The organism is Exiguobacterium sp. ZOR0005 (assembly GCF_000798975.1).
Taxonomy (GTDB): Bacteria; Bacillota; Bacilli; order Exiguobacteriales; family Exiguobacteriaceae; genus Exiguobacterium; species Exiguobacterium aurantiacum.
The window spans coordinates 1-54854 of sequence record NZ_JTLB01000006.1 but is presented as its reverse complement, the minus strand read 5'-3'; the positions used below and the strand labels follow the sequence as shown (position 1 = coordinate 54854).

At 47.8% G+C, this 54854-nt stretch carries 67 protein-coding genes and 1 CRISPR repeat array (1 of these 68 running past the window's edge); of the genes, 47 read left to right on the top strand and 20 right to left on the bottom strand.

Features of this window, described 5'->3' with window-relative positions; translation table 11 throughout:
* Positions 1-768: the 3' portion of a choloylglycine hydrolase gene (gene bsh, locus L971_RS02655; protein ID WP_047374223.1), read on the top strand. Its footprint begins 207 nt before the window's first position; only the last 768 of its 975 coding nucleotides appear in the window; its start codon lies beyond the left edge, outside the window; its stop codon occupies positions 766-768.
* Between the two features lie 33 nt (positions 769-801).
* On the opposite strand, the gene L971_RS02650 is transcribed toward bsh, so the two are convergent.
* A complete protein-coding gene (locus L971_RS02650; protein WP_047374221.1) occupies positions 802-1080 on the bottom strand; it encodes a hypothetical protein in 279 nt (92 codons plus the stop codon).
* Between the two features lie 118 nt (positions 1081-1198).
* Here L971_RS02650 and L971_RS02645 point away from each other — a divergent pair, with 118 nt between their 5' ends.
* From L971_RS02645 to L971_RS02635, 3 genes are all read left to right on the top strand, one after another.
* The gene (locus L971_RS02645) at positions 1199-1564 is read left to right on the top strand and encodes a hypothetical protein (protein ID WP_047374219.1); all 366 of its coding nucleotides are present in this window, start codon (positions 1199-1201) and stop codon (positions 1562-1564) included.
* Positions 1557-1913 (top strand): hypothetical protein, encoded by a 357-nt coding sequence (locus tag L971_RS02640; RefSeq protein WP_047374217.1) that lies wholly within the window; start codon positions 1557-1559, stop codon positions 1911-1913. The genes L971_RS02645 and L971_RS02640 overlap by 8 nt, the downstream gene beginning before the upstream one ends.
* Before the next feature lie 203 nt (positions 1914-2116).
* The gene (locus L971_RS02635) at positions 2117-2506 is read left to right on the top strand and encodes a hypothetical protein (protein WP_024372059.1); all 390 of its coding nucleotides are present in this window, start codon (positions 2117-2119) and stop codon (positions 2504-2506) included.
* Positions 2507-2538: 32 nt separating this feature from the next.
* Here the strand turns inward: L971_RS02635 and L971_RS02630 are convergent, their stop codons facing one another.
* Together L971_RS02630 and L971_RS02625 are read right to left on the bottom strand one after the other, a co-directional pair.
* A complete protein-coding gene (locus L971_RS02630; protein ID WP_021065367.1) occupies positions 2539-2748 on the bottom strand; it encodes a YdiK family protein in 210 nt (69 codons plus the stop codon).
* Positions 2749-2764: 16 nt separating this feature from the next.
* Positions 2765-3460: a CPBP family intramembrane glutamic endopeptidase gene (locus L971_RS02625; protein WP_231557551.1), complete on the bottom strand. Its 696-nt coding sequence runs from the start codon at positions 3458-3460 to the stop codon at positions 2765-2767.
* Positions 3461-3674: 214 nt separating this feature from the next.
* On the opposite strand from L971_RS02625, the gene groES reads away from it, so the two are divergent.
* From groES to L971_RS02600, 5 genes are all read left to right on the top strand, one after another.
* Positions 3675-3959, top strand: coding sequence for a co-chaperone GroES (gene groES / locus L971_RS02620; RefSeq protein ID WP_047374210.1), 285 nt, complete (start codon positions 3675-3677; stop codon positions 3957-3959).
* 39 nt (positions 3960-3998) lie between these two features.
* A complete protein-coding gene (groL, locus tag L971_RS02615; protein ID WP_047374208.1) occupies positions 3999-5639 on the top strand; it encodes a chaperonin GroEL in 1641 nt (546 codons plus the stop codon).
* A gap of 188 nt (positions 5640-5827) precedes the next feature.
* Positions 5828-6460, top strand: coding sequence for a hypothetical protein (locus tag L971_RS02610; RefSeq protein WP_052200236.1), 633 nt, complete (start codon positions 5828-5830; stop codon positions 6458-6460).
* A gap of 260 nt (positions 6461-6720) precedes the next feature.
* Positions 6721-8223: a reverse transcriptase domain-containing protein gene (locus L971_RS02605; protein WP_047374203.1), complete on the top strand. Its 1503-nt coding sequence runs from the start codon at positions 6721-6723 to the stop codon at positions 8221-8223.
* A gap of 479 nt (positions 8224-8702) precedes the next feature.
* Entirely contained in the window at positions 8703-9269 is a 567-nt protein-coding gene (locus L971_RS02600; RefSeq protein WP_047374201.1) for a YdeI family protein, read from the top strand.
* 42 nt (positions 9270-9311) lie between these two features.
* Here the strand turns inward: L971_RS02600 and L971_RS02595 are convergent, their stop codons facing one another.
* From L971_RS02595 to L971_RS02585, 3 genes are all read right to left on the bottom strand, one after another.
* Positions 9312-10019, bottom strand: a complete 708-nt coding sequence (locus L971_RS02595; protein WP_047374199.1) for an ABC transporter permease — start codon at positions 10017-10019, stop codon at positions 9312-9314.
* Entirely contained in the window at positions 10016-10864 is an 849-nt protein-coding gene (locus L971_RS02590; RefSeq protein WP_047374197.1) for an ABC transporter ATP-binding protein, read from the bottom strand. Before L971_RS02590 ends, L971_RS02595 begins: the two co-directional genes overlap by 4 nt.
* A 130-nt stretch (positions 10865-10994) precedes the next feature.
* A complete protein-coding gene (locus tag L971_RS02585) occupies positions 10995-11981 on the bottom strand; it encodes a LytTR family transcriptional regulator DNA-binding domain-containing protein (RefSeq protein WP_047374196.1) in 987 nt (328 codons plus the stop codon).
* Positions 11982-12097: 116 nt separating this feature from the next.
* Here L971_RS02585 and L971_RS02580 point away from each other — a divergent pair, with 116 nt between their 5' ends.
* The 3 genes from L971_RS02580 (at position 12098) to L971_RS02570 (ending at position 14818) form a co-directional block, all read left to right on the top strand.
* On the top strand, positions 12098-13777 hold the full coding sequence (locus L971_RS02580) for a DUF2075 domain-containing protein (protein ID WP_156111486.1): 1680 nt from the start codon (positions 12098-12100) through the stop codon (positions 13775-13777).
* The gene (locus L971_RS02575) at positions 13774-14082 is read left to right on the top strand and encodes a nucleotide pyrophosphohydrolase (RefSeq protein WP_047374195.1); all 309 of its coding nucleotides are present in this window, start codon (positions 13774-13776) and stop codon (positions 14080-14082) included. Before L971_RS02580 ends, L971_RS02575 begins: the two co-directional genes overlap by 4 nt.
* Before the next feature lie 100 nt (positions 14083-14182).
* Positions 14183-14818, top strand: a complete 636-nt coding sequence (locus L971_RS02570) for a DUF3841 domain-containing protein (protein ID WP_197053155.1) — start codon at positions 14183-14185, stop codon at positions 14816-14818.
* Between the two features lie 15 nt (positions 14819-14833).
* Here the strand turns inward: L971_RS02570 and L971_RS02565 are convergent, their stop codons facing one another.
* The gene (locus tag L971_RS02565; RefSeq protein ID WP_047374191.1) at positions 14834-16855 is read right to left on the bottom strand and encodes a phospholipase D family protein; all 2022 of its coding nucleotides are present in this window, start codon (positions 16853-16855) and stop codon (positions 14834-14836) included.
* A gap of 141 nt (positions 16856-16996) precedes the next feature.
* Between L971_RS02565 and L971_RS02560 the strand changes: the two genes are divergently transcribed.
* Positions 16997-17566 (top strand): YdeI family protein, encoded by a 570-nt coding sequence (locus L971_RS02560; RefSeq protein ID WP_047374190.1) that lies wholly within the window; start codon positions 16997-16999, stop codon positions 17564-17566.
* Positions 17567-17605: 39 nt separating this feature from the next.
* Here L971_RS02560 and L971_RS14900 read toward each other — a convergent pair whose 3' ends face one another.
* A complete protein-coding gene (locus L971_RS14900) occupies positions 17606-17986 on the bottom strand; it encodes a DUF4279 domain-containing protein (protein ID WP_255360776.1) in 381 nt (126 codons plus the stop codon).
* 122 nt (positions 17987-18108) lie between these two features.
* On the opposite strand from L971_RS14900, the gene L971_RS02550 reads away from it, so the two are divergent.
* On the top strand, positions 18109-18585 hold the full coding sequence (locus L971_RS02550) for a hypothetical protein (RefSeq protein WP_047374186.1): 477 nt from the start codon (positions 18109-18111) through the stop codon (positions 18583-18585).
* A gap of 36 nt (positions 18586-18621) precedes the next feature.
* Here the strand turns inward: L971_RS02550 and L971_RS02545 are convergent, their stop codons facing one another.
* The 3 genes from L971_RS02545 to L971_RS02535 are packed head-to-tail and all read right to left on the bottom strand — an operon-like array spanning position 18622 to position 19361.
* The gene (locus tag L971_RS02545) at positions 18622-18900 is read right to left on the bottom strand and encodes a hypothetical protein (RefSeq protein WP_047374184.1); all 279 of its coding nucleotides are present in this window, start codon (positions 18898-18900) and stop codon (positions 18622-18624) included.
* 18 nt (positions 18901-18918) lie between these two features.
* Positions 18919-19134 (bottom strand): hypothetical protein, encoded by a 216-nt coding sequence (locus L971_RS02540; protein WP_047374183.1) that lies wholly within the window; start codon positions 19132-19134, stop codon positions 18919-18921.
* Positions 19134-19361 carry a hypothetical protein gene (locus L971_RS02535; RefSeq protein ID WP_024372050.1) on the bottom strand — a complete coding sequence of 76 codons (228 nt, stop codon included), beginning with the start codon at positions 19359-19361 and terminating at the stop codon, positions 19134-19136. The genes L971_RS02540 and L971_RS02535 overlap by 1 nt, the downstream gene beginning before the upstream one ends.
* 133 nt (positions 19362-19494) lie before the next feature.
* On the opposite strand from L971_RS02535, the gene L971_RS02530 reads away from it, so the two are divergent.
* The 3 genes from L971_RS02530 to L971_RS02510 all read left to right on the top strand — a co-directional run bounded on the left by L971_RS02530 (position 19495) and on the right by L971_RS02510 (position 22485).
* A complete protein-coding gene (locus L971_RS02530) occupies positions 19495-20028 on the top strand; it encodes a DUF3841 domain-containing protein (protein ID WP_047374181.1) in 534 nt (177 codons plus the stop codon).
* Positions 20028-20786 (top strand): nucleotidyltransferase domain-containing protein, encoded by a 759-nt coding sequence (locus L971_RS02525; protein ID WP_047374179.1) that lies wholly within the window; start codon positions 20028-20030, stop codon positions 20784-20786. Before L971_RS02530 ends, L971_RS02525 begins: the two co-directional genes overlap by 1 nt.
* A 658-nt stretch (positions 20787-21444) precedes the next feature.
* Entirely contained in the window at positions 21445-22485 is a 1041-nt protein-coding gene (locus L971_RS02510) for an FAD-dependent oxidoreductase (protein ID WP_047374173.1), read from the top strand.
* 43 nt (positions 22486-22528) lie between these two features.
* Here L971_RS02510 and L971_RS02505 read toward each other — a convergent pair whose 3' ends face one another.
* Both L971_RS02505 and L971_RS02500 read right to left on the bottom strand, forming a co-directional pair.
* Positions 22529-22960: a MarR family winged helix-turn-helix transcriptional regulator gene (locus L971_RS02505; protein ID WP_024372045.1), complete on the bottom strand. Its 432-nt coding sequence runs from the start codon at positions 22958-22960 to the stop codon at positions 22529-22531.
* A gap of 14 nt (positions 22961-22974) precedes the next feature.
* Entirely contained in the window at positions 22975-24180 is a 1206-nt protein-coding gene (locus tag L971_RS02500) for an MFS transporter (protein ID WP_024372044.1), read from the bottom strand.
* A gap of 181 nt (positions 24181-24361) precedes the next feature.
* Here L971_RS02500 and L971_RS02495 point away from each other — a divergent pair, with 181 nt between their 5' ends.
* From L971_RS02495 to L971_RS02460, 8 genes are all read left to right on the top strand, one after another.
* A complete protein-coding gene (locus L971_RS02495; protein ID WP_047374171.1) occupies positions 24362-24811 on the top strand; it encodes a hypothetical protein in 450 nt (149 codons plus the stop codon).
* Positions 24812-24820: 9 nt separating this feature from the next.
* Positions 24821-25282 (top strand): hypothetical protein, encoded by a 462-nt coding sequence (locus L971_RS02490; protein WP_047374169.1) that lies wholly within the window; start codon positions 24821-24823, stop codon positions 25280-25282.
* Positions 25283-25292: 10 nt separating this feature from the next.
* Complete coding sequence (locus L971_RS02485; RefSeq protein ID WP_047374166.1) at positions 25293-25775, top strand: hypothetical protein; 483 nt, start codon at positions 25293-25295, stop codon at positions 25773-25775.
* Positions 25776-25790: 15 nt separating this feature from the next.
* Complete coding sequence (locus tag L971_RS02480) at positions 25791-26279, top strand: hypothetical protein (protein WP_047374164.1); 489 nt, start codon at positions 25791-25793, stop codon at positions 26277-26279.
* On the top strand, positions 26254-26736 hold the full coding sequence (locus tag L971_RS02475; RefSeq protein WP_047374162.1) for a hypothetical protein: 483 nt from the start codon (positions 26254-26256) through the stop codon (positions 26734-26736). Before L971_RS02480 ends, L971_RS02475 begins: the two co-directional genes overlap by 26 nt.
* A gap of 93 nt (positions 26737-26829) precedes the next feature.
* On the top strand, positions 26830-27255 hold the full coding sequence (locus L971_RS02470; RefSeq protein WP_029333713.1) for a DMT family transporter: 426 nt from the start codon (positions 26830-26832) through the stop codon (positions 27253-27255).
* Positions 27256-27278: 23 nt separating this feature from the next.
* On the top strand, positions 27279-27926 hold the full coding sequence (locus tag L971_RS02465; protein WP_231557549.1) for a Crp/Fnr family transcriptional regulator: 648 nt from the start codon (positions 27279-27281) through the stop codon (positions 27924-27926).
* A gap of 12 nt (positions 27927-27938) precedes the next feature.
* Positions 27939-28412, top strand: coding sequence for a DMT family transporter (locus tag L971_RS02460; RefSeq protein ID WP_029333711.1), 474 nt, complete (start codon positions 27939-27941; stop codon positions 28410-28412).
* 2 nt (positions 28413-28414) lie between these two features.
* On the opposite strand, the gene L971_RS15020 is transcribed toward L971_RS02460, so the two are convergent.
* The gene (locus L971_RS15020; RefSeq protein WP_034798748.1) at positions 28415-28618 is read right to left on the bottom strand and encodes a hypothetical protein; all 204 of its coding nucleotides are present in this window, start codon (positions 28616-28618) and stop codon (positions 28415-28417) included.
* Between the two features lie 79 nt (positions 28619-28697).
* Here L971_RS15020 and L971_RS02455 point away from each other — a divergent pair, with 79 nt between their 5' ends.
* Genes L971_RS02455 through L971_RS02435 form a run of 5 tightly spaced genes read left to right on the top strand, consistent with a single transcriptional unit; the run spans position 28698 to position 31440 of the window.
* The gene (locus L971_RS02455; RefSeq protein ID WP_047374158.1) at positions 28698-29186 is read left to right on the top strand and encodes a hypothetical protein; all 489 of its coding nucleotides are present in this window, start codon (positions 28698-28700) and stop codon (positions 29184-29186) included.
* Positions 29187-29204: 18 nt separating this feature from the next.
* Entirely contained in the window at positions 29205-29996 is a 792-nt protein-coding gene (locus tag L971_RS02450) for an SMI1/KNR4 family protein (protein WP_047374156.1), read from the top strand.
* Positions 29997-30054: 58 nt separating this feature from the next.
* Complete coding sequence (locus L971_RS02445) at positions 30055-30534, top strand: hypothetical protein (RefSeq protein WP_047374154.1); 480 nt, start codon at positions 30055-30057, stop codon at positions 30532-30534.
* A 15-nt stretch (positions 30535-30549) separates the two neighbouring features.
* Positions 30550-31035, top strand: a complete 486-nt coding sequence (locus tag L971_RS02440) for a hypothetical protein (protein ID WP_051638834.1) — start codon at positions 30550-30552, stop codon at positions 31033-31035.
* A 15-nt stretch (positions 31036-31050) separates the two neighbouring features.
* Positions 31051-31440: a hypothetical protein gene (locus tag L971_RS02435; RefSeq protein WP_047374152.1), complete on the top strand. Its 390-nt coding sequence runs from the start codon at positions 31051-31053 to the stop codon at positions 31438-31440.
* A 247-nt stretch (positions 31441-31687) separates the two neighbouring features.
* On the opposite strand, the gene L971_RS02430 is transcribed toward L971_RS02435, so the two are convergent.
* The 3 genes from L971_RS02430 to L971_RS02420 form a co-directional block, all read right to left on the bottom strand.
* Positions 31688-32416: an AAA family ATPase gene (locus tag L971_RS02430; RefSeq protein WP_052200232.1), complete on the bottom strand. Its 729-nt coding sequence runs from the start codon at positions 32414-32416 to the stop codon at positions 31688-31690.
* A gap of 9 nt (positions 32417-32425) precedes the next feature.
* Entirely contained in the window at positions 32426-33151 is a 726-nt protein-coding gene (locus L971_RS02425; RefSeq protein WP_047374148.1) for a hypothetical protein, read from the bottom strand.
* Between the two features lie 114 nt (positions 33152-33265).
* Positions 33266-34768, bottom strand: coding sequence for an NAD(P)/FAD-dependent oxidoreductase (locus L971_RS02420; protein WP_047374146.1), 1503 nt, complete (start codon positions 34766-34768; stop codon positions 33266-33268).
* Between the two features lie 190 nt (positions 34769-34958).
* Here L971_RS02420 and L971_RS02415 point away from each other — a divergent pair, with 190 nt between their 5' ends.
* From L971_RS02415 to L971_RS02395, 5 genes are read left to right on the top strand one after another with little or no spacing between them, the layout of a single operon-like run.
* Positions 34959-35597 (top strand): hypothetical protein, encoded by a 639-nt coding sequence (locus tag L971_RS02415; RefSeq protein ID WP_047374144.1) that lies wholly within the window; start codon positions 34959-34961, stop codon positions 35595-35597.
* Entirely contained in the window at positions 35594-36280 is a 687-nt protein-coding gene (locus L971_RS02410) for an ABC transporter ATP-binding protein (RefSeq protein WP_047374142.1), read from the top strand. Before L971_RS02415 ends, L971_RS02410 begins: the two co-directional genes overlap by 4 nt.
* The gene (locus L971_RS02405) at positions 36277-37428 is read left to right on the top strand and encodes an ABC transporter permease (RefSeq protein ID WP_047374140.1); all 1152 of its coding nucleotides are present in this window, start codon (positions 36277-36279) and stop codon (positions 37426-37428) included. The genes L971_RS02410 and L971_RS02405 overlap by 4 nt, the downstream gene beginning before the upstream one ends.
* 16 nt (positions 37429-37444) lie before the next feature.
* Positions 37445-38119 (top strand): response regulator transcription factor, encoded by a 675-nt coding sequence (locus tag L971_RS02400; RefSeq protein WP_047374236.1) that lies wholly within the window; start codon positions 37445-37447, stop codon positions 38117-38119.
* A complete protein-coding gene (locus L971_RS02395; protein WP_047374138.1) occupies positions 38116-39420 on the top strand; it encodes a HAMP domain-containing sensor histidine kinase in 1305 nt (434 codons plus the stop codon). The genes L971_RS02400 and L971_RS02395 overlap by 4 nt, the downstream gene beginning before the upstream one ends.
* A 12-nt stretch (positions 39421-39432) precedes the next feature.
* Here the strand turns inward: L971_RS02395 and L971_RS02390 are convergent, their stop codons facing one another.
* Entirely contained in the window at positions 39433-40032 is a 600-nt protein-coding gene (locus L971_RS02390; RefSeq protein ID WP_047374135.1) for a TetR/AcrR family transcriptional regulator, read from the bottom strand.
* Between the two features lie 172 nt (positions 40033-40204).
* Here L971_RS02390 and L971_RS02385 point away from each other — a divergent pair, with 172 nt between their 5' ends.
* Positions 40205-40933, top strand: a complete 729-nt coding sequence (locus L971_RS02385; protein ID WP_052200230.1) for an ABC transporter ATP-binding protein — start codon at positions 40205-40207, stop codon at positions 40931-40933.
* The gene (locus L971_RS02380) at positions 40926-41939 is read left to right on the top strand and encodes an ABC transporter permease (RefSeq protein WP_047374131.1); all 1014 of its coding nucleotides are present in this window, start codon (positions 40926-40928) and stop codon (positions 41937-41939) included. The genes L971_RS02385 and L971_RS02380 overlap by 8 nt, the downstream gene beginning before the upstream one ends.
* Position 41940: 1 nt before the next feature.
* On the opposite strand, the gene L971_RS02375 is transcribed toward L971_RS02380, so the two are convergent.
* Positions 41941-42405 carry a DedA family protein gene (locus L971_RS02375; protein WP_024372020.1) on the bottom strand — a complete coding sequence of 155 codons (465 nt, stop codon included), beginning with the start codon at positions 42403-42405 and terminating at the stop codon, positions 41941-41943.
* Between the two features lie 234 nt (positions 42406-42639).
* On the opposite strand from L971_RS02375, the gene L971_RS02370 reads away from it, so the two are divergent.
* Both L971_RS02370 and L971_RS02365 read left to right on the top strand, forming a co-directional pair.
* The gene (locus L971_RS02370; RefSeq protein WP_047374129.1) at positions 42640-43332 is read left to right on the top strand and encodes a response regulator transcription factor; all 693 of its coding nucleotides are present in this window, start codon (positions 42640-42642) and stop codon (positions 43330-43332) included.
* Positions 43329-44414, top strand: a complete 1086-nt coding sequence (locus L971_RS02365; RefSeq protein ID WP_047374127.1) for a HAMP domain-containing sensor histidine kinase — start codon at positions 43329-43331, stop codon at positions 44412-44414. The genes L971_RS02370 and L971_RS02365 overlap by 4 nt, the downstream gene beginning before the upstream one ends.
* A gap of 118 nt (positions 44415-44532) precedes the next feature.
* Here L971_RS02365 and L971_RS02360 read toward each other — a convergent pair whose 3' ends face one another.
* Positions 44533-45150, bottom strand: a complete 618-nt coding sequence (locus L971_RS02360) for a glucosaminidase domain-containing protein (RefSeq protein WP_047374125.1) — start codon at positions 45148-45150, stop codon at positions 44533-44535.
* Between the two features lie 131 nt (positions 45151-45281).
* Between L971_RS02360 and L971_RS02355 the strand changes: the two genes are divergently transcribed.
* From L971_RS02355 to cas2, 8 genes are all read left to right on the top strand, one after another.
* Complete coding sequence (locus tag L971_RS02355; RefSeq protein ID WP_047374123.1) at positions 45282-45734, top strand: hypothetical protein; 453 nt, start codon at positions 45282-45284, stop codon at positions 45732-45734.
* Between the two features lie 232 nt (positions 45735-45966).
* On the top strand, positions 45967-48312 hold the full coding sequence (locus L971_RS02350) for a CRISPR-associated helicase/endonuclease Cas3 (RefSeq protein ID WP_047374121.1): 2346 nt from the start codon (positions 45967-45969) through the stop codon (positions 48310-48312).
* 15 nt (positions 48313-48327) lie between these two features.
* A complete protein-coding gene (gene cas5c / locus L971_RS02345) occupies positions 48328-49026 on the top strand; it encodes a type I-C CRISPR-associated protein Cas5c (protein WP_024372013.1) in 699 nt (232 codons plus the stop codon).
* 11 nt (positions 49027-49037) lie between these two features.
* Positions 49038-50912 carry a type I-C CRISPR-associated protein Cas8c/Csd1 gene (cas8c, locus tag L971_RS02340; protein WP_024372012.1) on the top strand — a complete coding sequence of 625 codons (1875 nt, stop codon included), beginning with the start codon at positions 49038-49040 and terminating at the stop codon, positions 50910-50912.
* A complete protein-coding gene (cas7c, locus tag L971_RS02335; RefSeq protein ID WP_047374119.1) occupies positions 50909-51763 on the top strand; it encodes a type I-C CRISPR-associated protein Cas7/Csd2 in 855 nt (284 codons plus the stop codon). The genes cas8c and cas7c overlap by 4 nt, the downstream gene beginning before the upstream one ends.
* Positions 51753-52412, top strand: a complete 660-nt coding sequence (cas4, locus tag L971_RS02330) for a CRISPR-associated protein Cas4 (RefSeq protein ID WP_047374118.1) — start codon at positions 51753-51755, stop codon at positions 52410-52412. Before cas7c ends, cas4 begins: the two co-directional genes overlap by 11 nt.
* Positions 52409-53440 carry a type I-C CRISPR-associated endonuclease Cas1c gene (gene cas1c, locus L971_RS02325; RefSeq protein WP_047374116.1) on the top strand — a complete coding sequence of 344 codons (1032 nt, stop codon included), beginning with the start codon at positions 52409-52411 and terminating at the stop codon, positions 53438-53440. Before cas4 ends, cas1c begins: the two co-directional genes overlap by 4 nt.
* Before the next feature lie 9 nt (positions 53441-53449).
* Positions 53450-53740, top strand: a complete 291-nt coding sequence (gene cas2 / locus L971_RS02320; RefSeq protein ID WP_047374114.1) for a CRISPR-associated endonuclease Cas2 — start codon at positions 53450-53452, stop codon at positions 53738-53740.
* Between the two features lie 179 nt (positions 53741-53919).
* Positions 53920-54806: a CRISPR direct-repeat array (repeat unit 32 nt; unit sequence ATCGCACCTCACGTAGGTGCGTGGATTGAAAT).
* Positions 54807-54854: the final 48 nt, after the last annotated feature.

Genomic DNA, 54854 nt, shown 5'->3' with positions numbered 1-54854 from the left:
GAGAAGGGGCTGAGCATGGCGGGGCTGAACTTCCCGGACAATGCCGTGTTCAAGCCGGAAGTCGACGGACGCGACAACGTTTCCCCGTTCGAGTTCATCCCGTGGATCCTCGGGCAGTGTGCGACAATCGAGGAAGTGAAAGAACGACTGGCGACGATTCATCTGGTCAATCTCAACTTCAGCGAAGCGCTCCCGCTTCACCCGCTGCACTGGATCATCGCCGACAAGGATACGTCAATTGTCGTCGAGCCGATGGCGGACGGGCTACGCGTGTACGACAATCCGGTCGGGGTCTTGACGAACAATCCGTCGTTCGAATATCAGCTGTTCAATCTGAACGATTATCGGCACGTCTCGACGAAACTGCCGGCCAATACGTTCGCACCGACATTGAATCTCGATGCCTATTGTCTCGGATTGGGCGGGCAGGGATTGCCGGGTGACTTATCGTCGACATCGCGATTCGTCCGGGCGACGTTCGCCACATTCAACTCGGTCTGTGAACCGGCCGAGGCGTCCGCGGTCGGGCAATTTTTCAAACTGTTGGATACGGTACTCCAAGTGCGTGGATTGAACGAGGCGGAGGATGGGACGTACGAGTACACGATCTATTCCTCGTGCTGTAACGTCGACGATGGCATCTATTATTATCGGACGTATGACAATAACCAAATCACGGCCGTATCGCTGTTCAATGAGCAGTTAGACAGCGAGCAATTGATCACGTATCGCCTTCAACACGAGCAACAGATCCATTACGAGAATTGAGAACAGCCCTCTTCGCGTGAAGAGGGCTGTATCTTATAGCATACCGTTATAGAGGGGCGGCGCATCGTCTGTGCTGATCACTTTCAAATGACGCTCGTCTTTCACGTAGACGCTCTTATAGGCCACACGTCCATTCTCATAGAACAGGATGACGCGGCTGCCATCGTTGTCGGTCTCAACTTTCGGTTCGTACTTCGCGACGTCGATCGTCTCCTCGAGCACACTATACTCTTCGTATGCGGCCAACCCATCGGCGTCCGTACAACCGACAAGAAAGACGGAAGCGAGGATAGAAAATAGTACTTTCTTCATCGTATCTCTCCTTTTTGATAGTTAACCTATCAACTATAACGTACGGCAATCGCGTTTTCAAAGCGAATGAAACTTGTCGCAAACTTCTTCGTATAGATGGGGAGAGGAGGTGGATGATATGAGCGGACGGAAGCTAGCCTTCGCCGTCGGAATCGGCTTGGTGATTGCGGGCACCGTTTTTGGTGTGTCTTCGTATCTATTGTTTCTCATCGCGAGCGTGTTGTTTTACCGGCAGCAACGCCTAAAAACGGGAGAGTATGCGACCTCGGTCAAAGAACGTCTACTTTGGCGTTCGAGTGAGAAGACGTGGCTCGTCGCCGTCCTCGTGTTCGTGGTGATGTATTTGATTGGATTTGGTGCGACGCGGGTGACAATCCCGACTCAGGATCTTGCCTTGACCGCTTTGACCTATTTGTTTGCGACAAAAGGGCTGTTTTTGATGAATGAGATCCATGCGTACGAGCGGGAGGCGAAAGATGAATAAGAACGTATTCAAAGGATTACTCGTGATGTGGCTGGCGCTGATTGGACTCGACCTATGGCTTGAACAATACGCGCTCGTTGCGGTAACGGGTCTCGGGATCACCGTCTATTCCTATTACAGTCAACAAGTGAAGCGACTTTCCGACGAGTCGAAAACGAGCATCATGAACGAGCTGAACGAGAAGACGGTGTCGTTCGTCGTCTTGTCTTTCCTGCTCGTCTTGATTGTCGGGCTTTGGTTCAACCTGCGAACCCTTCCGACGATCGAGACGGTGTACGTCGCGCTCGGTGGCTTGTTCGTCTATCGGGGGTTGACGATTCGTCGTTTTGTCAAACAACGCACTGCATAAATGCATACAGCCAACAGACGGAATTCACATACGAGACTCCGTCTGTTTTTTTAAATAGCTTCTTGTTCGGGTGTGACATCTCACTGGATAACGAGGAGCGGACGATTCCGTTTCCAGTCGAGTTGAAGGACGTTTGTATCGACATCTTTGGCTATTTTGATTTTGCGAAACGATGGATTCCATCATAAGAAAAGAGGGGAAAAATGAAACTCACGAAAAAGTGGTTCATCGCGTTGCTCCTGATTTGGCCCATATTGTTCGGGCTAGGTGTATGGGACGGCGAGTATGCGATGAGCGCGGTCACCGGATTCGGGGTAACGATCGCGACGTATTATGAACAACAACTAGAACGATTAGACAAACAACAAGCCACCATCATTCGTGACGCGGCAAACTCGAAAGTGATGATGTTCGTCTTTGGTGCGCTCATACTCGCGTTCAGCTTCGGGGTCTTCTTCTTCGATCAGCCGCAAGTGCCACTACTCGATACGATCCACCTTGTACTCGGGACACTGTTGACGCTTCGAGGCTTATTGATTCGTAGCGCTTATGAAGAGGCAATGATGGATTCATCCAAGGCCATCCGACTATAAAAACATCCCAAGCGACGTCGCTTGGGATGTTTTTAGGCCGACTTGTCGGTCTTTTCTTTTTTCGCTTTTCGGGCGAGCGTCAAGATTTGATACACCTTGAAGAAGTCATACGCGGCTACGGCGATGATGAAGTACGTCCAGAAGCTGAAGCCGTACTCTTGCACCGAGTAATAGGCGAGGACCGTGAACAGAATCCCAAACGAGAGACTGAACAAAAACATAACTTTTAAGTGTCGCGGCATACGTGCCACCTCATTTCTACATCAATAATAGGGCGACCATGACGAGCGCGTTGTTGAACGCGTGAATCGCGATCGGGACGATCAAGCGACGCGTCTTCGCATAGGCGACCGTGAAGGCAAAGCTCATCGCGATATACACGAGGAAGCGGTTGTCATCATGGATGAGCGCGAATAAGACAGAACTGACCGCAAAGGCGATCCAGAATCCGAACCGGGCGTTCAAGTTTCCGAATAGAATATGTCGGAACAGAATCTCCTCGATGATCGGTCCGAGGAGGACAACCGAGAGCGTCATGACCGGGACGAGACGGACGATTTCCGCGATGCGTTCCGTGTTCTCCGAAGCGACCATCTCACCGGAAATTGATGTCTCGATCAAGCTGGCGACGATGACGAGACCGTATTGCATAAGAATCCCGAGCCCGATCCATTTGACCGTATCGTTCAAGTTCGATTGGATGCCTTGCTGTTTATACAGCTTCAAGTCCGGCCAGAGCAAGAAGAACGAGATGATGATCGTCAAGCTGAAGCCGATGGCGAACCAAAGTCCGGTGAACGTCGTCGTGATCCACTCCGGACGCACTTCACTGATCAGCAGCGGAAAAAATTGAACGAAAGCGTATAAGAGGATCGGGATGATGTGCCGGATCCGAATGTTAGGCGCCATCGAAAAACGGGTATTTATCGATTGGTTTGAGTTTAGTGTAGCCAATTCAACACGTCCTTAATCACAAGAGTTAACGTTCCTTTTGACTATTGTATCAAATAAGGTCTCTTGACCGCGAGTGGAAGCAATTTTCCGATGTTCCCCCTTGCATTTTGAGGCATCTCATACTACACTAATCAGTGTTAGCACTCCTTTTTACTGAGTGCTAATAACTTACGATTCAACGATACATCATTCATATTCGGAGGAGGTTTTTTCTATGTTAAAACCACTAGGCGATCGCGTCATCATCGAAGTCGTGGAGAAAGAAGAAAAGACGATCGGAGGCATCGTCCTTCCTGACACGGCGAAAGAAAAGCCACAACAAGGACGTGTCCTTGCAGTCGGTACTGGGCGTGTGACGGACCAAGGCGAGCGAATCGCGCTTGACGTCAAAGAAAATGATTTGGTCATCTACTCGAAATACGCGGGTACCGAAGTGAAACATGATGGCAAAGAATACTTAATCGTTCGCGAGAGCGACATTCTAGCAATCGTAGGCTAAGCACCATTCTTCAAAAACTTTTCTAGGGGGAAATGAACAATGGCTAAAGAAATTAAATTCTCAGAAGACGCACGTCACGCGATGCTTCGCGGTGTCGACGCACTCGCTGACGCGGTAAAAGTCACAATCGGACCGAAAGGACGTAACGTCGTCCTTGAGAAGAAGTTCGGCTCACCGCTCATCACGAATGACGGTGTGACGATCGCGAAAGAAATCGAACTTGAAGACCACTTCGAAAACATGGGCGCGAAGCTCGTTGCCGAAGTCGCGTCGAAGACGAACGAAGTCGCAGGGGACGGTACGACAACAGCGACAGTCCTCGCTCAAGCGATGATCCGTGAAGGTCTCAAGAACGTGACAGCGGGCGCGAACCCGATGATCCTTCGTAAAGGAATCGACAAAGCCGTTCGCCGTGCGCTCGAAGAGTTAAAAGAAATCTCAAAACCGATCGAGTCGAAAGAAGCGATCGCCCAAGTCGCGGCGATTTCAGCTGCAGACGAAGAAGTCGGCGAGTTGATCGCGGAAGCGATGGAGCGCGTCGGCAACGACGGCGTCATCACGATTGAAGAGTCACGCGGCTTCACGACGGAACTCGACGTCGTCGAAGGGATGCAGTTCGATCGCGGATATCTTTCACCATACATGATCTCAGACTCAGACAAGATGGAAGCGGTGCTCGACAACCCGTTCATCTTGATCACCGATAAGAAGATCTCGAACATTCAAGAGATCATCCCAGTGCTCGAGCAAGTCGTGCAACAAGGGAAACCGATCTTGATCGTCGCAGAAGACATCGAAGGCGATGCGCTCGCGACACTCGTCTTGAACAAGCTCCGTGGTACGTTCAACGCGGTCGCGGTCAAGGCACCAGGATTCGGCGATCGTCGTAAAGCGATGCTCGAAGACCTCGCGACGCTCACTGGCGGCCAAGTCATCACTGAAGACCTCGGCCTCGAGCTCAAGTCGGCATCACTTCAACAGCTCGGACGCGCATCGAAAGTCGTCGTCACGAAAGACACGACAACGATCGTCGAAGGTGCTGGAGACGAAGCAACGATCAAAGCACGCGTTCAAACGATTCGCAACCAGATCGAAGAGACATCGTCTGACTTCGACCGTGAGAAACTCCAAGAGCGTCTTGCGAAACTCGCGGGCGGCGTAGCTGTCGTCAAAGTCGGCGCAGCGACAGAGACTGAACTCAAAGAGCGTAAGCTCCGCATCGAAGACGCGCTCAACGCGACACGCGCAGCGGTCGAAGAAGGCATCGTCGCAGGTGGTGGTACGGCGTTCATCAACGTCATCCCAGCCGTTCGTGCGTTGCTTGGAGAAGTGACAGCGGATGAAGCGACAGGTGTGAAACTCGTCCTCCGTGCCCTTGAAGCACCGGTCCGTCAAATCGCGGAAAACGCGGGTGAAGAAGGTTCGGTCATCGTCGAGAAGCTCAAGAACGAATCAGTCGGCATCGGCTACAACGCCGCGACTGGCGAGTATGTCGATATGATCGCACACGGAATCGTCGATCCGGCGAAAGTGACGCGCTCAGCACTTCAAAACGCAGCGTCAGTCTCAGCCATGTTCCTCACGACAGAAGCGGTCATCGCAGATAAGCCAGAACCAGCAGGCGCCGGCGGCGGCATGCCTGACATGGGCGGCATGGGTGGAATGGGCGGAATGATGTAAGTAAACTTACTAAACCTCTGATGTAGCAAAAGGTTGGTTTACTCTAAGCTAAATACAAAATATAAATAGTATTCACCATTAAAGTTTTAAAGGAATTCTTATTAAATACTGCTATTTAATAAGAATTCCTTTTTTTGCTTTAATTAATAAATCAAATTTGCTAAGTATAATTTATGGGAGGAATGGACATGAATAACGAGTTTAGATTAACCGAATTACCAAAATGGGAGAAGTTGATCGAAAGTTTGTTCGGAAGTGAATTACCTCTTCATAGAGAATGGTCTAATTATGAAGATATAATCAAAATACTAGATACTATTGGAAAAAATGAGGCGGAAAACCATACTTTTTTACCCAACGGAGGAGGCTTGGATTTATCTGCCTGTACAAATTCTAAAGAGCACGATTGTATTGAATTGAATTTAGATTCAACCACGCATATTGTAAAGCCAGAAAAATTAGTTTTTCAACGATTTGAAGATGGGGATTTGGAATGGGCATATTTCTTTCTAGAGGCTGATGAATTAAAGTCATCAGGTGTATATGAAGACCTTTTATATAGCGAAGAGGAATTGGTTGAACTTTCTCCAGGTGAATACATTGAAAGACATTTTTGGGATACAGGTCATTATAATGGAGACACCTTATCGCAAAATGCTCGTTTAGTTAGTAGGCATCTAAACGGATCCTTTGCAATCTTTTCAAAGGCATCTTTATACAATGCAAACAGTAGCACATATGATGGAAGACATAGCAAATTAAAAGAAAAAGGATTTAAAAATCATATTCAGGAAGTGGTAGTCAATTTAAACAATAATTAAACATTGTTAATTACTAGGCTTTCGTTTGTAAAAAAGGATAAAAATAACTTGGTAATGCTTTCTTATTAAAAATGTGATAAAATTCTTTTAACGTCATTAGGTGACTAACGGAGCCTATAAACGCCACTCTCTTGAGAGGGGCTATGGAGATTGACTTTACTCAAAAAAGTGAATCGAGATTGAGCTTACTTTTATCTATAGGCTCCGTGTCTGACCTCCTCTATTCAGAGGAGGTCTTTTGTGAAAAGGAGAAAAATCACATGAGAAAAGAAGATATTATTAAATCTATTTATGATTTTGCGAAAAAGAAAGTCGAACAACATGAAAAATATCATAACTCACTAGAAATTGAATTACAAAGAAATCGAAGAAGAATTCAAAACCCACCCGAGAAGGAGATAAAAATTCCTGAGCATTGGAAAGTAGATAAAAAACATAATCCTTATTATGTGCTTAAGCACTATGAAAAAATAGGTGCTTCAATATTCAATAAATTGATTAAAGGAACATATGAACCACATTTACCTTTTATTAGGAATATCGAAAAAAGTGGGGGTGGGAGAAGGGAAATATACATCTTTCAAATTCCCGATGAGGCAGTCTCGAATTATTTCTATAAAAGACTTCTTAGTAAAAATAAACACAGGTTTAGCTCTTTCTCTTATGCCTATAGAAATGATAGAAATGTTCACTACGCTATAAATGATATTGGTCTAGATATTAAAATGAGTCTCAGAACATTTGTAGCAGAATTTGATTTCAAAAATTTTTTTGGAACTATAAGGCATGATTACTTGTTTGAACAGTTCAATCAAAATGGATTTTTAATAAGTGAATTTGAAAAAAAAGTAGTCGGTACATTTTTAAAAAACATGGATGGAGGTAAAGGTATTCCGCAGGGGACTTCGTTGTCTCTGTTTCTAGCTAATATTGCATGTTGGTCTCTAGATAAAAAATTAGAAAAAGAGGGTCTAAGATTTGCTCGATATGCAGATGATACAATAATATGGGCTGATGATTACAGTAAAATAAGCAAAACATATGATATGCTACATTCTTTTTCTCTGGAAACTGGAGTAGAAATTAATGCTCTCAAATCACACGGTATAAGTATTTTAGTTAAAAAAGGAATTCCATCAGAATTTGCATCGTCAAAAAGTCATATCGAATTCCTAGGATATAAACTTTCGAATGAAAATATAAGTATAAAAGAATCTTCAATACGAAAGATCAAAAAACAAATTAGTTATATTTTATATAGAAATTTAATACAACCAATAAACGGTTCTACTTTAAGATCAGTGACGATACCTTCTAATAATATGGATAGTGACTTTGTGACTGCTATCATGCAAATACGTAGATATCTATATGGAAATCTAAGTGAAAGAATGCTTAAAAATTATCTAAACGGTTCTTATAAAAGATTAAAATTTAAAGGGTTAATGAGTTTCTATCCTTTAATTGATGATGAAGAACAGTTAAAACATTTAGATAAATGGCTTATTTCTACAATACTTAACACTTTAAAGAAAAGAAAAAAACTGTTATGTAAAAAGGCTCCATTTAATCCAAATCAATTTCCCTTTAATGTTAATAGCGAAGAAATGATTCGTGAATGTAAAGTCATTAAAGTTAATGGGAAATCAGGACTTGCTGAAATTCCTAGTTTCTTGAGAATTTATCAGGCTATTAAGTTAAATATCATTACAGTGGGTATTGAAAAAACAATGCATCCGGAATCAAACTATTATGAATATTAATTAAGTATTTTTTTACTTAGCTTAAGATTGGGCGAAAATAATTAATGAGTGGAAATGAAGTTAAGGTACTAGGATTCAATTTTTGTTGGAATTTTCTAAATGCTAATAACCGGAAAACTGATGATTTAAACTATCGATGACTTATATTTTGACCTGGCAGAAGGAAGCATATGTCGAGAAAGCAGTGCATTTTCAAAAACGGATGAAGCAGCATCTGAGGTTAGAACAAGCAGACTGAAAGAACGTGGACCAAATCAATCTCGTGAAGCATGAGACGTTCAATCGGTCGGCGACGTTTCATAACCGCGGATTGATCAATGCAAATACGCAACATGAAGAAGCATCGCCTTTTGTGGAATTAATTGGACTAATGAAATCAATCAAAATCATGGCAGTGTCCAAAAGGTCACTGCTATTTGTTTACCTTTTAAGTATGCACATAATGTAATGAAGAAAAGACATAGGAAGGAAGAACATGCGTGGAAATTGAGCAAGTTCTACGATTTGAGCACCGAGATGAGTTTCGGAAATGGCTAGAGAGGAATTCAGATGACCAGTCGTTTTGTTGGGTCATTCTGAGCCGAAAGCGTGAAGGACAAGGACTTTTTTACTTAGATGCTGTGGAGGAGGCGCTTTGTTTCGGATGGATTGATGGCATTGCGAAAAAGACGACAGAAGGCGAACTCGCACAGCGTTTTTCACCGAGACGTAAAAACAGTAACTGGACCGAACTGAACAAAGAACGCGTTCGGCGATTACAGCGACTTGGATTGATGACAGAGAGCGGTGAACGGGTTCTTCCTGATATGCGAAGCGAGTCGTTCCGGATTGATGAAGAAATTATGACGCGCTTACAAGAAGACAGAGAACTCTATCAACACTTTAGTAACTTTCCTGAGTTATATCGTCGCATTCGGATCGATACAATCCAAAGTGTCCGTCAAGACCGAGACCTCTATTTGAAACGGTTGAATAAGTTCATTGAAAAAACGAAAGCGAATGAGATGTATGGGCAATGGAATGATGGGGGTCGCTTGATAGAATAAATAAGGTGCCGCCCTTTAAGTCAAAGCGACACCTAGCTTCAATTAATCCGTCTGTTTCCGGTTATACATCACGATACTTCCAACGAACATGACGAGCGCCCACGCGGATAGAATCATGAGTTCCAACCAAGTAGAGCCTAGTCCAGCACCCGCCTCGATTTGATGGGCGAGGTCGATCAAGACGACGTTCGGCAAATACTCGAGAAGACCGATGATAGAGAACCGGTCCTCGTAAGCCAACAACATCGGCGAAAACGAGAAGAAAAAGAATGCCGGCATGACGATGAGCGAAGCTTCCATGACCGTCTTCGTCATCAAACCGAGAATTGTCCCAATCCCGATATAAAAGAACGCAGAAACGATCAAAGCGAGTGCGATGACGAGCAGGTTTGCAGGGCTATAGTCCATGATGAACCCACAGGCTATGATGAGGATCAGTGTCGTAACGAACGTGAGCGCACTTTTCCCGAGCAAGATATCGAGCGTGCTCGCCGGTGACAACATCAATCCGCGGAGTGTATTCTTCTCTTTCTCTTCGGCGATCAAGGCACACTGGACGAATGTCGCGACAAGACTGAACGTGATATTAAAGACGAAGTACGTCACATCGATGCCTCCGCCACCGAGCTGTGCATAAAAGACGGCGAAGAACAGTGGCATGATCAACGTCGAGGAGACGAATAAGTTCCGCGACAAGTCTTTGTAGTCTTTTTGGAAAATGGCGAGCGCCCGTTTCATTGAAAATGTCATGATAGTTTCCTCCCCGTCACTTCGATAAAGATGTCTCCGAGCGTCGGCTCGTTCGAATGAATCGCCGCGATATTCTGGTCGCGCATTTGTTCGTGGAGCCAATCGGCTCCTTCTTTTCCTTGATTCAACTCCACGGTCTTCCCGTCATGCAGTTCGACGCGCATCGAGCCGTTCGCATATTTCCGGCGCAATTGTCTCGGAGCATCGAGCAATTGAATCTCCCCTTGATGCAAGAAGGCGACGCGGTCGCACAGTTCTTCGGCCTCGTTCATGTCATGTGTCGTCAAGAAGATGGTCGTCCCTTTGGCCTTCAACCGTTCGATGCCTTTATAGATGTGACGCGAGTTGACCGGATCGAGTGCGGACGTCGGCTCGTCTAAAAACAACAGTTCCGGTTCATGTAACAAGGCCCGGGCAAGGGTCACCCGTTGCAGCATCCCGCGTGATAAAGCGGAGATGCGTTTTTTGCGTTCCCCGGCCAAGTTCACCGTCTGCAACACATCATCGATTCGGGTGCGTGGTTCGTCGTATAGGTCGCAGTAGAGCTGTAAGTTCTCTTCAATCGAGAGGCGCGTGTACAGGCCACTGTTATCGGTCAACACACCGATGCGCTTCCGATACTGTTCTTGTTTCAATTCTGAGACTGGGACGCCAAATACGGTCGCGTCACCTGACGTCTGGGCGAGTTGCGACGTCAAGATTTTGATGGTTGTCGTCTTCCCAGATCCACTCGGTCCGAGGAAGCCGAACACTTCTCCCTTGCCGACAGAAAACGTCACGTCGCGTAACGCCTCTTCATTGCCGAATAGCTTTTTTAATCCGTTCACTTGAATGATTGAGTCCATTCTCGTTCCTCCTTGCTGATGTCGTCTTGCTTGCTTCAATCATATCGAGAGGAAAAGTCGGTCGCATTAAAATGGCGGTAAATGGCGCTTTTGGAGAAGTGAACGGAGCGGATAGAGCGGTGAATGGAGCTTATTTCAGTCCAATCATCGTCTTCAATTCAGCCATTTTCGACTTCGAGAGCGGGATGGTCGTCTTGTCTCGGTCATCGAGGACGAGACTAAAACTGTTCTTTGTATACGTGATGACTTCCCGCACTCGTTGAAGGTTGACGATGTACGACCGATGACAGCGGAAGAAGCCATACGGCGTCAGACGCGCCTCGAGCTCGTTCATCGTGAAGACGCTCGGGAACTGCTCCGATTGACTGTGCAATACGGATTGTCCGTCCTGGCTCTCGATGTAGTCGATTTCCGGCGGGTCGAGCAAGACGATTTTCTCGTTCACTTTCGTCGGAATCTTCTCGAAGCGGACGTGCATTACGTCAGGGGTGATGTCTTCGTTCGCATCCGGTTCATCCGGTTCCACGTCGAGTAGGCGCAAGTGCCGGTGGTCGATGCGATAGACGGTCGACGTGACGAAGAGGGCGCTTTCCATGTTGCTCGTCAGAAGCAGGATGGCTTTTTGTTGTTGCTTCAGTTGCATCAAGACGGTCGCGAACAAGTGCCGTGTCTCTTGGTCGACGTTTTGATCCGGTTCTTCAAGCACATAGATGTCCCGATTATGTAAGAGCAGGGCCGCGTATTGGACGCGTCGGACGAGCGATAAGCTAAGCCGATTCAATCGTTTGTTCCGATATGGGGCGAGTTGAACGGTTTGCAAGATGGTATCCAGCGATTCCGTCGATTCGTAGAGCGTGTGCGTGAAACGCAAATATTCCTCGACCGTCAGCCGGTCATATAAGCCATCACGGATGGAGAAGACCGAAAGCGTGCGATTCGTTGTATCGATGGTCCCAGAGTAGTTCGCGTGCGAGTCAGTCAATAATGCGAACAATATTTCCCGGGAAGTGACGCCGCAGTGGATGGCTGCGATTTCACCTGGATTGATGGTGAAGGAGATATTTTCAAGGATGAGCGTGTCCTGTTGGCGAACAGAGACGTTGTCGAAAGTAAGCACCGAATCCCTCCCTTTTTAGTGGGATTATACCATTGATTCATAGAAGACTTGAGTAATGAATTGGAATAAGGCTATGCTAAACTGGAGATAATTTGAAATTAGACAAGGGTGTGTCGATGAAGATGATTGAGGTCATTCCGTTAGATTTTAATGAAAAGGGTCTAAAAGATTTTGTTGAAAAGAATTTAGATGAGATTGAGCGGTCTGCTGATTATTTGAACTATCCGGTGATTTATATTTTGAACGGACATAAGGAAGCCTATATCGGGGAAACGGTGCATTTTCAAAAACGGATGAAACAACATCTGAAGCTGAAACAAACTGACCGGAAGAATGTGGACCAAATCAACCTTGTGAAGCATGAGACGTTCAATCGGTCGGCGACATTCCATCTTGAGACGAAGTTGATCAACTACTTTTTAGGGGACGAGAAGTACACCTTACAAAACAAAAGCAAGACAGCAAGCGACTTCACACACAACTATTACAATAAATCGTTCTATGACAATGAGCTGTTTCCTAAGTTGTGGGATGCGCTACATAAGAACAAGCTCGTCGAAAACAACCTGCACGCCATCGAGAACAAAGACATCTTCAAACTGTCTCCGTTCAAGGAACTATCCATTGAGCAAATAGACTTAAAAGAGCGCGTGCTCGAGTTCTGTGAAAAACAAATTACGGAGTCGAAGCCCGATGATACATATGGAGATTTGTACGTCATCGAAGGAGAGGCAGGCGTCGGCAAGAGCGTCGTGCTCAGTTCGATCTTTAATACCATTCAAGCGCGGACGAACGAGGCGGGTTCGAAGCTGTATCAGACGGAGAACTATTTGGTCGTCAACCATGAAGAGATGCTGAAGACGTATAAAGGAATCGCCAAACAAGTTAAACACTTGAAGGCTTTCAACTTCGTCAAACCGACACCGCTCCTCAATAAGTTAAAAGATAAAAAAGTTGATATTATCTTGGTCGACGAGGCGCACCTCCTGTTGACGAAGTCAGACGCGTACAACAACTTTCGGGCGGAGAATCATCTCGAGGAGTTGATGAAACGTGCGAAAATTGTCATTGTCATCTTTGATCAACATCAAGTATTGAAATTGAAAAGTCGATGGAATCAGGGATTGCTCGAATCATTCAAACAGAAGGCGAAGGTCGCACGGACGTATCAGCTGACAAACCAGTTCCGGATGCAGGCAGGTAAGGATGTCATCGATTGGATTGATGCCTTTAAAACCAAGAAAATCAAAACGTTTCCGCAATCGAGTGGATATGATTTACGAATCTTTGAGACGTTAGAAGAGATGCACCAAGTGATTATGAAACAAGACAAGCTGCATGGATTGAGCCGTGTTGTCTCAACGTTTGATTATATTCATAAGAAAGACGGCGAAACGTACTACGTCTATGAATCGAATGGGAACTATAAATTGCCGTGGAATACGACGGGCGGAAAAACGACGTGGGCTGAGAAGTCAGAAACGATTGCTGAGGCCGGGTCAATCTATACGATTCAAGGTTTTGACTTGAACTATGTCGGTGTCGTGTTAGGTCCTTCAGTGACGTACGATGAGACAAAGAATTGCCTGGTGATCGACACGAATCTTTATAAAGATACGGGAGCCTACGCCGGAATTGACGGTGTCAAAGATGTCGAATTGGCGAAAGAACAAATCGTATTGAACTCCATCAATGTGTTGATGAAACGGGGCGTCCGAGGACTTTATTTGTATGCGAGCAATCAAGCGTTGCGAGATAAGCTGTTACACATTCAAAGAGAGAAGGTACAGACATGAACGAAATACAACGACTGATGGACAAAGTGATTGAATTCCGTGACGAGCGCGATTGGGCGTTCCACCATAACCCGAAAGACTTGGCGTTATCGTTATCACTCGAGGCGAGTGAACTGTTGGAATTGTTCCAATGGGTGTCGAGCGAAGAAGCGCTCGAGACGAAACACGTCGAGATGAAAGAAGAACTCGCGGATGTCCTCATCTATGCGCTGACGTTCGCTCATGCGGCAGGGATTGATGTGTCGCAGGCGATTGAAGAGAAGCTCCAGAAGAATGCGGTGAAGTATCCGAGTCCGAACGGCTAAGTTGCAATCGACCGATTAACCCTGACCATTATTTTCACTACTTTTTGATATGAAATCGGATAAAGTGGTGAAAGAATAAGTTTGGAGAAGGTTAATGAATATGAGCATCTATTATACGTATCAGCATGAAGACGCTTGGAACATAGCATTGGAGCGAGGGTATCTACAAGGTGACCCTCGCTATGCCATGTTCAATGACGAGGGAATCGAATTTTTTAAACCGGCCTATGACTGGATGGTTGAACAGTACGAGCAGCGAGTTGGGATTTCGCTGAACGGAAACTATCCGGTTTGGTGCTGGGACGAGTTTCCTGACCTAAGCAGCGGTGGCCATATTGGACAAGCGAACAAAGGTGTTGTGTTGACAGTTGAATTACCAGATGATCAAGTATTGGCTTCAGAAATTTCATTTTGGGAGTTTGTTCCGTATAACTCTACTTTTTGCGATACAGCCGAGGCCTTTGATCATAGGGAAAATATTGATCTGGCCTATACTCGAAAGTCATGGGAAAAAATCTTTGATAAAAAATGGTGTGAGGAGATGGCGATTCATAGGTCCATCGAAGCACCGAACTATCAATACGTGATTCATCGCATCGAGCTACATCAAGTTCGAGCCGTCATGCCGTTCCGAGATTTGAGTGATAGTTGGGTGGACCGGATTCGAGGACTTGGATGGCGTCTCGGCTATCGACTGGGCTTGAAGAGGTCAATTCCATTCCAGTGGCAAAGGTAGGCTTGTTATACGACATCATTTTTTCCACAAAGTCTTCCAGCGGGAAGGCTTTTTCTTATCTTCAAGTAAAGGTGCAAGTTGTTTCGCCATCGCATCTGCAATCTGTTTACCTGTTCTAGAAGCCGATTGATTTTCCCAAACCGTCTGAATTGAAAAACCGACAAACTGTTCAAGGAGCTCGCTATTCAACGTTAAACTGTTACCACCGCTTTGAACGAGTACACCGCCAGGTAAAAAAGTCTTGGCTTCAGTACGGTCATGGTGTGTTTTAAATGCAGACTCGTAAACAATGATTTCATTTTCGTTTTTTGGGTTTACACAGATGTGATCGGCTTTTGACATGAGGGTCATTGCCCATAAGGTTTTCCCACGATGGTTGACGATATCGTAATTTGAAAGGAACCCATTTTCGTTCGCGTAAGTCTCGAGTTCGGGAGATAATTTAAATAGGACTTCTTTAGATAACGATAAATAGTCTTCTTTCAATCGCTCAATATCTTTTGGGGTCATTGAGTCTAGGCGTTTAGATAATTCGTTTAAAAAGAATAGTGGGAGGAGAGGATCTAAATTGCTGACGAGTTGATATACGTCAAACGGTTGGTCTTTAGATTCTCGATACTTAGAATCAATCGGAATCATTAAAATGCGACGGAGAAGTTGAGGTTTTGCGAGAGCACCTGAAATATTTGACGTCGTAATTAAAATGGGGAAGATGCCAGTGCGATCATTGGACCAAGATTTTACGTTATTCTCACCGTGTGTTGTTGTGAAGAAATTATTTGGGACTTCATCAATGATGAGCGGATTGACCCAATCAGAATGAAGGTACCCATCAATATAATCATTCGCAATTCGGGCGCTCGCTTTTTTACCTTTAGGTGGAATTTTTAACATAGAGTACGTAGGGATTGAAGCGTAGTCCAGTAACGTCGAAAAGTATTCACGGACAAGCGTCGTCTTACCAGTCTGTCCATCACCGACGATATTCATGACGACAGGAACATCTTCTTTAGGCAAATGGTTCTCTGTATAGATCTCACGAATTTTCCAAATAAGAGGTGAGGTTAGCAAATAGAGAATCCCTGTAAATACTTGATGTCGTTCATCTCTAAATTTATTCTGTTCATAGCTTTCAATCACATCAATCATCCCGTTAGCGGAAGGTGCTACTTTTTCTCGGAGGAGATCATGCAGATAATCTTCGCCGATAATGAAGTCGTGCTCTTCAAAATCAAATTGCCACATGATTTGCTTATCCATATCATAGCTGGATAACCTTTCATCGACGGCCAGACGAACTTGTTTTCGTATTTCTTCAGGTTTTGGCTTTCTTCGTCGTCCTGTTTTTGTCAGAACGAGTGGCAAGAATGAAGGTGCTATTTTTTCTTCAAATACAGTATCGACTTTATGGGTGTGAAGTTTTTCAATTTCTGGTTTTGCTTCTTGAACGAGCGTCTCTGGCACATCGACGTCAGTTAGAAAGGACTCTATCACTTCTTCAGGTCTTTCTTTGATTGAATTGAGCGTAGATAGATCGATATAGTCGATTGTGTCTCGTTTAATTTCGCTCCACATTTCATGCATTTGAGTGTAAAAAGCATCATGTTTAAAGCCTGTTCGGATGAATAATAGCTCATGATTTCTCCCTTGTAAGGCAGATGTAGTTAGATTGGCGCTACCGGACAAAATTTTATAATGGTTATCTTTCTCCAAGATGTAGGTCTTGTGATGAATGGGGACGGCATGAGCAAGATGGATTTCAAGTCTTTCATCGAGTAACGCATTGAACGTTTCAGATTTCAGCAATCGAACGTTTTCGACCCGATTCGTAATATCAAGGAGTTGAGCAATGAGTTGAAAAGATGTTCCGGTGAAACCGTGAATGATTTCCAGCTTTTCAAACAGTGGCATCAATTCATTGATGAGCTGAAAAGAACTGACATACGTGATTGCGCGCAACGAAGTGAAACCTTGCATCTCTTCTTTAAAATTTGTGTCGATAAACTGATCGTTGTTCCAATCATAATAACGAATCAATTTTTATCACCTCCAATCAAAGTATTCCCGAATCGATTGATTGGCATTCTAATGACTTACCGAAAACAATAAGTATGGAGACGAGACGATTGAAAAATAGGATAAGGAAGAAAAGCATGGAGAGGATGAGGGATGAGAGTCATGGAAATCGATCACATCGTACGGTTTGAAGATCGCCAAGCCTTTCGAGAATGGCTTCAGGAACATGCAGACGATACAGACTATTGTTGGGTGATCCTCAGTCGCAAAACGAGCGGGGACGGTTTGTTGTATCTCGATGCCGTCGAAGAAGCGCTCTGTTTCGGTTGGATTGACGGGATTGCGAAGAAGACCGAGGCAGGTGAGTTCGCCCAGCGCTTTTCACCGAGGCGAAAGAATAGCAACTGGACCGAGTTGAACAAAGAGCGCGTTCGTCGCCTTATACGACTAGGTATGATGCAAGAGCGCGGTCTAACTGTCCTCCCTGACATGAGCGATACGTCCTTCGTCATCGACGAAGCGATTGTGAGACGCTTGAAAAGCGAGCCCGATGTATACCGTAACTTTGAAGCGTTCCCTGAACTGTATCGTCGCATTCGCATCGACACGATTCAAAGTGTGCGCAAAGATCAGACCTTATATGAGAAACGACTGGACAAGTTGATTGAACAGACACGTGCCAATCGCTTATACGGGCAATGGAATGACGACGGTCGTTTGCTGGAACGATAAAACTCATCTCGAGCTGAGGTGACTTTTTTAGTCCGTTATTCAGTCTTTAAAGTCGGGGTCCTCTTCATACGGGTTCGCATACAGATTGATGTCGAACTCGGCACGAATCCGATGGGCGAATTGAATCGTCTCCAAATCAAAGACGAGTGCCGGTGTTTGTCCTTCTTCCATCACAATCACGATGATAAACCGTGCTTGCATGTCATCATACGTGTCATAAATGTCGTCTAAAATGGTTTCTTTGCCGCGAAGTTGCGCAATGATGGGTTGTAGCTGATCATTCACATCAACTGACGGCTGATAGCCTGTACTAAGTGACCATGACGTATATTCACGAGGATGAGCCGAATATGTACTGTGGTCCCCGCGTTTGTAGGTTTCGGTAGGCGTGAGTCCGAGACGGTGCGTCAAATCTTCAATTGAGAAATCGTCGGCGAGGTCACTAGGACTTCGGTTTGTGCAGGATTCATGAACACCCTCTTTTCTTTGTATAACAGTCTATTTGCATAGTAACGAAGTAATCGTAAGAAAGGAATATGAATATGAATATGACCCAACGCGAGCGATTTGATTACTTATACGAGGCGGGGAAACGTTCCACCCGCCAAGCCCTTCTTCTTGGATTGTTCATCATCCTACTCGGCGCCATCTTTTGGTTCACGGGCGAGCGTCGACTCGCCGAACTGGTTTGGTTCGTCCTCTTCATCCCAGCCATCGGGTTCGTCAAAATAGGGGCACGGACGAAGACATTGCTCACGTTCAACGATGCGCCTGACTATCGACGGCTTGTCTGGTATGAATATTGGAGCGGAATGGCGGTCATCGTAATCTTTTGTCTGTTGATTGTATCGTTGCTGCTCCGTCCAGAACAAGAGAATGTTTTGCTTCTCGTGGTCGCATTCAATCTATTCGCGTGGATCGCGTCTTCGAAACTTGATCAAAAGCTTGCGAAGATTGACCCGGAACATGTGACGCATAAAGTCTATGAACGCGGGAAAGTCGGCTTCTTTCCAAAATAAAGTCGACCAAAAGGGAGCAGCGCGCGCTACTCCCTTTTATAAACTTGATCGACCAGTAATGCGGTCGACTAGTCGTTTCGCTTCAACGAGAGACATGTCTTGAGTCTCCCGTAAAAACTTTACGGCCGTGACAACCCCATCCGTATCAATCTTTTCTTTCAATATTGCAGTCAACTCCTCGTCTAGTATGAGAGAATCGTTCTGAATTTGCTTTCGCCGTAGTACACGTATGTCCTTTGCCTGCTCAGCAATTACATTGAGTAAGAAGGCGTTTAAAAGAAGTGATGCGATTAAGAACATCGTGTTCAGCTCCATGGAAAAACCTCATTTGATTTAGTCGTGAACGATTGTGAAACTGTAAGCGTTCGTGAGCGGGTTGTGAATGATTAACTCATAGCTGAGTTGTTGTTCATCGGCCTTGTCGACTAGTAGATTGATCTCAGACATGTGGAAGGCGCGTTTCGTGGCGAAAGTCGCGACGAGTAGCACACCGCCGAGGATCGTTGTGAGGACGAGACGTTTCGTCCAAATCGTGAGTGGTTGCGACATTAAGGACGTACCTCCATCTTTTCTTCGATGCGATCGAGGCGTTCTACCAAGACATCGAATTGTTGTTGTTGATGAGCCGCGGTTTGGCGCTCTAGCTCGAGTCGCGCGTCGGCCCGCTTCTCATAGCGACCGATAAAGCGAACGATCAATACGATAATCGTAATGATTAACGTAAGTGGGACAATCATTACGAATAAGCTAAATAGAAACATGAGTAAAACTTCCATTCCAATTCCTCCTTGCACCGGTAATCCTAAACTAGTATACTTCCAAAATCATACAAATGGGAAGAGGGAATATTGATCTATCGTGAATCATTTCATTCTGTACGCTATATTGATGAGAAAGGGAGGCTGACTTATGGCAATCTACTATACATACCAACACGCAAGCGCTTGGGAAGCAGCGAACGAAAGAGGCTATTTATTCGGCGACCCGAACTTTGGAATCTTTCAAGACGAGGACTACGCATATCATCGGCCCGCCTACGACTGGCTCGCGGGGCAGTATGAACAGCGAACTGGGATCTCCCTTCATGGGAATTATCCCGTCTGGTTGAGCGATACACGGCCGGATGTAGGACGAAGCGGTTACTTGAATCCCGGAGAGCCGGGCGTTGTGCTGACAGTTGAGTTGCCCGATTCACACGTACTCGAACTCGAGGCAGGTTATTGGAACTTTGCAATGAATCGTTGGTTTCTGACGTTTGAAGATCGAGAAGCGAAAGACGAGAAAGAGTTGAAGGAATCGTGGGAGAAGATGTTCGATCGTGACTGGTGCGAGTCGATCGTCGAGGCGTATCCGGGGACGAACACGAAGTATCACTATCTCGTCGACCGGATTGAAGTCGGGCACGTGCTCGACGTGGTGACGTTTACTGAGGTAGGTGTGTGATGGAGCTACCGACACGACTTGGGACAAACGAGGCGGGTTACATCATCAATCAAACAGACGCGACACAGATTCAACCGATGTTTCGACCACTGCTCGATAAGGTGATTCAGCTGTTGCGAGAAGAGTTTGCAGAAGCGTTACATAGCGTATATGTATACGGTAGCGTCGGGCGCGGGACGGCTATAGTCGAACAGTCGGATTTAGACGTGACAGTCATCCTCAACCGGGAGCTAGACATTGATGGATTGAAGTCACAGACCATGCTACTGTTACAGGAACATCCAGAAGTGATTAAAATCGATTACGATATCGGACTATTGCATACGGCGCTCAATCCTACCAATCATTTTGAATGGGGGTTTTGGTTACGTCATATGTGCGCATGCGTTTATGGGACGGACTTGTCTCACCGCTTTCCACATATGAAACCGGATGAGCGAATCAGCCGAGCGTTAAATCGAGATTTATCTCCTCAGTTACGAGACGCACAGGAAAAATTGAAAACAAGGCGTATGACAGAAAAGGAAAAGAAGTCACTAATCAAACGGATGATTCGAGGCGCGTATTTGACAATCAACGTCGAAGATCAAAGTTTTGTATCGACAATCGCAGATAGTCTGTTTGTGTTGCGCCTCTATTTTCCGAACAGCAAAATCATAGATGACTTAGAGCGAGGCATGGAGTCAGAAGAAGTGCAGGATGACTGGTTGGGTAAGTTGATTGCACAGTATGACTCGTTGTTCCTTCCACGATTGTAGTCGTCGTTCAAAACGACTTCGGTTCGTCTAAATCATCAAAATGAAATTCGACGAAAATCATCCCGAGGATGAGATACATGATTACGAAGGTCCGAACTAAATTGGGTACGTAGAGGATTTGGAAAAACAGCAACCCTTCAACAGAAAACACAAATAGATAGGCAAGGAGATACATCAATAGCTTGCCTTTTCGAAATCTAGAAAACAGGCGAATGCCTACGAGGAACGGATAAAGGAGCGTCTTGACTGTATTGGGCATGTTGGTAAATCCTTTCTAAAAACGTCAACGCTCATTGCGTGGAATGTAGCCAGGTTTGGTGCGTCTGCGTCTGACATCCGATTCGAAGTAATACACCGGGGTCGTAACGCCTATCGAAAGATAAAGCGGAATGAAAGCTTCTAGTAACAATGGCACAGAGATTAAATCTTCGGAGATGAGAGTCCATCCAAAAACAAATACCAACATGAAGGCAATCATCATCCCTTTTTCTGTTTTAATAAATGGATACAATCCTCGCATGAACAAGATGTACGGGAATAAAAGATAATAAAAAAATCGTTTCATATGTAACGCCTTTCCCGAGCGATTCGCTCAACTCATGTATATGCATCTTTTTCAGTATAATGGGGGCACAACGTATATAAAAGGAGTATTTACATGACGCAATCCATCGCTATCATCGGAGCCGGCGTGAGCGGCTTGTATGCCGCGTCGCTCCTCATCGATAAAGGCTATGACGTTACCGTTTTTGAAGCACGCGACCGCATCGGGGGACGGGTGTTGAGCTATGACGGCTTCGACCTCGGTCCGACCTGGTATTGGCCGGATACGGAAAAGACGATGGTGCGGCTAGTCGATCAGCTCGACCTCCAAGTGTTCCCCCAACAAGCGACCGGTGACTTGATGCTCGAGCGTCAGTTCGGTGTCATCGAACGCCATACGCTTCCACCAGGACACGTGGTCCCATCGATGCGACTCGTCGGTGGCATGGCCAGCTTGACGACCGTGCTCGCAGCAACCTTACCGCCCCATACGATTCAACTTCAGTCGACGGTCATCTCGATGAGACAGGTCGAGCGTGGAGTCGCAATCGAGCTCAAACAAGGAGATATTGAAACGTTCACGCACGCCATCTTGGCCATCCCGCCCCGGCTCGTCTCACGGATCACGTTTCAACCAGAACTGTCTGAGACGATGAAGGAAAAGTTAGCGTCTATCCCGACTTGGATGGCCGGTCAGGCGAAAGTGCTCGCCGTCTACGATCATCCGTTTTGGCGGGACAAGGGCCAATCTGGTCAAGGTATGAGCTGGGCCGGGGTACTGCAGGAGGTACATGACGCCTCGCAACCGGATGGACTTGCGGCGTTATTCGGTTTCTTCCGATTACCCGCTACCGAGCGTGCGTTGCTCAAACGGGACGAGCTGAATCGTCGCGTCATTGATCAACTTGTACGACTATTCGGGGAAGAGGCGCGCCACCCGCGTGACGTCTTATCCGTCGATTGGTCGAGCGACCGCCATACGGCAGCGGTTGAAGATACGGCGCCGCTGACTGATTTTCCTGTCTATGGACCGATTCCAGTAGACGCCGGTTGGGCGAAGTATTTGTCTTTCGCCGGGACGGAAGCGGACTCCTTCTTCGGCGGTCATGTCGAAGGGGCGCTTCGGTCAGCCATCCGTGTCGTCGAGCCATTCTAACCAAAAATGCGTATCCTCCCACACGTGGGACGATACGCATTTTTTATTTGAAACGTTGAATCATCAACGCGAGCGAACGGTTGATCATTTTCATCTCCTCGTCCTCAAGGACAGAGAACATCTCTTCGGCGAGCCGTTCCTCGATGGCATCGATTTGCTTCGAGTATGCATGGCCGAGCGGACCGAGGCGGATGAAGCTCTCACGCAAGTTGTCCGGGTTCTTCTCTTTCTGGACGAACTCACGCTGCTCGAGTACCTTCAGCACTTGGCTGACGGCACTTTTCGAGATATTCATCTTCGTCGCGATCTCCGTCGTCGTCCATGTCTCTTGTCGTTTAAAAAGGAGCAGCATCTGTTCTTGCTGATAGCTGAGTTGGAACTCGTTCAAATCGGTGAAGTATTTGGTGAACAATAAGTCGAGCTCGTCGATTTGACGATACATCTCGATGACTTGTTGTTTGCGTGTCTCGTTCAAAGGTCGTTCTCCTTTCATCGTGTGTGACGGAACGTCTGGCTCCGTACGAATAAGAGGCCACTAAGCGCCAATCCGATTATACCAAACGTGATGAGTAACGTTTGAATCGGCACAGCGAGCGCGACGAGTACGGACAAGACGGCGAAGGCGACCGGTTCAAGACCGGACGCGGCGAGCGCCATGATGCTCATGACACGACCAATCTTGTCTTGGTCGCTATGTTCCTGCATGAGTGTGACCGCCGGCAAGTAGACGAGCATCAACATGAAGCCGCTCAGCGCCGCCGTCAACGCGAGCATCGGAATCGATTGGGCTTGCGTATACAAGAGGAACGCGGCAATCGTCAGCAACAAAGCGCGGAAGACGAACCGGCCGCGATGGACCGAGCGCATCAGCAAGACGAGGAAGCTCGCGACGAACGTCCCGACGGCAAGACCGCCCTCAATGACGCTCAAGTCAAACGCCGTACCGCCACGCTCGCCGACGAGGATGGGGATACTCATGATGAGCGGTCCCATGACGAACAGGTTGACGATGGCGATGGACAGCGTCCCGCTCCGTAAAATCGGGGTATGCGAGACGTAGCGAATCCCTTCTTTTAAGTCGACGATGACGTGAGCGAGAGACATGACATGCGCCGCCGGGATTCGGTCTTGAATCAGGCGCGGCATGATCAACAAAGCGGCAAGGAAGATCAGTCCGGCCGCCGTCCCGAAACTGAGCCCGAACCCGCCCCATGTCAACAAGAGTCCTGCTAAGAAGGGACCGATGACAAACATGAGCTCGAGCGAGCCTTGGAACAAGGAGTTGGCCCGTTGCAACTCGTGCTGTTTGACGAGAGACGGGATGAGGGACGAGAGGGCCGGATACGACATGCCGTCCAAAATCCCGAAGATGACGGAAATCCCGATGAGTGCCGCGACCGAGTAGAGGTCGAGTAGATGAAGGCTCAAGACGGCCAACATGAGTGCGGCCTGGCCGAGATTCGTCAAAAATAAGAGCCGACTCTTTTGGAAGCGGTCGGCGAAAACGCCGCCGAACACCATCATCACGACACGCGGAAGCGAGACGGCGGTCAAAATGATTCCGAGCAAAGCCGGCTGTTGTAACACATCGATTGTGAGCCACGACACGCTCAAGAAGAAGATGGAGAAGCCGAGCGTCAGCGTCATCCCGGACAGCCATGTGAAGACGAATCGTGGATTGTGAAGCAAATTCATAAGATAACCTCATGCTTTCTTTATTAAAGTTAAGTTAACTAAACTATAAAACGAGATTCAACTTTAGTCAATCAACTTGCACAGGTCATAAAATTGTAAAATAACGGAACTTTTATAACGATTCTCACGTATAGGTTGATAAAGAGGGAAACACTCGCCCAGATGAAATGAGGAATGAGATATGGATAGGCAACAACGACTGACAAAAATGAAGCAAGGAAATCGGAAGTGGTTCTTTCTGCGGATGCTATTTGCTATTCCGTTCGGTGTGATAGTTTTTTTACTGTTACAGACAAACACGCAAGAGCTACTTTACGGCAGCCTGCTCGTCCTAACGACATTGCTATACGGATACGCCTTACGACAAGAGTATCGATTCATGAGCAGTTTCACAGAACGCACTCGTACAAAACGTTTCATTTCACTTCAATATACGTTTGATTATGTGTTGATTCTCTTCATCGGACTCGTGTTTCCATGGCTCATGAAGTCGGAGGCGGTCAGTTGGTTGCCATTCGTCGGCTTCACGGTCGGTATTTTCATTCTCTCGGCTTCAGAACGGGCATTAGATGAAAAAGTGAGACAAAGCGATTCCGAGCAACCGATGCGACGTGAAGTGAGGGGATGGTGAGCTAAGGAGATGACAAAACAAGAACGCATCAATGCCATCTATAAATCGAACATGAAGCAGGCAGTCCCACAAGGGCTCATTACCTTTCCGATGACATTTTTTACGGTCGGCTTGATTCGTTCGAATTCATGGAATGGATGGTCTGTGCTCGGTATCGCTGTCTGCTTGTTGTTGCTTGGTGCTTCCTTCTTTAAAGCGAATCGAATCGAGGCGAATATGACTGAACACGAATCTGCCAAGCGAATCATCACACGGCGGAACGGATTCCTATTCGGAGTATTTGTGATGTCTATTCTCTCGGTCGCATTGACGCTCAAACTCGGATGGACCTACGCATGGATTTTGATTGTGACCGGTGGCGTTCTCTACGTCGGATACCGATGGATTCGACGACAAGACGAGCGATTGTCTGCTATCGACCCGGAGCATCCATTGTTTCGTGAGATGCGACTCGATTACGTGAGAGATTAGGAGGGATATGATGGAACGGGAAGCCAGACTATCTAAATTAGTGAACATCAAGAAGCGATATCATCGCATCGTCATCGCGAGCACGCTCTTCATTTTTGGGGCATCATTATACTTCATGATGGACCTTGTGTATTCCGGTGCACTTGCGGTCCTCAGTCTCGTTCCGATGATGTGGGTCGAGTGGAGGCAGACACGCACTTATCTCACGTTCAATGACGATCGTTTGTATCGGCGTCTCATTCGGCTGAATTTTGCGATTCTCTGTTTCACGTTCGTCTTGCTGTTTAGCCTGGTCGCTTTGCTTTTGACCGGAAACATTCACCGAGACGCTCTTATGTGGGTGATCATCCTCGGGGGTCCACCGTCAGTCTTATGGCCGTTTTGGCTGGACCGGAAGTTGCTCGAAATCGATTCGGAGCACGTGACGTCTGGTATGTTGGCGAAAGCGAACCGTGCGAAGTCGAAGCATCAACTTGATGAAATACAAGAATAAAAGGACGACATGACTATGACGAAACAAGAACGGATTCAAGCGTTAGGCCAATATCGAGAAAAACATCAACGCAGTAGTCTTTGGCTGACAATGGCACTCATCTTCTTCAACTCGTTCACGTTAGGGTTTGAGGACTTCTGGTGGGTATGGGGGATTGGGTCCCTACTCGTATCAATCGGTCTAGTGCGTATCATGCTCCGTGAAGGGGAGAAAGCGATGACGCTTACGACCGGACGTGGCGAATTGCTTACAAAGCGCTTGTATGGCATGTATCCTCTTTGGATGGTGTGGGTCACAGCGGCGGTGATTTTCAGTCGTTTGGGCGTCCCAATCATCGGATGGATGGTTTACGGTGTCTGTTCGGCGATGTTAGGGTGGCATCATTACACGACACGTCGACAGCTCGAGCACGTTGACCCAAATCAGCCGACCCGAAACGACATCTCGCGGTTCTACCGCTCTTACGAGAGGAGTACATATGGTAACGAAAGAAACACGAATTAAACAGTTGTTGGAGCAAGACGACGTCCATTGGCGCTGGCGCTGGGGCGTTTGGTTTGTCGGGATCGTCGTGACGATCCTTGTGAGCGGCGCTTCCCCGAGATGGGTTCCTTTCAGTACGCTCGTCCTCTTTTTCCCGTATCTCTGCTTGGAGTGGCGGAAGACGAAACTGTTACTGACGTTCAATGAAGATCGACGATACAGTCGGCTCATCTATGTCGAGTTTGCCTCTCTCTGGCTTCAGTTTGTTGTGTATCTCGGCCTTGTGATTGGCTACCTCGCGGAAAGCCTGTCACTGCCATGGCTGCTTGGTATCATCGGTGGGGTCTCGACGTTGACGTTCGGGGTCTCGCGCTTCTTGCAGCGACGCATCCGTCAGATTGACCCGGCACACGTCACGAATAAGCAGCTATCGGTCGCGAAAGAAGAGCGATTGGAAGCATATCGCGCAGGTCTATGATTCGTCATGGCCTTTTTTTCATGGTTCAGGACATCTGTCCTTTATCGAAGCTGTCCGTTATTGTTAACTAAAGAAAAAAAGGGGGAGATGGAGATGCGCGGAGTCTTGTTCGCCATCAGCGGCGGTTTCTTTTTGACCTTACAAAGTGTGGCCAATGCCAATATCAGTTCTGCGATCGGTACATGGCAGGCGGCGACGCTCACCCAGCTGACCGGTTTTATCGTGGCGCTCCTCATCATGCTCCTCGTCCGCGACCGGACGTATCGCGAGATGCGACATGTGAAGCCACTCTATCTGTCAGGCGGAGCCTTCGCGGCGCTCATCTTGTTCAGCAACATGACGGCTGTGCATACGCTCGGCGTCACGCTCACGATTTCGTTGTTTTTAATCGCCCAGCTCGCGCTTGCCCTCGTCATTGACGGACGTGGCTGGTTCGGGATGGTGCGACGTCGTTTGAACGTCACGCAACTTATCGGTGTGGCGATGATGGTTGCCGGGGTGGTGTTGTTGAAATGGTAGGGAACGAGCAAGTGGAACACTACATGAGACAAGTCGGGCTCGACGAGGTGTTGCCGCGCGCGGCATGGCCCGATTTGACGCTCGTCCGTTACGCACCGGGGTCGACGATTTGTACGCAAGGTGACGCAACCCATGCACTTCGTTTTCTCGTCAACGGGAAGATACGCGTCTCTCACACGTCGGCTGCGGGGAAGCGGCTCGTCTTGTCGTTCAAGCAACCGCTCGACTTGATCGGGGACATCGAATACGTGCAGCGGACTCCTTATTTGAACACGGTCGAGGCGGTGACGACCGTCGAGATGCTCGTCATTTCGTTCGAGGCGTTGGCGCGTCACGCGACTGAAGACGTCATTTGGCTCAACTACTTATTAGCGGAGATCACCCGCAAGTTCGAGCGAAAGTCGCAATCGATGAGCTTCAACTTGTTTTATCCGGTCGACGTCCGGCTCGCGAGTTATTTGTTGTCGATGACGCCCGAGACGACGACGCTTGGCTCGACGGTCGATGAGTTGACCGACATCGCCGATTTGATTGGGACGAGCTATCGGCACGTCAATCGGACACTCAAACGGTTCGTCGAGGACGGGTTGATTGAACGGGACAGACGGTCGATCACGGTCGTCGATCGGAATCGTCTAATTGATGTGGCGGGAGAGAGTATTTATGAGTGAGGAGGGAAACGTATGGCCATCGGGATGATGCTTGCCGTGTTCGGCGGGATGCTCGTTTGTATCCAAAACACGTTCAATGCGAACGTGAAGCGACGCGTCGGCGCGTGGGCCACGACGACGCTCGTCCTCGGGCTTGGCTTCTTCGCATCGCTCGTCGCGGGACTAATCAGTGATGGGACGGCCTTGTTTGCCGTCACGGGGATGGAGACGTGGTATTGGTTCAGTGGCATTATCGGGGTCGGTGTCGTCATGAGTGTGACACAAAGCGTCGAACGGCTCGGCCCGAGTTACGCCATCTCCATCGTCATGGTGTCACAAATCCTGTTCGCGCTCCTCTGGGACACGCTTGGCTGGTTCGGGCTCGAGGCGATTCCGTTCACGTGGAAGACGGTCGTCGGCATCATCTTGATTGTCGGCGGAGTATTGCTGTTTCAATTGAGCGGGAAAGAAAAAGTAGTGAACGAGCGTGTCCGACGCGTCGGATGACGTTAAAATGACTTACCGCAACTATGACAAGTCTGCCCGTGTTCCTGCCTTCTGACAGAGGTTTGGCAATGCGGGCATGTTGTCGTTTGCGACTCTCTCGGATAAAACGTCGAACGATGCTCGAAAGGGGAGCGGTGATGCGGTTTCCAGCTGAAGAGGATGAACACGACGGCACCGAGTAAAGCGATTAAGATGAGGATATCCATATGAAAGCCTCCTAATTATTGGTATGCTATTCTTATGTACGCAACTCGTAAGCATTTGGTTTCAAGGGGGAATGAAAAGATGACACGTGAAGAACGAGTCGAGCAGTTATATTCACGCAATCGAACCGGGATCGTGATGTTGATCGCTACATTTTTAAGCGGACTCGCGGGCGGCCTTTGGTTTTTTTCAGGAGGCGCTTATGAACAGATTGCCGCATTCGTTTTCTTTTTCATCGTCACGTTGCCGCTCGGCTTTGTCGCATGGCGTAAGACGCGGACGCTGTTGACGTTCAATGAGGATAAACGGTATCGGCGCTGGATTCGCTTCAAAGGGCTTTTGAATATCGTCTTACTGTTTGGCATGATGGGGATGATGTCGCTCTTTGCATCAGGATTCGTGCCATTATCGTTGTTCACAAGTACCGTGGTGAGTTTGTCGATTGGCTATTTGTTCATCGAGATGGTGGTGGATCGACGCCTGATTCAAATCGATGATGAGCACGTCGTCGATAGCCTGCTCGGATTGACGAAACGGGAGCGGATGAAACGGCATTGGGAGGAAGAATAAAGTGGGAGTGATGAAAGCATGATATGGAGACAGGACTCGGACGATTCGAATCGGTTGCCCGAATTGACAGACGAAGTATTGGTAGCAGTCGAGGCGCACCTCGGGGTGAAGCTCCCGGACGACTATCTTGAAGCGATTCGTATCCAAAACGGTGGTGGCGTCGAGCCACGTGACTTGCCGATTGTGTGGAACGGACAAGACGACATTGCGCTCGTCGACTCGATTGCCGGCGTCGGTCTATCAGACGGCTTGATTCAATCGAAGACGCTATTGACTGAGTGGGGCGTCGCGGATGACCGGTTGGTCGCCTTCGCAGGTGATGGACACTTCTTCCTCGCGTTCGACTATCGCGAGAGCGCGACGCCAAAGATTGCGTATATCGACACGGACAGCGAACAGATTGATGTCCTATTCGACTCGTTCCGCGCATTCACCGAAGCACTCACGACGGTCGAGTTCGAGCCGTTCACTGGACTCGCCGAGGGGGAGGCGTTGATCGATTATGCGCGGCGTCAACTATACAGCACCGATAAGCGTGAGAAGGCGAAGGGAGCGAACACGTGGTTGAACGGAGTCGACATGCTTGGCACAGACGAGCTCGTCACGGAATTACTGACGTGGATGAACGACGAGACGCTCCGAGACGAAGCGATCTATACGATGCAACATTTGATTGTGGCGCGGAGGCTTCAAGAAGAATCATCGATTGAAGCATTCTTTGAAGGGCTTCGACAGCACGACGACCCGTACAGTAAGCAAGCTTATGAAGAGACGAAATATATCCTCGAGCATGACATTCCGTACGAGTGAAACCTTTTGTGCGATCGATTCGTAAAAGAAGGAAATGAGATTTAGCTAGGAGGATTGGATGATTGACCATACAGTAAGACTAGAACGCATGATTGAGAACGACCGCAAACGCCAAAAGCAGACGCTGTATCCGACATTCGGTTTCATCGCGCTGTTCATCATCTATTTTATGATGACAGATGTGCTGCTCCTATTGCCCATCATCTTGGTCGGGCAGTTCCCGATGCTTTATAAGAGTTGGCATCGGATGAAACTGTTGCTCACGTTCAATGACGATGCCCGCTATCAAGAAAAAGTACGGTCCGAGTTCGGATTGGCCGTCGGGAACCTCGTCTTCCTCTTGCTGTTGATCACGAGCTCGATTCTCGGTTGGATTACGCTGCTGACGCTCATCATCGTCGTACTCGTCGGCTTGATCACGTTCATCGTGCTCGGCTATCGCATCGACCGTGAGTTGAAAGCGATTGACCCGGAGCATGTGACCGGAACAGAGCTCAGCAAAGCGCAAGTCGAGCGTCAAAAACGAAAGACATCATGATGGGGGACATTCAATATGGTTGAAAAAGAACAACGCGTCAAACAAATGGTCGAGAACGACCGCAACGTGAACAAGACGGCGCTCTTGCTCACGTTCATGATTTTAGGGATCGCCTTCTACTTCATCTTCACGCAAGAGATTTCGCTCGTGACGTTCGCCGTCATCATCATGGCGACCCAGTTGCCGAGCTTGTACCGCGCCTGGCATCGGATGAAGTTACTGCTCACGTTTAACGACGAGGGGCGCTATCAGAAGTTCGTCCGTCTCGAGTTCGGGATCGTGCTCGCGAACGTCGTCTTGCTCGGTCTCTTCATCGCCATCGCCTGGTCGATTGAAGGTTCGCTCGTCGTGTTTGCGGTCATGTTGCTCGCACTGTTCATCCCGTTCATTTTCTTGTCGGTGTGGGTGAACCGGAAGCTTGAACTGATCGATCCGAACCATGTGAACAATCACGAGCTCCGGATGGCACATCGGGAAGCAACGAAAAATCGGCTTAACTGACAAGGAGGAAGATGGATGAACCGGACACTGCTCGCTTGCTTATTCGCTCCGCTCCTCCTGCTCGCCGCATGTGGCGAACAAGGGCGAGAGCTCGTCGTCGGCACGTACAAAAATGAAGAGACGGTCGTCTTCTCAGAGACGTCGGTTCAAGACGAAGCCGACATTAACCGCTTCATCGAGATTGTGGAAGCGAGTCCTGCGATTGAGGTTGGGATGGAAGGGTTACCCGACTACGTCGTGACGATCAACAACCCGGCGGAGTCGACGATGGAATTGATGGTGAACATTTGGGAGGGCGAAGCGGGAACGATGCAGTTCACGAGAGGGCTCGCTGGAGAAGACGTGTTTGAGATGAATCCAACCGATGCCGAAGAAGTCCGTGACCTCCTTCAGTTAGAAGAATGAGTAAGACGAAAGTAGATGCGAAGCGATGCAATTAACAGATAGTATGTGGCAACTGATCAATTTCGTCCTACCGTTTTGTGCGGCATGGATTGGCTTCATGGTCGTCTACCGTTGGATGGAAAAATAGAACCCAGCCTCTGATTCGTCAGAGGCTGGGTTTCTTATGAAAACATACCAATCAAACAGCCGCAGATGACCATGCCGGCAGTATAAAACTTGAAGCGATGCCGTTCCCAAAATGATTCGGTCATCGTGTCACCGCCACTTCCGTGAGGTCACCCTCGACCATTTGAAGAAACGCCTCGTCCGGGTCATTCGTCCCGGACGCCGCGAGCCAGTCGTCGTAGCTGCCCTCATAAAGAACGCGCCCTTCATGTAAGAAAATGACGTGGGCATCGAGCTGGGCGAGGTCATGCAACTGATGGGTCGAGATGAGACACGTCCGACCGTCTTCGACGAGCCGCTGAATCCGGCGCATGATGTGGATGCGTGACGCCGGATCGACCCCGCTCGTCGGTTCGTCGAACAAGTAAAGCGCACGTTTCACCGACGAGAGGAGTGTGACGAACAGCCATTTGCGTTCGCCGACCGACATCTTTCCGAGCTTCATCTTCCACAAATGTTCGAACCGTTCTTGTTCCCGGGCGCTCGAAAGCCCATTCATGTATGTCTCAAGACGTTTGAAATCGGGACGTTTCGTGAGGCGGCCGATGAAATACGTCAAGTCTTTTCCGGTCAACTCATTGTGATACATCATATGTTGCGTCAAATAGAGCATGTCCGTCGACGGTACGAGCTGAAGCGTGCCCGCTTCGATTGGGAGCGTCCCGGTCATACAGTCGAAGAGTGTCGTCTTCCCGGCTCCGTTCAGCCCGATTAAGACGTTTAATTTATGCGGGTGGAGCGTGAACGAGACGCCGTCGAGCACGGGACGTGTCGCTTTCGGATACGTATAGCGTAACTGTTGGATATGCATGATTTCCTCCTAGCGTGTGACCGATGAGATCAAATTGAAGCGCTGGATGGCGAACAGTCCGACGAAGACGTATCCGACAAGAGCGAACAGCGTCATCATGAGATTGAACGACACATCCACTTGGGCGACGGTGTGGACGATGGCGAGCGATAATTGAAGTAGCGCGTAAAACGGGTTCGCATAGCCGAACCAGACGTCCGGCTGTTTAATCGCCAAATAAAACAACGGAAAGGCGAGCAGGTTCGCGAATCGCATCAAGCTTGATACTTTGACGGGGAGAAGTGTAAGCGCGACGCTACCGAGCGCGAACGGGATGCTCCCGAGTAAGAGCAGTAGCGGCGTGACGAGATAGCTAAGCGCGAACTGGCCGTGGACGAGCGTGACGACGATTGTGAAGAGCGACAGGCTTATGGCGGCGAACACGAGCTGGGCCGATAAGATGGCGAGTATGTACGTATACTTGTTGCCTGAGATCATGACGTACGTCTTCATGAGACCATACTCTCGCATCCGGGCGAGCTCGAGGCCGATTCCGTTCAAGTGAGTCGCGAGGATGATGTATACCCAAAAGGAAGACAAGTACATGGCGTAATCCGACGCGGCCATCGTTTGAACATCTGGCGGGCTGTACAAGAGGGCGATGCCAAGTGGGATGCCCATCATCATCACGAACGGAATTTTATCTGTGAGGACGATTTTGATGTACATAAAGAAATAACTTGAAATTTGATGCATAAGACACCTCATTGTCATTACAAGATTTTAACAATGTATACGCTTCGTAAATGTAAAAAGTTTCAAAAAACCCTTCGAAACAGTAACGATCTGTTCCAAAGGGTCGTTTCTTGATTAACGTGTCATCACACCGTCGCGCTTCGCGATCTTATCGCTCACTTGTTGGCCGCTGAGCGTGACCATCGGCATCCCGCTGCCCGGATTGACCGTGCCGCCGACGAAGTACAAATTCTCATACAGTTCACTTTGCTTCTTATGCTTGAATCCGCCGTTCTGGTTTTTGTCCGACACGGTCCCGTAAATCGCACCACGGTCTGACCCGTACATGCGCTCGATGTCGTGCGGCGTCCAGACGTTCCGCGTGACGATGTTGTCACGTAGCCCATCCATTCCCATCCGTTCGAGCTTATCGAGCACCCGTTCCTCGAACGCCGCGTAATCGGCCTCGGTGAACGGGTCTTCTTGAATGTACGGGATGTGCGGCAAGATTTTAATGTTCTCATGTCCCGCCGGTGCTTGGGTCGCATCGGTCTTGTTGACGTTCACCAAATAAATCGTCGGGTCGTCCGGCAACTCGTGTCTGTCGAAAATCTTCTCCATCTGCTCTTGTAAGTTTTCTGAGAAGAAGAAGTTGTGGTGTGCGAGTGCCGGGTATTCTTTTTTGACGCCGAGATGGAGCACGAAGCCGGAGCTGGCCGGTTCGTATTTGTCGACGAGCTTGTCGACGAACGCCTCTTCGACATCGACCATCTTTTGATAGAATGGGATGACTTCCATGTTCGAGACGTAGTAATCGGCAGAGCGGAGTCGTCCGTCCTCGAGCTCGATCGCCGAGATGTTCCCGTTGAGCGTATGCGCCCGAACGACGCCTTGTCCGGTGTTTAGCTTGACGCCAATCTCTTCGGCGAGTGTTGTCAAACCTTCGGCGAGCTTATGTGTGCCACCTTCGACGTACCAACACCCTTGCGCGTGCTGCATGTAAATCATCATATTGAGAACGGCCGGGGCGCTATATGGCGACGACCCGACGTATTTGACATAATACGACAGCATCGTCCGCAGGTGCGGGTTGCTGATTCGTTTCGAGATGGCGCTGTACATCGTCGACGCCAAATCAAAGCCCATGAGCGTCGCAATCGGACCGATTTGCGTGACCGCCTCGAACGGCGACTCGAACCCTTCTTTTAAGTAACTGCGCTCTGTCGTGTTATAGATGCGCTCGGCATAGTTCAATAGCTTGCGATATTCTTTCATGTCTTTCTTCGACAGCGACGGGTTCGCGTTCGCCATCACGTCGAGATCGTGATACAAGTCGAGCACCGTGCCGTCCGGGAAGAACGAACGCCACTCCAAGTCTAACCGCTTGATTGGCACGTAGTCTTCCATCCGTTTGCCGCTCCCGGTGAACAACTTCTCGAAAATTTGCGGCATCGTCAAAATCGACGGGCCGAGGTCGAACCCGAACCCGTCTTGTTCGAGACGGTTCACTTTCCCACCGATATGGTCGTTCTTTTCATACAAAGCCACGTCATAGCCTTTTTGTTTCAGCGAGATGGCTGCCGAAATCCCGCCTAGCCCCCCACCGATGACAATCACTGACTTGTTCACGTTCTGCATACACGTACCGCCTCTTTCCGACATGATTTATGAAACGCTTACTGATTCATTTGCCACTATTGCCTCTATTCCCTGCACGCACACTTCCGAACATTCAATTTCAGCACATTGGTAGAACGAATATGCTGTTCACAGTTTGTTTACATCTTCTGTTTATCCTAAGGCTATCACCAAAAGGAGGAACAACAGAATGAAGAAAACATGGAAATGGGTACTCGGAGCAGTCGTTCTCGTCGTCACGCTCGGAGCAGGTGTCGCGTTCATGCCGCAAGCGACAAACTATAAAACAGAAAACGTGTCGGTCGAGACGATCGAGAATCAATATTCGTTCACCGGACAAGTCATCGATGCGGAAGCGGCTACGGGCCGACTCTTCGTTGATGAGCGAGATCTTGGAAAAGTCGAGGAAGGCGGTACGCTCACCGTCTATGTGAGTGCGCTTGACCTTGAACTCGAGGGGACGATTGATACGATTGCCGATGAAGCGGAAGCGATGACGATGCCAGGTGCATCCGCGCGTTATGCGATGAACGTCGACTTGAATGAGACAGACGGTTTGCGCAACGGGATGACGCTTGAAGGGATCATTGTCGCAGAACGAGTCGAAAACACGAAGACGTTATCGCTCGACAGCATTACGTTCGAGCACGAAGACGCCTACGTCTATATCGAAGGCGAGGATGGTCCAGTAAAGCAACAAGTCGAGCTCGGGATCACTGATGGAAGCCGTGTCGAAGTGAAGGATGGATTGGAGGCGGATCGTGTGTTGTTACTCGATGAAGCGACAGGCGGCGGAATCATGCCTCCACGAATCGGAGGTGGCCAATGAGTACGCTCATCGACGTGCAGTCGCTCACGAAAACGTACGGCTCGGGCGACAACGTGCAGACCGTCTTAAACGAAATCGACCTTGAAGTGAAGGAAGGTGAATTCGTCGCCATCCTCGGGCCATCCGGTTCAGGCAAGTCGACGCTCATGAACATACTCGGCTGTTTGGATGGGTATACGAGCGGGCGCTATCGATTCGGACAAAAAGATGTGACCGGTCTATCGGAAGCAGAGCTGTCGCTGTTTCGAAACAAACAAATCGGGTTCATCTTTCAACAGTTCAACTTGTTGCCGCGCTTATCCGCTCGCGCGAACGTCGAACTCCCGTTGATCTATCAGCGCCTCTCAAAAACGGATCGACTTAAACGAACGAGCGAGATGCTGGCGCGTGTCGGTCTCGAAGACAAGCTGGACCATTTTCCGAACCAACTGTCGGGTGGGCAGCAACAACGCGTCGCCATCGCCCGCGCGCTCGTGACGAACCCGTCCTTGCTGCTCGCCGACGAACCGACCGGCGCGCTCGACCAAGCGAACGGTCGTCAAATTATGGAACTGTTTCACGAGTTACATGCAGAAGGAAAAACCATCATTATGATCACACACGACATCGACATCGCGAAAGAAGCGACGCGCATCGTCCATGTGCGCGATGGCCGCATTGAAAAGGAGGAACGGGTGCGATGATTCGAGAAAATATACGCATGGCCTGGTTAACGGTCATCAGCCATAAGATGCGATCGTTTTTGACGATTCTCGGGATTGTTATCGGGACGGCGTCCATCATTACGTTGATGACGGTCATCACCGGGGTCACCGACTCCATCAATGAAGAAGTCGCGACGTTCGGGGCAGACCGGATGACCGTTCAAATCGAAGATGGGATGAAGAATGGTGTCAGTGGCGCGGAGCTTGAACGGCTCGCAGCGATTGAAGGAGTCGAGTCCATCTCGCCGACAACGACCCAATCCGTCGACGTCTCGTTCTCTAACCAGACCGCGATGAAAACGGTGCTCGGAAAGAGCGACGCTTATTTTACCGACTCTACGGTCGCGGATGGGCGGAGTATCACTCCACTCGACGTCACGAGTCGGACGCAGGTCGCTTTGATTGGGGATACGCTTGCGAAAAATGCGTTCCCGACAACTTCACCGCTCGGGGAGACGATGACGATCGGTGGCGCCCGATACACGATTATCGGCACGCTCGCTCCGTCGTCTGAGTTTTCGATGTCGACGGATGACGCGGTCGTCATTCCTGTCACGACGGCTCTCCATCAATTTCACCAAAACACCATCGCTTCGTTTGACTTATACACGGAAGCAGGTCAATCGGAATCCGTGAACGAAGAAGTGACACGGCAATTGACGACGGCGTTCAACGGACGTGACGCGTTTACCGTGACGAGTTTCGAAGACGCGCTCGCCTCAATCGACCAAATCAATGCGCTACTCAGCATGCTATTGATTGGAATTGCCTCGATTTCGTTACTCGTCGGAGGCATCGGGATCATGAACATGATGCTCGTCTCCGTGACGGAACGAACGAGTGAGATCGGGTTACGGAAAGCGCTCGGCGCGACGCCAGGCAAGATTCGTCAACAGTTCTTATTCGAGTCGGTCTTGCTTTCTGTCTTAGGTGGCGTCGTCGGTGTCCTATTCGGAGCAATTCTCGCGCTCGGTTTGACGATGGTGATGGGTGTCCCGTTCACCCTTGCTGCTACAACAGTCGGGCTTGCCCTGGGCTTCTCGGTCGTCATCGGCGTCATCTTTGGCTATATTCCAGCCCGGAAAGCCTCGAACTTACAACCAATTGAAGCGTTGCGAAACGCATGAAGAAAGAAGGATGATCATGGTCACGTTACTGCTCGTAGAAGACGACCCGACGCTCGGAGGGCTGTTAGCCGAATATTTGACGACGGCGGGCTATCACGTCCTTCACGCAAAGGATGGGGAGGAGGCACTTGATTACCTCGACAACGAACCAATCGACGTCATCGTCACGGACATCATGATGCCACGTCTTGACGGGCGTGAGTTGACCGAGCAGCTGCGCGGCGCCGGCTACTCGATGCCGATTCTTATGTTGACGGCACTTGAGATGATTTCGGATAAAAAGAAGGGGTTTCGAGCGGGAGCGGACGATTATCTCGTTAAACCGGTTGACCTCGAAGAACTAGAACTCCGGCTTGAAGCCCTCCTTCGCCGGGCGAACATCCATCGTAACCATCAGATTCAGCTGAAGGACTGTCTGCTCGACGAGACGGCGCTCACGTTAAAGACGCCGGAGGAGACGATTGAGTTGCCGCGTAAAGAGTTTGAGCTACTCTACTACATGGCGACTCATTTGAATCAAGTGTTCACCCGTCAGCAATTGCTCGATCGGATTTGGGGCTACGACACGGAAAGCGATACGCGGACGATTGACGTGCATGTGAATCGGCTCCGCAGCCGCTTGAAGCATGTGACGGCGTTCCAAATCAATACGATATGGGGACTTGGCTACCGGTTGGAGTTGAGCGAATGAAGCGATTCTTTAGCTCGATTTACGGTCGTTTTATCGTCATTTTCTTCGGATTGTTACTCATTCCGGTCCTCTTGACGCTGACGTTGTTTTTAACATTCCAATTCAACACGCTCACGACACAAGTCGAAGCGATGCTCGTTGAACGTGCGGACAGCATGGTCCGGGCGTCTGAACAATATGGGCTCAGCGCCGAAGAGGCAGTCGATTTGTTTTCCGATGCGACACTCGTGACACGGACGGAACGGTACGAACGCTCTAGTTGGACAGTGGCGGAACGTACCCGTCTTGAACGGGGAGAATCGATTGCGCGCACCGAGCGTTTACCGGAAGTCGCGTTTTTACTCGACGATACAATCGTGACGCTCGCGCCGAATGCAGACGAGAACCCGATTTCGATCTTCCGTGACGTATCACTCCAGACGCTCTTGCTGACGGCACTCATCTCGAGCCTATTGGTTTTGCTCGCCGTTCGGCTCATGACGCGGCGCATCGATCGCGTGACGGAAGCAGTCAATCACGTCGCGACGGGCGACTTGACCGTCCGGGTGAACGACTCGAGCGATGACGAAATCGGCAAGCTCGCCCAACAGTTCAATCAAATGGCAGAGGCGCTCGAGACGAATGAAGCGAAAAACGAAGAGCTCACGTCTGTCATGGCCCACGAGTTCAAAACACCGGTCGCTTCAATTTTAGGGTATGCGACGATGTTGAAGAAAGACGTGGCGCCAGAAAAGCGAATCCATTATGCGTTAATGATTGAGCGTGAAGGGAAGCGGCTGTCGCGATTATCACGAGATTTATTGCGATTGTCCAAGCTCGACCATACCGTCGTCGGATTAGATGTCACCTCGTTCTCTCTCACGGAACAGCTCCGGGAGAGCATGCTCTCGTTCGAACGGGAATCGAACCAAAAACGATTGAAATGGGCTGTGGATTTAAACGAAGTGGATATGCTTGGAGATGCGGGTCTACTACAGCAAGTGTGGATGAACTTGCTTCAAAACGCGATCACCCATAGCCGTGAGGAAGGAAGATTGCGCGTCCAATTGAGGCAGACGGCCGATGCAATCGTATGTGAGATTCAAGACGAGGGGGAAGGCATGACGCCGGACCAAGTGAGCCGGATTTACGAACGGTTCTACCAAGCAGATCCTTCGAGACATCAAGGCGGATCGGGGCTCGGTATGGCCATTGTTCAGAAAATCGTTGCCTTGCATCAAGGACAAATTCAGGTGGTGAGTGAAGTACACGTTGGAACGACCGTGACCGTCACGCTGCCACTTCGAAAAGACAGGGTCTGAGCCTGTCTTTTTTTATGGTTTCAGACCGCCTGCCGTCAACGGTCCTTTGAAAGTAATCGTATAGATGATGCGGGCGATGTCATCGGCGGTTTCCGGACGGTCGTTATACAACCATTCATAAATGACCCCCATATGAGCTGATGAGATATACGAAACGAGATAATCGGCTGGCACGAGCGACTTCGTCTCGTCGAAAAAGACTGTTGGCGACCGTTGAAACAACGCTGCGTGCATATACGACCGGAGTCTTGCCTGGAACTGCGGGTCCCCGTTTGGTCCGAGGAGGGGTTTCATCAAGATTTTGTTTTCTTCGATAAATTGAATGAACGGGACGAGCAGTTCATGAGCGGCTGGTCCACGCTCGTCACCGAAGACACGTGGAATCTGTTTGATCAGTTTCTGCTCGGCCTCGTGAAAAATGACTTCAATCAACTTCTCCATCAAATCAAATTTATCCACATAATGGCTGTAGAACGTGCCACGGTTAATGCCAGCCCGTTCGGTGATGGCTTTCACCGTGACCGCCTCGAATCCGTGCTCGTCAATCAAGTCCAAAAAGGCCGTCTTGATTAATTGTTTCGTTCGTGTGATGCGTAAGTCTTCATGTCCCATCTGTTTTTTTCTCCTTTATCCAACACTTGCGCGCGAACTGTCTGATAACCGACACGATGGCCGATTTTGCCGATTGTTGGGTAGTCAGGCGAGGTCTATACTGAACATATAAACCAACACGGTGTCTGTTAGTCAAGTGTACATGAATCGGACATCGAAAAGGAGAATCGTTATGGACATTCAACTGAACGGCGTCAGCAAATCGTTCGGCGACCAATTGGCCATCGACCGTGTCAGTTTCATGATCAATTCTAGCGATATCTGTTGCCTGCTCGGTCCGTCCGGTTCGGGGAAGACGACGCTCATCCGGCTGATGATCGGCGCGTTAAAAGCAGACGATGGGATGATTCAGCTCGGGGAGACGGTCATGCCGAGCATGGATATGCTGCATACAATCGGCTTCATGCCGCAGAACGATGGACTATACGATGACTTATCGGCCGAGGCGAACCTCGAGTTTTTCGGATCGATCTATAAGCTCGGAAAATCGGAATTGCAGAAACGCATCACGGAAGTGCTCAAGCTCGTCGATTTGACGGTCGACCGCAAAAAGCTCGTCCGAAACTTCTCGGGCGGGATGAAAAAGCGACTCTCGCTCGCAATCGCCATCCTGCATCAGCCCGACGTCTTGTTTTTAGATGAGCCGACCGTCGGCATCGACCCGATTTTACGCCGCCAGATTTGGGATCAGTTCCAGACGATTCGGGCGACCGGGACGACAATCATCGTCTCGACCCACGTCATGGATGAGGTGCTCGAGTGCGACCGGGCCGCGCTCATCTATAACGGCCGCTTGATCGCCTACGATACCGTCCCGCACTTGCTAGACCAGACGGAGAACGGTCGCGTCGAGGAGTTGTTCCTCATCGCCGGACGACAAGGAGGGGCGGGTCATGCGTAACTTGGCGAAACGCGTCATCTTTCAGACGCTGAACGATAAGCGGAGCGTCGCCTTGATTTTGGTTGCGCCGCTCCTCATCTTGACGCTCGTCTACTTTTTACTCGGGGACTCGGATTACGTGCCGGTCGTCGTACTCGATGAGACCGCGCAACCGCAACTCGTCGAGGCGTTCGAGGCCGAGACGCTCGACGTCCGGTTGGATACGGTCGACAATCCGTTCGGCTACTTGGAAGACAACCCAGACGTCGATGCGGTGTTCGAAGCGACACAGGCGGGGACGACGATTACGCTCCGGGAACCATCGACGAAGTCATCGAAGGCGGTGCGAGAGATTCAAGCGGCGCTATCGACGTTAAATCCGGCGGCTGATATCGACATGAATTACGTATACGGGGAAGAAGGACAATCGACGTTCGATTCGTTCGGTTACGTGTTCTTGTCGCTGTTCTCGTTCTTCTTCGTCTTTATCTTGTCGGCGATGGCGCTCGTGAAAGAACGGAGCGGCGGCACGCTCGAGCGTCTCCTCATGACGCCAATCAAACGGGGACAAGTCATTTTGGGCTACACGCTCGGCTACGGCGTGTTCGCCGTCGTGCAGTCGGTCATCATCGTGCTCTATACGATTTACGTGCTCGGCCTGACCTCGGTCGGCAATATGGCGTGGGTCATGTTGGCGATGCTGCTCATGGCGGGGACGGCCGTCTTGTTCGGGGCGACGATTTCGGTGTTCGCCCGTTCTGAACTGCAGGTCGTCCAGATGATCCCGTTCACAATCATCCCGCAAGTGTTCTTCTCCGGACTCATCCCGCTCGATCTCATCCCATACGGACTCGGCAATTTGAGTTACGTCATGCCGATCTTTTACGGGGCGACCGCCATTAAAGAAGTGATGGTGTACGGGAGCGGCTTTTCCGGAATCTGGCCGTATTTACTTGGACTCGTCATCTATGCGGGCGTGCTCTACTTATTGAATATACGTGCGCTCGGGAAATATCGAGGACATTAAGTTAGAAAGATAGGACCCAGTTTTGAAGTTGCTGAAACATCGGCACATAGCCGGCTAAGCGAATCACAATAAACCAAGCTCCGGTATATAGAAAAGCGGAGAGGGCATTGTAAAGCGCGTATGTCCGAAACTTGAGCGATGTGAAACCGGCCACGTAATGAAGTGGATGGCGCAGGCCGGGGATGAAATACGAGATGAGGACGATTCGGGCCCCATACGTCTCATATAATGCCTTTGCACGCTGTAAATAGCGAGAGTCGCGCCGGGAGGATGGGATCACCCGATGAAGACCGCGGCCGACAAGATAAAACCAGCTGAATGCGAGGGTGAAAACAATCCACGTTGTGAAGAACAGCGCCAAATCAGGCGTCGTTACGGTTAAATGGGTAATCATCAGCACATCGTCTGATAATGGTGTAAACATGATGCCGATGGCGAGCATCACGTATTGTGTCAATAATTCCATAATCGTTCACTCCTTACCTTTGTCTAGTATTACCCGACGAACGTAAGGAGTTTTTAGCGTATTCTTAAGAAATCTTAAGAAGTTCGACAGAATCCATTGCGGTGGATTCGATATACTCAAGATAAATCTTGATGAAATAGAATTTAGAAAAAGATGCTACGCTACGTTTAATCGAGAAAAATGCATCGTCTGTAAACAGAACGTCTAATTGAGATTCAGGTAAGGAGGAAGCACATGCGCCCACAACCAATCATTCTCATCGCTGATGATGATGAGGCCATTCGCGAGTTACTCGCGATTTATTTAAAAAACGAGGGATACGCACTTCGGTTTGCAGCAACAGGACAAGACGTACTCGATCTCGTCGCGCGTGAACCGATTGATTTGCTTATTTTAGATTGGATGATGCCTGTCATGGATGGAATCTCGGCATGCATCGAGATTCGAAAAACTCAGTTTATGCCCATTTTGATGCTCACTGCCAAAACAAGTGATTTGGATTTGATGCAAGGGATTTCTGTCGGGGCGGACGACTATATGAAAAAGCCGTTCAATCCACTCGAGGTGACACTTCGGGTCAAGTCGTTGCTTCGACGTTACCGTGACTATGGAGCTGATCAAGCAGTCCAGTCCGGAAAAATCGTGTTTCAGGAAGTGACACTCGACTTGCAGACGAGGACATGCCAAAAGGGCGATGAGTTGATTCGCCTCACGCCAAAAGAGTTTGATATTCTAACTTATTTTATGCGCCACCCGAATCAAGTGCTCACGGTCGAACAAATCTATGAGGCGGTATGGGGTGAGGACGCATTCGAGGTAGATAATACGGTGATGGTACACATCACAAAAATTCGAGAGAAAATTGAAGACACGTCACGGAAGCCATCTTACATTAAGACGGTTTGGGGTGTAGGGTACCGGTTATGAAAACGCGACAGTGGGATCGATTGCTCGTCAAATTGATTGGAATCATCTTAGTAAATGCCTTCATCGCTACGATTGCGTTTTTAATCATGGGCTACTCGATTAGCATGTATTATATTCGGAACGAGACAACGCCTGAACCGTTGACATCCAATCTGGCTTTTTTGAGCGTAACGTTTATTACGATACTTATTTTTATCATTGGTTTTTCACTCATGATGCGGAAAACGTTGCAAAAGATTACGCATTTATCTAGTGAAATTGAACAAATCGCGAACGGGGACCTCGGACGGACTGTAAATATCGAAGGGAGAGACGAACTCGCATCGCTCGGGGACAGTGTGAATCGCATGTCGCGACAGCTGCAAGAATTGTTCGACAAAGAACGTGCCCATGAAGAAGAACGAAACCAGTTGTTCTCGAACTTGTCTCATGATTTGCGGACACCATTGACAAGTATCCGTGGCTACGTTCATTTGCTTCAAAACGAACGCGAGCTATCTGAGACAGAACAGAGCCATTTCAACGTCCTAAACGAAAAGACAGCCCAGCTCGAGCAGCTGCTCGATCAGTTGATGGACGTGAACCGTCTCTACTCCTCACAAGTGACGCTATCGAGACATCGGTTGAATGGAAGTTTGCTGACAATGCAACTCGTCCATGAGTTACGTCCCTTGTTTGAGGAGGCGGGACATGAGCTCAAGCTCGATGTTCAACCAGATCTTTATATTGATGCGGACCAACAACAACTCATCCGTGTCTTTCAAAACCTGATGTCGAACGCCTTAAAGTATGCGACGCCAGGCAGCCCGATTAAATTGACACTTATGCAAGAAGATGGTGCGATTCTTTGGAGACTATGTAATAAGACGACACCTGAGACCATCGCATCAATCGATCATTTATTCGACCGGACGTATCGTGTGGATACTTCGCGTGGCGAGACGCCGGGCGATGGGCTTGGCTTGTCGATTGCGCGTCAAATTATGTTGCTGCACGACGGTACGTTGACAGCTCAATCAATGAGCGAGAGCCACATCTGTTTTACGGCGTGTTTCGTCAGGGCCGACAAAAAAAGCATCTGAGCAGATGCCCGGATGCTTAACGTTTGAGAAGTAAAGCGATGCCCGCTGCGAGAAGCGCGAGTCCGCTGAACAATCGTACTTGATTGCAAGTCACTATCTTTCACCCCTATATGTCTTGTCATTTTTTGGCGATACGAAGCTGTGTCCGTTCCATCTCCCGATAGATGGATAAGATTTCGGTGCCGTAGTTGCCTTTTGGCTGCATCGCCCATTTGCGATGGAGCGCGGGCCATGTCGTCGCCGATCCTCGTTTCACATAATGGAAGCGTGGGTCGACGCGTGTCATGTTCAAGTCGTCTTTTGAGGCGTACGCCTTCAGATGTTGAATCTGGGCCGTCACCCCTTGGTGCGGAGAACGGAAGAAATGGCCTTTCACTCCTTTGCCGACCGTGCCGATGCCTGAGTAGTTATGTTGTCTCGGCAGGACGTCGCCTTTGTAGCTGAAGTATCCGGTCTCTTTCAACGCTTGCGCGAACGCGACATCGCCGCGGACACCTTCTTTCGCGCCGATGATGACGAACAGTTTCGCCAGTTCTTCGACCGTCACACCTTGAAGCCGGACGTTGTTCGGATTCTTTCGCTTCACGAAGTCCGCCATCTGTTGAGGCGTCACAGTGGAAGAACCCATGATCGCATGATTCTCTTTATTTGACGAAGCTTCTGCTGATGACATCGATGTGAAAGACGAGACTAGAAGTAACACGATGGTCAAACAAGTGATGAGCCAGCTTTTCATCATCCATTCCTCCTAAACGATTAAACAAACTATGAAAATAATACCATATAATTTGTAGTCAGAATATTAAATTTAAATAAAAAGGGAACTAAATCCAATCAATCTTCGTACAGAGTAGCGAGGTGATGGGAATGGACAAACAGCAACGGATACGGGAAATTGTAGCTTACCAGAAAAAATGGATGCCATTGCACGTCACGACCGTCATCGCGGTCGGACTGACGTTCGCGATGTTTTTGATGAACGGGTCCGTCGGATACTTGCTCGGTTTTTTCGTGGCGCTCGCGGCGCTGACGTATATGGACTGGAAAGAGAGCCGCTTTTTGCAGCAGCTGACACACGAAGAGGATGTGAGACGTTTGATTCCTCGGCAATACGTTCTTCGAGGAGTACAAACGCTGATCGGCGCGCTCGCCATCTATGGCTTATTCCAACAGGAACGACAATTGTATATCCTTGTCGTACTTGGGGTCGTCGTCGGTTTACAGGCGTGGACGGCTAAATATTATGAGCAAAAAATTCAACAGATCGATGCCGAACAGCCGAGCCGTGAGGATATGCGGTTTTTGAATCCCATGAAATAAGAAGTCTAGCGATGCTTACTAGTACTTTGTGAGTAAGCCTAAGACGCTCCCTACTGGTTCATTGGCTAAAAAATAAGGTGAACGTTCCTGATGTAAGCGAAGCGGCACAAGCCGCTTTTTATTTTGACCTAATAAGAAAAAGTGAATACCTAAAGTAAAATAATGTAATAATATTGAGGGTGTAAATACCTAACATGTGGAAAAAGATTAGTGCTATGGAAGGGGTGAATCTGTGGAATACATCGCGCACATTCGTTCAAATGACCAGACAATTCAATCTGTTCGTGAACATTTGTTAGATACAAAAAAACTGGCAGAGGATTGGGGGCATCCATTCGAACTTAATTACGTTTGCGGTCTTGCAGCGATGCTTCATGACATGGGGAAGTATAGTGACGCGTTTCAAAGTTATATCAAGAGAGCGGCGGCTGGTGAAAAGGTTAAAAGAGGGGAAGTTGACCATGCCACGGCGGGTGGACGTTTATTGTTCGAGATGTTGAAAGGAAAAGCGCCCCAGCAATTGTTGGGGGAAGTTGTAAGTAATGCGATTATCTCGCACCACGGAAACCTTCACGATTATATTCACGGTGAAGATTCACCTTTTTTACAACGAGTTGAATTAAAAGTACTGGATGAATACGAAGTATGTAAAAATCGCTTTTTTGATGAAGTGATATCAGAGGTAGATTTTAAAAATTATGTTGAGTCTGCATCTCAGCAGTTAATGAGTTATCTAGAACGAGTCGGACAGACATTAGTAAACTCGACTTTCCTTACAAAGCTAGTCTTTAGCATTTTAATTGATGCGGATCGAACGAATACAAGGCAGTTTGAAGAAAAAGAAGTTGACTCCAGTTTGGCTGTGGATCTACAAACGCTTAAAGGAAATTTAGAACGACATCTGTCTTCATTGACCGACAATCGTTCAACTGTTTCCACGATAAATGTTCTTCGGCAGCAAATGTCTGAGCAGTGCATGCAGTATGCGGAACGACCGAGCGGGGTTTATACACTTTCGATTCCGACAGGTGGGGGCAAAACGTTGGCAAGCCTGCGTTATGCTCTACATCACGCATCTCATCATCAGAAAAAAAGAATTATTTACGTTGTACCGTTTACGACAATTATTGAGCAGAACGCTCAAGTCGCGAGATCAGTTTTAAACACTGAAGAAATCGTCGAGCACCATTCTAATGTCATTCAATTAGATGACGCTTCGGAAGATGAGATGAGTTTACAGGCAAAATTGAGTTTAGCGAAAGACAATTGGGACGCCCCCATCATCTTTACGACAATGGTTCAATATTTGAATACGTTCTATGCGAAGGGAAATCGCAATACACGTCGTCTTCATCACTTAAGTGAAGCGGTCGTTATTTTTGATGAAGTGCAAAAAGTTCCTACCAAATGCGTATCGCTATTCAATGAATCGCTGAATTTCTTAAAAGACGGACTAAGTTCAAGTGTGATTCTATGTACAGCTACGCAACCCGCACTAGATTTTGTTAAACATCGGTTGACGAGTGATGGAGAAATGATTCAAGAGTTAGCGACCGTCATTGAAGCGTTTAAACGGACAGAAATTGAAGTTGTTCCAGACGGATTTGATACACATCGACTCGACTTATTCGTGCGAGACAAAGCCAATGTCCATCAAAGCGTTTTAATCATTTTAAACACAAAGACAGTTGTCCGTAAGCTGTATGAGTCCTTGCAACCCTCGTTTTCTGAAGAAGAAATATACCACTTGAGTACTTCCATGTGTCCGGCACATCGCAAAAACATTTTGCAAAAGATTAATCAACGACTCAAACGTGGTGAACGAGTCATTTGCATAAGTACCCAGCTAATTGAAGCGGGAGTGGATGTGAGTTTTCAATGTGTCATTCGCTCGTTCGCGGGACTTGACTCAATTGCTCAGGCCGCTGGACGTTGCAACCGACATGGGGAAGTCGATAAGCGAACCGTTTATTTGATTGATCATGTTGAGGAAAGTGTCTCCAAATTAACGGACATTGCAAAAGGACAGGAAATTGTTAAACGATTGGTTGTCGATTTGGAGCGAGAGTTGAACGCTTATGGTGGAGAGTTGCTATCCCCACTTGCGATGCAGCGATATTTCCAAGAGTTTTATCAACTTCGCGAAGTTGATTTGGATTACCCAGTAAAAGGTTCGACCGAAACATTGGCTTCGATGTTGTTTGAAGGAACGAAAAATTTGCATCGTATCAGTGATACCCCGATGTTACTTGTAGCTCGACATCGAACGGTTGCTGACAACTTTCACGTAATCGATCAGCAAACGGACGACGTGCTCGTCCCTTATGGAGATAAGGGAGAAGAATTGATTGCACTCTTGAATGGTGACATCAATTGGGAAGATGCCCGGAAGTGGTTAAAAGAGTCTCAACAATACACAATCAGCATTTATGACCAGGAAAGAAGGGTGCTTGAACAAAGCGGGGGGATTGTTTCTTTGCTAGATGGTCGATTGCTCGTATTGCAACCATCGGCATACGATGAAAAGTACGGGTTAAATCTGTCACAAGATTCTGAGATGCAAAGTTTATTCATGTGATGAAAGGAGAGAATTATGCGAAATTCGATTGAGTTTAAAGTGTATGGGAATTATGCACTGTTTACGGATCCACTGACTAAACTGGGCGGAGAAAAAATGTCGTATCAAATTCCAACGTATCAAGCCATCAAAGGGATTGTCGAATCGATTTATTGGAAGCCGACAATTGTCATGGTCGTCGATGAAATTCGGATTATGAAGCCGATTAAAATGGAATCAAAGGGGATGCGGCCCATTGAGTATAGTGGTGGGAATTCTCTAGCTCACTACACGTATTTGCGGGACGTGTGCTATCACGTTCGAGCGCATTTCGAATTCAATCCACACCGTCCTGATTTAGCGTTTGATCGAAATGAAGGAAAGCATTATGCCATTCTTAAACGTTCGCTGGAAGCGGGAGGTCGAAGAGATATTTTCCTAGGGGCAAGAGAATGCCAAGCGTACGTAGAGCCCATTGAATTTGATCAAGGAGAAGGTTTTTACGATGGAGTGGATCTTCATTTTGGAACCATGGTTCACGGATTCAATTATCCCGACGAGACAGGGGTAAATGAACTTGCAGTTCGCTTGTGGCATCCAGTGATGAAAAATGGGGTGATTACATTCACAAGACCAGAAGACTGCTCCCTTGTCCAACCCATCAAAAAGATGCACGCCAAACTATTTACAGAAGGTTCGATTGAGTCAGTAGAATCGTTGCATGATCAATTATAGGAGGTGATGGAATGAGCGTTTGGCAACAGCTATACGAGACATACAATCAACATCTCGATGAAGTAGGTAAATCAGAAAGTCGTTGGGAAGGAAAGACGTTCACGTTGCTTCCGATTTCTCATACGACACAAACGGCTCATATCACTGTCAATATAACACCTGATGGTGAATTTCACTCAGCCGAAATGATTGAGAAAGGTCATGGGAACACATTAATTCCTAGCACTGAAGATTCATCTAGCAGAGCAGGGAGTGTCATTGCTCCTTATCCGCTACACGACAAGTTACCTTATGTAGCTGGTGACTATGAAGCATTTGGAGGAGTGTATAAAAAAGACAATGCGCATCAAGTGTACATGGATAACCTGAAAAAATGGTCCGAATCCTCTCATGGATTTGATCGGTTGAAGAGTATCTATACGTACTTACAAAAGGGACGACTCATTGAAGATTTAGTGAACGAGAAAGTACTTTTTACAGAGACGGATAGCACGTTGAAATGGACGTGGAAGGATAAAGAAGAAAAGCCGCAAATCTACTCCATAGTTACAGGTGGAATGGAAGGAGCGTTTATACGTTTTCATGTTCATTCATCAGAACAGCTCTATAAAGAGCCATGGCAAGATTCAGAGTTTTATCAATCTTTTATCGCTTATTATGCTGAACAAGCAGGGAACTCTACATTATGTTTTGTAACGGGAGAACAAAAAGTTGGTTCCACCAAACATGCGAATAAAATCCGTAATGCTGGAGATAAAGCAAAGCTCATCTCGGCGAACGACAGTAGTGGATTCACGTTTCGAGGTCGTTTTGACAAAGCCTCTGAAGCAGCGACGATTAGTTACGAAGTATCGCAAAAAGCACACAATGCACTTAAGTGGCTTATTCAAAGACAAGGGAAACTGATTGACCAACGTGTCTTTCTTGTTTGGGGGAGTCAAGTGACTGAGATGCCGAGTGCGGTGGATTCGACTTTTTCACTGGCTACGCTGTTTAACGATGTGGAGGAGAAAGAAGTATTCGATACGAACCGAGACGGTGCACGAGCATTTTCTGACGCACTCATCGGTTTTAAAAGAAAATTACCTCGACAAACAGTGAATATTTTAATAATCGATGCGGCAACGACAGGTCGTTTGGCGATTCTTTATTATCGTTCATTTGATCAAGAACAATATTTTAATCGACTCGAATCCTGGCATACCGAACATCCGTGGGAGTATGTTTACTTTGATCGTGAGAAAAAACGTCGAGTTTTCATCGGTGCGCCATCTTTGCACGATATCGCAACGACGGCCTATGGTCCGCGGGCTAATGAAAAACTGATAAAAGCCACTGTGGAAAGACTGATTCCGTGTGTAGTGGACGGGCGTATCGTACCAGATGATGTTCGCCGTAGTTTAATTCAACGAGCATCGAATCCAGTAGGGCTAGAAGCTTGGGAGTGGGAGAAAACGTTACAAATCGCCTGTGGAATGATTAACAAGAAAGAAGGGATGAATGTGGCATTAGATTCAAACTTAAAAGATCGAGATTATTTGTTTGGACGATTGTTAGCACTTGCTGATTATTTGGAGCGGAAAGCATTAGGGAAAGAAAATCGTGCAACCAACGCGATTCGTTACATGAACGCCTTTTCTCAAAATCCTGCACGGACATGGATGACGATTCAAAGTGCACTTCAACCATACCAAGCAAAACTTGGTGGGAAAGTGACCTACATTAACAAATTGATTGACGAAGTGGGCTCACAACTTGATCCGAGTGATTTTACGAACAAACCGTTATCTGGTAAATACCTTTTAGGTTTTTATAGTCAGCGACATGATTTGTACCAAAAACGTGAAGAAGTCATTTTATCTAATGAGGAGAGTGTTGAAGCATGAACGTACTAGATCACAAAATCGATTTTACCGTCATTCTGTCTGTTTCTAAAGCAAATCCGAACGGAGATCCGCTCAACGGTAACCGGCCTCGACAAAACTACGATGGCTATGGAGAGATTTCAGATGTCGCCATTAAACGAAAAATTCGGAACCGTCTCCAAGATATGGGGGAGTCGATTTTTGTACAATCGAATGATCGTCGCTCAGATAGTTATGACAGTCTGCGGGATCGCGCTGAAGGAAATGAAGAATTGAAGAAGTTGATGAAGGGCAAAGGGATGGGAGATCAATTTGCACAAGAAGCGTGTGCGACTTGGATGGACGTCCGTTCGTTTGGTCAGGTATTTGCTTTTAAGGGAGAGAAGTCTGGAGTATCTATTGGTGTGCGTGGCCCTGTCTCCATACACACGGCGACCAGTGTGGCTCCGATTGATATTACAAGTATGCAGATTACGAAAAGTGTGAACTCTGAGAGCGGCAAAGAACGTGGCTCTGACACAATGGGAATGAAACATCGCGTCGATCATGGAGTCTATGTATTGAACGGAAGTATTAACACTCAACTTGCCGAAAAAACGAATTTTACGAAAGAAGATGCTGAGAAACTAAAACAGGTTTTAGTGTCACTGTTTGAGAATGATGCTTCTTCGGCTCGCCCAGAAGGAAGTATGGAAGTGCATAAAGTCTATTGGTGGGAACATAGTTCAAAACTTGGACAGTACTCGTCTGCGAAAGTGCATCGGTCCGTCTCGATAAAACCAACGACAGAAGAACCAAAAGATTTTTCGGATTATGAGATTCATATTGCTACACTTGAGGGCCTAAAGCCTGAAATTTTGGATGGACTATAAACAAGACGATTCCTATTTGTTGTTATCGGGCATTCAACATTTTCAATTTTGTCCGAGACAGTGGGCGCTCATCCACATCGAACAACAATGGGAAGAGAACACTCGAACTGTGGAAGGACAGCATTTGCATAAAAAAGCGGACGATTCGCATGTGCGCGAAAAAAGGAAAGATCGTCTAATTGTTCGTGGGATGGCCATCAAGTCAGAAGCCTTAAACATCAGTGGGCAATGTGATGTCGTTGAATTTGTCAAGGATTCGGCTGGGGTTTCCTTATATGGAAACCCTGATCTATATCGGCCGATTCCAATTGAGTACAAGCGGGGCAAACCGAAAGTAGGGAAAGAAGATGAGCTTCAGTTAGCTGCACAGGCGATTTGTCTTGAAGAAATGTTTTTATGTCAAATTACTGAGGGTTATTTGTACTACAACGAAACGAAGCATCGTCACCTTGTACTGTTGTCAGATTCATTAAAACAAGAAGTAAAAGCAATCTTGACAAAAATGAACAGCTATTATCATCAAAGATACACCCCGAAAGTAAAAACTGGACCACATTGTAAAAGTTGTTCGCTCCGAAATATCTGTTTACCAGAATTGATGATTCGAGAGAGTGTCAGTGAGTATATGGCGAGGAGGCTTCGGGATTGAAAAAGATGCTAAATACGCTATTTGTAAACCAATCGGATGCATACCTTGCTCTTGACGGCGGGAATATAGTCGTAAAGAAGGATGACGAAATTCTAGGTCGAGTGCCTCTCCACAATCTCGAAGGAATCGTTACATTTGGATATACCGGTGCCAGTCCAGCATTGATGGGTTATTGCGCTGCAAACAATGTTCCTTTGACATTTATGACGAAAAACGGTCGATTTTTAGCGCGCGTTATTGGCGAAAGTAAAGGAAATGTCGTGTTACGCAAAACACAGTATCGCCAATCTGACTGTGAAATTCAATCGTCGCGACTTGCAAGGAACTTCATCCTTGGTAAAGTGTACAATCAAAAATGGATGCTTGAACGAACGACTCGAGATTATCCGATGCGAATTGATGTCGCGCGTTTCAAAGAGACATCGCAATATTTTTCAAGAAAGTTAATCGAAATTCGGGAATGCGAAGATTTGGAAAGGTTACGAGGACTTGAAGGAAAGGTAGCGGTTCACTACAATCAACTATTTGACGATATGATTCTTCAACAAAAAGAAGATTTCATGTTTAAGGGACGTTCGAGAAGGCCTCCTCTTGATCGCGTGAATGCAATGTTGTCATTCGCTTATAGCTTGTTAGCCAGAGATACTGGAGCGGCACTCGAGGCAGTTGGACTCGATGCGTACGTAGGATTTTTGCATCGTGAACGCCCAGGACGGATTTCCCTGGCGCTTGATTTAATGGAAGAGCTTCGCGGAATTTATGCAGATCGATTCGTACTTTCGCTAATCAATATGAAAGTCATTCAAGCGAAGCATTTTATTCAAAAGGAGAACGGGGCTGTACTCATGACGGAAGAAGGACGTAAAGTTTTTCTCTCTTCCTGGCAGAAGAAAAAACAGGAGATGATTCAGCATCCTTACTTAAAAGAAAAAATGATGTGGGGACTCGTACCGTACGCACAAGCTCTGTTGTTAGCTAGACACCTCAGAGGAGATTTAGAAGAATATCCAACTTTTTTGTATAAATGAGGGGAATATATGCTTGTGTTAGTAACATATGACGTCAATACAATTTCACCTGGTGGGACAAAACGCTTGAGACAAGTCGCAAAAATTTGTCAGCAATATGGTCAACGAGTCCAGAACAGTGTGTTTGAGTGTATCGTAGATCAAACTGAATTTACAACGTTGAAATTGAAGTTAAAAGATATTGTTGACGCGGATAAAGACAGTCTCCGATTTTATCGTTTAGGAAATCAACATGCCACTAAGGTGGAACATTATGGAGCAAAAGAATCTTTAGATTTGGAAGGACCTCTCATTTTTTAAAGGGGAAGTTGTTTTTAGTGAGTGCGAACATGCAGCGCACAGCATTTTCTAGAAAGGTTCGCACCATTTTTCATCATATTCCTAAACAAAAGACGAATGATTTTTAAGGTTTGAATCCTAAAAAGGATAATATTGTTTCTTTTATTTATTTTTAGTCGGCTTTTAATTATGAATCGGCTATCGCACCTCACGTAGGTGCGTGGATTGAAATAAGAACAAAGAGATTAGTCCGTAAGATAGCCCACATCGCACCTCACGTAGGTGCGTGGATTGAAATCGGACCGTAAGCAAGCGGTGTGACGCGTGCCCGATCGCACCTCACGTAGGTGCGTGGATTGAAATTCATATTGTATCATGTCGTCGGTCTTCTCGACCATCGCACCTCACGTAGGTGCGTGGATTGAAATCTCTTCCGCCTTCTCCAACTCCGCTAACTTAGCCGCATCGCACCTCACGTAGGTGCGTGGATTGAAATGTTCCCACCGCGTCAAGTAGCGCGATGTCGGCGATCGCACCTCACGTAGGTGCGTGGATTGAAATATCTTCGAACCATGAGTGCTCGACGTTTGCGATATCGCACCTCACGTAGGTGCGTGGATTGAAATCATTATTATGTCACCTCACGTTTAAGATTAAGGCATCGCACCTCACGTAGGTGCGTGGATTGAAATCACGCCATCAGCTTGTATAGCGGCTGAACGTCGGGATCGCACCTCACGTAGGTGCGTGGATTGAAATAGCTTGCCGCGTAGCTCCCGTAAGACTTCCGCCATCGCACCTCACGTAGGTGCGTGGATTGAAATATGTTGTTGATGCACTCGGCGGATTCCATTGAGATCGCACCTCACGTAGGTGCGTGGATTGAAATGTGAAAGTGTCCGTCACCGCGCAAGGGCAGACCGATCGCACCTCACGTAGGTGCGTGGATTGAAATTATGCGCTCGAAGAAGCCACCCTCGATCTGTGCGCATCGCACCTCACGTAGGTGCGTGGATTGAAATTCCCGCACCTTGTCGTCGTATTCCAAGAACAACATCGCACCTCACGTAGGTGCGTGGATTGAAATACCTTCACATGATGCAAGTTCGGGCGCGGCGACTATCGCACCTCACGT

What these genes read in the sequence shown, in the direction of transcription:
- L971_RS02650 (WP_047374221.1), bottom strand. Translation starts at nt 1,080, where the DNA reads ATGAAGAAAGTACTATTTTCTATCCTCGCTTCCGTCTTTCTTGTCGGT.
- L971_RS02645 (WP_047374219.1), top strand. Translation starts at nt 1,199, where the DNA reads ATGAGCGGACGGAAGCTAGCCTTCGCCGTCGGAATCGGCTTGGTGATT.
- L971_RS02640 (WP_047374217.1), top strand. Translation starts at nt 1,557, where the DNA reads ATGAATAAGAACGTATTCAAAGGATTACTCGTGATGTGGCTGGCGCTG.
- L971_RS02635 (WP_024372059.1), top strand. Translation starts at nt 2,117, where the DNA reads ATGAAACTCACGAAAAAGTGGTTCATCGCGTTGCTCCTGATTTGGCCC.
- L971_RS02630 (WP_021065367.1), bottom strand. Translation starts at nt 2,748, where the DNA reads ATGCCGCGACACTTAAAAGTTATGTTTTTGTTCAGTCTCTCGTTTGGG.
- groES (WP_047374210.1), top strand. Translation starts at nt 3,675, where the DNA reads ATGTTAAAACCACTAGGCGATCGCGTCATCATCGAAGTCGTGGAGAAA.
- groL (WP_047374208.1), top strand. Translation starts at nt 3,999, where the DNA reads ATGGCTAAAGAAATTAAATTCTCAGAAGACGCACGTCACGCGATGCTT.
- L971_RS02610 (WP_052200236.1), top strand. Translation starts at nt 5,828, where the DNA reads ATGAATAACGAGTTTAGATTAACCGAATTACCAAAATGGGAGAAGTTG.
- L971_RS02605 (WP_047374203.1), top strand. Translation starts at nt 6,721, where the DNA reads ATGAGAAAAGAAGATATTATTAAATCTATTTATGATTTTGCGAAAAAG.
- L971_RS02595 (WP_047374199.1), bottom strand. Translation starts at nt 10,019, where the DNA reads ATGACATTTTCAATGAAACGGGCGCTCGCCATTTTCCAAAAAGACTAC.
- L971_RS02590 (WP_047374197.1), bottom strand. Translation starts at nt 10,864, where the DNA reads ATGGACTCAATCATTCAAGTGAACGGATTAAAAAAGCTATTCGGCAAT.
- L971_RS02580 (WP_156111486.1), top strand. Translation starts at nt 12,098, where the DNA reads ATGAAGATGATTGAGGTCATTCCGTTAGATTTTAATGAAAAGGGTCTA.
- L971_RS02575 (WP_047374195.1), top strand. Translation starts at nt 13,774, where the DNA reads ATGAACGAAATACAACGACTGATGGACAAAGTGATTGAATTCCGTGAC.
- L971_RS02570 (WP_197053155.1), top strand. Translation starts at nt 14,183, where the DNA reads ATGAGCATCTATTATACGTATCAGCATGAAGACGCTTGGAACATAGCA.
- L971_RS02560 (WP_047374190.1), top strand. Translation starts at nt 16,997, where the DNA reads ATGGAAATCGATCACATCGTACGGTTTGAAGATCGCCAAGCCTTTCGA.
- L971_RS02550 (WP_047374186.1), top strand. Translation starts at nt 18,109, where the DNA reads ATGAATATGACCCAACGCGAGCGATTTGATTACTTATACGAGGCGGGG.
- L971_RS02545 (WP_047374184.1), bottom strand. Translation starts at nt 18,900, where the DNA reads ATGGAGCTGAACACGATGTTCTTAATCGCATCACTTCTTTTAAACGCC.
- L971_RS02540 (WP_047374183.1), bottom strand. Translation starts at nt 19,134, where the DNA reads ATGTCGCAACCACTCACGATTTGGACGAAACGTCTCGTCCTCACAACG.
- L971_RS02535 (WP_024372050.1), bottom strand. Translation starts at nt 19,361, where the DNA reads ATGGAAGTTTTACTCATGTTTCTATTTAGCTTATTCGTAATGATTGTC.
- L971_RS02530 (WP_047374181.1), top strand. Translation starts at nt 19,495, where the DNA reads ATGGCAATCTACTATACATACCAACACGCAAGCGCTTGGGAAGCAGCG.
- L971_RS02525 (WP_047374179.1), top strand. Translation starts at nt 20,028, where the DNA reads ATGGAGCTACCGACACGACTTGGGACAAACGAGGCGGGTTACATCATC.
- L971_RS02510 (WP_047374173.1), top strand. Translation starts at nt 21,445, where the DNA reads ATGACGCAATCCATCGCTATCATCGGAGCCGGCGTGAGCGGCTTGTAT.
- L971_RS02500 (WP_024372044.1), bottom strand. Translation starts at nt 24,180, where the DNA reads ATGAATTTGCTTCACAATCCACGATTCGTCTTCACATGGCTGTCCGGG.
- L971_RS02495 (WP_047374171.1), top strand. Translation starts at nt 24,362, where the DNA reads ATGGATAGGCAACAACGACTGACAAAAATGAAGCAAGGAAATCGGAAG.
- L971_RS02490 (WP_047374169.1), top strand. Translation starts at nt 24,821, where the DNA reads ATGACAAAACAAGAACGCATCAATGCCATCTATAAATCGAACATGAAG.
- L971_RS02485 (WP_047374166.1), top strand. Translation starts at nt 25,293, where the DNA reads ATGGAACGGGAAGCCAGACTATCTAAATTAGTGAACATCAAGAAGCGA.
- L971_RS02480 (WP_047374164.1), top strand. Translation starts at nt 25,791, where the DNA reads ATGACGAAACAAGAACGGATTCAAGCGTTAGGCCAATATCGAGAAAAA.
- L971_RS02475 (WP_047374162.1), top strand. Translation starts at nt 26,254, where the DNA reads ATGGTAACGAAAGAAACACGAATTAAACAGTTGTTGGAGCAAGACGAC.
- L971_RS02470 (WP_029333713.1), top strand. Translation starts at nt 26,830, where the DNA reads ATGCGCGGAGTCTTGTTCGCCATCAGCGGCGGTTTCTTTTTGACCTTA.
- L971_RS02465 (WP_231557549.1), top strand. Translation starts at nt 27,279, where the DNA reads ATGAGACAAGTCGGGCTCGACGAGGTGTTGCCGCGCGCGGCATGGCCC.
- L971_RS02460 (WP_029333711.1), top strand. Translation starts at nt 27,939, where the DNA reads ATGGCCATCGGGATGATGCTTGCCGTGTTCGGCGGGATGCTCGTTTGT.
- L971_RS15020 (WP_034798748.1), bottom strand. Translation starts at nt 28,618, where the DNA reads ATGGATATCCTCATCTTAATCGCTTTACTCGGTGCCGTCGTGTTCATC.
- L971_RS02455 (WP_047374158.1), top strand. Translation starts at nt 28,698, where the DNA reads ATGACACGTGAAGAACGAGTCGAGCAGTTATATTCACGCAATCGAACC.
- L971_RS02450 (WP_047374156.1), top strand. Translation starts at nt 29,205, where the DNA reads ATGATATGGAGACAGGACTCGGACGATTCGAATCGGTTGCCCGAATTG.
- L971_RS02445 (WP_047374154.1), top strand. Translation starts at nt 30,055, where the DNA reads ATGATTGACCATACAGTAAGACTAGAACGCATGATTGAGAACGACCGC.
- L971_RS02440 (WP_051638834.1), top strand. Translation starts at nt 30,550, where the DNA reads ATGGTTGAAAAAGAACAACGCGTCAAACAAATGGTCGAGAACGACCGC.
- L971_RS02435 (WP_047374152.1), top strand. Translation starts at nt 31,051, where the DNA reads ATGAACCGGACACTGCTCGCTTGCTTATTCGCTCCGCTCCTCCTGCTC.
- L971_RS02430 (WP_052200232.1), bottom strand. Translation starts at nt 32,416, where the DNA reads ATGCATATCCAACAGTTACGCTATACGTATCCGAAAGCGACACGTCCC.
- L971_RS02425 (WP_047374148.1), bottom strand. Translation starts at nt 33,151, where the DNA reads ATGCATCAAATTTCAAGTTATTTCTTTATGTACATCAAAATCGTCCTC.
- L971_RS02420 (WP_047374146.1), bottom strand. Translation starts at nt 34,768, where the DNA reads ATGCAGAACGTGAACAAGTCAGTGATTGTCATCGGTGGGGGGCTAGGC.
- L971_RS02415 (WP_047374144.1), top strand. Translation starts at nt 34,959, where the DNA reads ATGAAGAAAACATGGAAATGGGTACTCGGAGCAGTCGTTCTCGTCGTC.
- L971_RS02410 (WP_047374142.1), top strand. Translation starts at nt 35,594, where the DNA reads ATGAGTACGCTCATCGACGTGCAGTCGCTCACGAAAACGTACGGCTCG.
- L971_RS02405 (WP_047374140.1), top strand. Translation starts at nt 36,277, where the DNA reads ATGATTCGAGAAAATATACGCATGGCCTGGTTAACGGTCATCAGCCAT.
- L971_RS02400 (WP_047374236.1), top strand. Translation starts at nt 37,445, where the DNA reads ATGGTCACGTTACTGCTCGTAGAAGACGACCCGACGCTCGGAGGGCTG.
- L971_RS02395 (WP_047374138.1), top strand. Translation starts at nt 38,116, where the DNA reads ATGAAGCGATTCTTTAGCTCGATTTACGGTCGTTTTATCGTCATTTTC.
- L971_RS02390 (WP_047374135.1), bottom strand. Translation starts at nt 40,032, where the DNA reads ATGGGACATGAAGACTTACGCATCACACGAACGAAACAATTAATCAAG.
- L971_RS02385 (WP_052200230.1), top strand. Translation starts at nt 40,205, where the DNA reads ATGGACATTCAACTGAACGGCGTCAGCAAATCGTTCGGCGACCAATTG.
- L971_RS02380 (WP_047374131.1), top strand. Translation starts at nt 40,926, where the DNA reads ATGCGTAACTTGGCGAAACGCGTCATCTTTCAGACGCTGAACGATAAG.
- L971_RS02375 (WP_024372020.1), bottom strand. Translation starts at nt 42,405, where the DNA reads ATGGAATTATTGACACAATACGTGATGCTCGCCATCGGCATCATGTTT.
- L971_RS02370 (WP_047374129.1), top strand. Translation starts at nt 42,640, where the DNA reads ATGCGCCCACAACCAATCATTCTCATCGCTGATGATGATGAGGCCATT.
- L971_RS02365 (WP_047374127.1), top strand. Translation starts at nt 43,329, where the DNA reads ATGAAAACGCGACAGTGGGATCGATTGCTCGTCAAATTGATTGGAATC.
- L971_RS02360 (WP_047374125.1), bottom strand. Translation starts at nt 45,150, where the DNA reads ATGAAAAGCTGGCTCATCACTTGTTTGACCATCGTGTTACTTCTAGTC.
- L971_RS02355 (WP_047374123.1), top strand. Translation starts at nt 45,282, where the DNA reads ATGGACAAACAGCAACGGATACGGGAAATTGTAGCTTACCAGAAAAAA.
- cas5c (WP_024372013.1), top strand. Translation starts at nt 48,328, where the DNA reads ATGCGAAATTCGATTGAGTTTAAAGTGTATGGGAATTATGCACTGTTT.
- cas8c (WP_024372012.1), top strand. Translation starts at nt 49,038, where the DNA reads ATGAGCGTTTGGCAACAGCTATACGAGACATACAATCAACATCTCGAT.
- cas7c (WP_047374119.1), top strand. Translation starts at nt 50,909, where the DNA reads ATGAACGTACTAGATCACAAAATCGATTTTACCGTCATTCTGTCTGTT.
- cas4 (WP_047374118.1), top strand. Translation starts at nt 51,753, where the DNA reads ATGGACTATAAACAAGACGATTCCTATTTGTTGTTATCGGGCATTCAA.
- cas2 (WP_047374114.1), top strand. Translation starts at nt 53,450, where the DNA reads ATGCTTGTGTTAGTAACATATGACGTCAATACAATTTCACCTGGTGGG.